This window comes from Pseudomonas sp. BMW13, assembly GCF_013357275.1.
In the GTDB taxonomy this organism is placed as follows: Bacteria; Pseudomonadota; Gammaproteobacteria; order Pseudomonadales; family Pseudomonadaceae; genus Aquipseudomonas; species Aquipseudomonas khazarica.
Map to the genome: position 1 here is coordinate 56288 of NZ_SUKD01000031.1, position 47157 is coordinate 103444.

37 protein-coding genes (1 of these 37 running past the window's edge) are annotated in these 47157 nt (G+C 57.0%); all 37 read left to right on the plus strand.

The annotated features are described in order from the left end of the window. Positions 1-1286, plus strand: partial view of a bifunctional prephenate dehydrogenase/3-phosphoshikimate 1-carboxyvinyltransferase gene (locus E4487_RS20770; protein WP_134678180.1) — the 3' portion only. The gene continues 955 nt to the left of window position 1, outside the view; only the last 1286 of its 2241 coding nucleotides appear in the window; its start codon lies beyond the left edge, outside the window; it ends in the stop codon at positions 1284-1286. Continuing rightward, entirely contained in the window at positions 1283-1948 is a 666-nt protein-coding gene (cmk, locus tag E4487_RS20775; protein WP_037054123.1) for a (d)CMP kinase, read from the plus strand. The genes E4487_RS20770 and cmk overlap by 4 nt, the downstream gene beginning before the upstream one ends. Before the next feature lie 148 nt (positions 1949-2096). Further along, entirely contained in the window at positions 2097-3779 is a 1683-nt protein-coding gene (gene rpsA / locus E4487_RS20780) for a 30S ribosomal protein S1 (protein ID WP_012018329.1), read from the plus strand. Positions 3780-4045: 266 nt separating this feature from the next. Further along, positions 4046-4330 carry an integration host factor subunit beta gene (gene ihfB / locus E4487_RS20785; RefSeq protein ID WP_003243558.1) on the plus strand — a complete coding sequence of 95 codons (285 nt, stop codon included), beginning with the start codon at positions 4046-4048 and terminating at the stop codon, positions 4328-4330. A gap of 268 nt (positions 4331-4598) precedes the next feature. Next, positions 4599-5888 carry an MBL fold metallo-hydrolase gene (locus E4487_RS20790; RefSeq protein WP_257229471.1) on the plus strand — a complete coding sequence of 430 codons (1290 nt, stop codon included), beginning with the start codon at positions 4599-4601 and terminating at the stop codon, positions 5886-5888. A gap of 86 nt (positions 5889-5974) precedes the next feature. Then, positions 5975-7264: a UDP-N-acetyl-D-glucosamine 6-dehydrogenase gene (gene wbpA / locus E4487_RS20795; RefSeq protein ID WP_175254299.1), complete on the plus strand. Its 1290-nt coding sequence runs from the start codon at positions 5975-5977 to the stop codon at positions 7262-7264. A 67-nt stretch (positions 7265-7331) separates the two neighbouring features. Then, a complete protein-coding gene (locus E4487_RS20800; protein WP_175254269.1) occupies positions 7332-8282 on the plus strand; it encodes a Gfo/Idh/MocA family protein in 951 nt (316 codons plus the stop codon). Between the two features lie 5 nt (positions 8283-8287). Beyond that, positions 8288-8872, plus strand: a complete 585-nt coding sequence (wbpD, locus tag E4487_RS20805) for a UDP-2-acetamido-3-amino-2,3-dideoxy-D-glucuronate N-acetyltransferase (protein WP_175254270.1) — start codon at positions 8288-8290, stop codon at positions 8870-8872. After that, positions 8869-9960, plus strand: coding sequence for a DegT/DnrJ/EryC1/StrS aminotransferase family protein (locus E4487_RS20810; RefSeq protein ID WP_175254271.1), 1092 nt, complete (start codon positions 8869-8871; stop codon positions 9958-9960). The genes wbpD and E4487_RS20810 overlap by 4 nt, the downstream gene beginning before the upstream one ends. After that, complete coding sequence (gene wecB / locus E4487_RS20815; RefSeq protein WP_175254272.1) at positions 9957-11045, plus strand: non-hydrolyzing UDP-N-acetylglucosamine 2-epimerase; 1089 nt, start codon at positions 9957-9959, stop codon at positions 11043-11045. The genes E4487_RS20810 and wecB (E4487_RS20815) overlap by 4 nt, the downstream gene beginning before the upstream one ends. A 1-nt stretch (position 11046) precedes the next feature. Then, complete coding sequence (locus tag E4487_RS20820) at positions 11047-11829, plus strand: ABC transporter permease (RefSeq protein WP_175254273.1); 783 nt, start codon at positions 11047-11049, stop codon at positions 11827-11829. Further along, entirely contained in the window at positions 11822-13576 is a 1755-nt protein-coding gene (locus tag E4487_RS20825) for an ABC transporter ATP-binding protein (protein ID WP_175254274.1), read from the plus strand. Before E4487_RS20820 ends, E4487_RS20825 begins: the two co-directional genes overlap by 8 nt. Beyond that, a complete protein-coding gene (locus E4487_RS20830) occupies positions 13573-15843 on the plus strand; it encodes a class I SAM-dependent methyltransferase (protein WP_218953029.1) in 2271 nt (756 codons plus the stop codon). The genes E4487_RS20825 and E4487_RS20830 overlap by 4 nt, the downstream gene beginning before the upstream one ends. 9 nt (positions 15844-15852) lie before the next feature. Next, a complete protein-coding gene (locus tag E4487_RS20835) occupies positions 15853-17217 on the plus strand; it encodes a glycosyltransferase (RefSeq protein WP_175254275.1) in 1365 nt (454 codons plus the stop codon). Next, positions 17214-21398 carry a D-glucuronyl C5-epimerase family protein gene (locus E4487_RS20840; protein WP_175254276.1) on the plus strand — a complete coding sequence of 1395 codons (4185 nt, stop codon included), beginning with the start codon at positions 17214-17216 and terminating at the stop codon, positions 21396-21398. The genes E4487_RS20835 and E4487_RS20840 overlap by 4 nt, the downstream gene beginning before the upstream one ends. Before the next feature lie 16 nt (positions 21399-21414). Next, entirely contained in the window at positions 21415-23343 is a 1929-nt protein-coding gene (gene asnB, locus E4487_RS20845; RefSeq protein ID WP_175254277.1) for an asparagine synthase (glutamine-hydrolyzing), read from the plus strand. After that, positions 23336-24574, plus strand: coding sequence for a glycosyltransferase family 4 protein (locus E4487_RS20850; RefSeq protein WP_175254278.1), 1239 nt, complete (start codon positions 23336-23338; stop codon positions 24572-24574). Before asnB (E4487_RS20845) ends, E4487_RS20850 begins: the two co-directional genes overlap by 8 nt. Then, positions 24571-25806, plus strand: a complete 1236-nt coding sequence (locus E4487_RS20855; RefSeq protein ID WP_175254279.1) for a glycosyltransferase family 4 protein — start codon at positions 24571-24573, stop codon at positions 25804-25806. Before E4487_RS20850 ends, E4487_RS20855 begins: the two co-directional genes overlap by 4 nt. Positions 25807-25959: 153 nt before the next feature. Next, complete coding sequence (locus tag E4487_RS20860) at positions 25960-27138, plus strand: DegT/DnrJ/EryC1/StrS aminotransferase family protein (RefSeq protein WP_257229478.1); 1179 nt, start codon at positions 25960-25962, stop codon at positions 27136-27138. Continuing rightward, positions 27128-27634: an acyltransferase gene (locus E4487_RS20865; RefSeq protein WP_175254280.1), complete on the plus strand. Its 507-nt coding sequence runs from the start codon at positions 27128-27130 to the stop codon at positions 27632-27634. The genes E4487_RS20860 and E4487_RS20865 overlap by 11 nt, the downstream gene beginning before the upstream one ends. After that, entirely contained in the window at positions 27603-28592 is a 990-nt protein-coding gene (locus E4487_RS20870; protein ID WP_373921554.1) for a Gfo/Idh/MocA family oxidoreductase, read from the plus strand. The genes E4487_RS20865 and E4487_RS20870 overlap by 32 nt, the downstream gene beginning before the upstream one ends. After that, positions 28589-29566: an NAD-dependent epimerase/dehydratase family protein gene (locus tag E4487_RS20875; RefSeq protein ID WP_175254282.1), complete on the plus strand. Its 978-nt coding sequence runs from the start codon at positions 28589-28591 to the stop codon at positions 29564-29566. Before E4487_RS20870 ends, E4487_RS20875 begins: the two co-directional genes overlap by 4 nt. Further along, complete coding sequence (locus tag E4487_RS20880) at positions 29563-30651, plus strand: DegT/DnrJ/EryC1/StrS aminotransferase family protein (RefSeq protein ID WP_175254283.1); 1089 nt, start codon at positions 29563-29565, stop codon at positions 30649-30651. The genes E4487_RS20875 and E4487_RS20880 overlap by 4 nt, the downstream gene beginning before the upstream one ends. A 13-nt stretch (positions 30652-30664) precedes the next feature. Next, positions 30665-31177, plus strand: a complete 513-nt coding sequence (locus E4487_RS20885) for an acyltransferase (RefSeq protein WP_333983310.1) — start codon at positions 30665-30667, stop codon at positions 31175-31177. Further along, entirely contained in the window at positions 31174-32508 is a 1335-nt protein-coding gene (locus tag E4487_RS20890) for a glycosyltransferase (protein WP_175254285.1), read from the plus strand. Before E4487_RS20885 ends, E4487_RS20890 begins: the two co-directional genes overlap by 4 nt. After that, positions 32501-33961, plus strand: a complete 1461-nt coding sequence (locus tag E4487_RS20895) for an oligosaccharide flippase family protein (protein WP_175254286.1) — start codon at positions 32501-32503, stop codon at positions 33959-33961. Before E4487_RS20890 ends, E4487_RS20895 begins: the two co-directional genes overlap by 8 nt. A gap of 99 nt (positions 33962-34060) precedes the next feature. Then, on the plus strand, positions 34061-35890 hold the full coding sequence (gene asnB, locus E4487_RS20900) for an asparagine synthase (glutamine-hydrolyzing) (RefSeq protein ID WP_257229472.1): 1830 nt from the start codon (positions 34061-34063) through the stop codon (positions 35888-35890). 61 nt (positions 35891-35951) lie between these two features. Further along, positions 35952-37256 (plus strand): glycosyltransferase, encoded by a 1305-nt coding sequence (locus E4487_RS20905; protein ID WP_175254288.1) that lies wholly within the window; start codon positions 35952-35954, stop codon positions 37254-37256. Continuing rightward, positions 37253-38488: a glycosyltransferase family 4 protein gene (locus tag E4487_RS20910; protein WP_175254289.1), complete on the plus strand. Its 1236-nt coding sequence runs from the start codon at positions 37253-37255 to the stop codon at positions 38486-38488. Before E4487_RS20905 ends, E4487_RS20910 begins: the two co-directional genes overlap by 4 nt. 1 nt (position 38489) lies before the next feature. Next, entirely contained in the window at positions 38490-39347 is an 858-nt protein-coding gene (locus E4487_RS20915; RefSeq protein WP_175254290.1) for an SDR family oxidoreductase, read from the plus strand. Positions 39348-39409: 62 nt separating this feature from the next. Beyond that, the gene (locus E4487_RS20920; RefSeq protein ID WP_175254291.1) at positions 39410-40420 is read left to right on the plus strand and encodes a nucleoside-diphosphate sugar epimerase/dehydratase; all 1011 of its coding nucleotides are present in this window, start codon (positions 39410-39412) and stop codon (positions 40418-40420) included. Next, positions 40413-41540 carry a non-hydrolyzing UDP-N-acetylglucosamine 2-epimerase gene (wecB, locus tag E4487_RS20925; protein ID WP_175254292.1) on the plus strand — a complete coding sequence of 376 codons (1128 nt, stop codon included), beginning with the start codon at positions 40413-40415 and terminating at the stop codon, positions 41538-41540. Before E4487_RS20920 ends, wecB (E4487_RS20925) begins: the two co-directional genes overlap by 8 nt. 2 nt (positions 41541-41542) lie before the next feature. After that, a complete protein-coding gene (locus tag E4487_RS20930; RefSeq protein ID WP_175254293.1) occupies positions 41543-42505 on the plus strand; it encodes an SDR family oxidoreductase in 963 nt (320 codons plus the stop codon). Continuing rightward, positions 42502-43518 (plus strand): glycosyltransferase family 4 protein, encoded by a 1017-nt coding sequence (locus tag E4487_RS20935; RefSeq protein WP_175254294.1) that lies wholly within the window; start codon positions 42502-42504, stop codon positions 43516-43518. Before E4487_RS20930 ends, E4487_RS20935 begins: the two co-directional genes overlap by 4 nt. Beyond that, positions 43515-44102 carry an acetyltransferase gene (locus tag E4487_RS20940; protein ID WP_175254295.1) on the plus strand — a complete coding sequence of 196 codons (588 nt, stop codon included), beginning with the start codon at positions 43515-43517 and terminating at the stop codon, positions 44100-44102. The genes E4487_RS20935 and E4487_RS20940 overlap by 4 nt, the downstream gene beginning before the upstream one ends. 9 nt (positions 44103-44111) lie before the next feature. Then, a complete protein-coding gene (locus E4487_RS20945; RefSeq protein ID WP_175254296.1) occupies positions 44112-46112 on the plus strand; it encodes a nucleoside-diphosphate sugar epimerase/dehydratase in 2001 nt (666 codons plus the stop codon). A gap of 89 nt (positions 46113-46201) precedes the next feature. Further along, on the plus strand, positions 46202-46525 hold the full coding sequence (locus E4487_RS20950) for a helix-hairpin-helix domain-containing protein (RefSeq protein ID WP_175254297.1): 324 nt from the start codon (positions 46202-46204) through the stop codon (positions 46523-46525). Positions 46526-47157 lie beyond the last annotated feature (632 nt).

Below are 47157 nucleotides of genomic sequence, written 5' to 3' on the forward strand. Positions count from 1 at the left end.
GTAGCTCGCTGGCCGGCCGTATTCGCGTACCCGGTGACAAATCCATCTCGCATCGTTCGATCATGCTGGGTTCGCTGGCCGAAGGCACGACCGAGGTCGAGGGTTTCCTCGAGGGTGAAGATGCCCTGGCTACCCTGCAGGCGTTTCGCGACATGGGCGTGGTCATCGAAGGCCCGCATCATGGCCGCGTGACCATCCATGGTGTCGGGCTCAATGGCCTGAAGGCGCCGGCCGGCCCGCTGTACATGGGTAACTCCGGTACCTCCATGCGCCTGCTCTCGGGGCTGCTGGCCGCGCAGCCGTTCGATACCACCCTGACCGGCGATGCCTCGCTGTCCAAGCGCCCGATGAATCGCGTGGCCAAGCCGTTGCGGGAAATGGGCGCGGTGATCGAGACCGCTCCGGAAGGTCGTCCTCCGCTGACCATCAAGGGTGGCCAGCGCCTGACCGGCATGGCGTACGAGATGCCGATGGCCAGTGCCCAGGTCAAATCCTGCCTGTTGCTGGCCGGCCTGTACGCCGCTGGCAGCACCTCGGTGACCGAGCCGGCGCCGACTCGCGACCACACCGAGCGCATGCTGCGCGGCTTCGGCTATCCCGTCAGCGTCGAGGGCGCCACGGCGTGCGTCGAGTCCGGGCACAAGCTCAGCGCGACCCGTATCGAGGTGCCCGCCGACATTTCCTCGGCGGCCTTCTTCCTGGTCGCTGCCAGCATCGCCGAGGGTTCCGAGCTGGTGCTCGAGCATGTGGGCATCAACCCGACCCGTACCGGTGTGATCGACATCCTCAAACTGATGGGCGGCGACATCACCCTGGAGAACCAGCGTGAAGTCGGCGGCGAGCCGGTTGCGGACATCCGTGTACGCGCGGCCAGGCTCAAGGGCATCGATATCCCGGAAGACCTGGTGCCGCTGGCCATCGACGAGTTCCCCGTACTGTTCGTGGCTGCTGCCTGCGCCGAAGGCCGCACCGTGCTGCGTGGCGCCGAAGAGCTGCGGGTCAAGGAGTCCGACCGTATCCAGGTCATGGCCGATGGTCTGGTCGCGCTGGGCGTCAAGGCCGAGCCGACCCCGGACGGTATCGTCATCGAAGGCGGCGCCATCGGTGGTGGTGAGGTCTGGGCGCATGGCGATCACCGCATCGCCATGTCCTTCAGCGTCGCCTCGCTGCGCGCCAGCGCGCCGATCCGCATTCACGACTGCGCCAACGTCGCCACTTCCTTCCCCAACTTCCTCGCCCTGGCGGCCGAAGTGGGCATCAACGTGGCAGAAGAGGGCAAGGCATGAGCGCCCCGGTCATCACCGTCGACGGGCCGAGCGGCTCGGGCAAGGGCACGCTCTGCGCGCTGCTGGCCAAGCAGCTGGGCTGGAACCTGCTCGACTCCGGCGCCCTGTATCGCCTGCTGGCCTTCGCCGCCGGTAATCACGGCATCGACCTGACCAACGAGGAAGCGCTCAAGCAACTGGCGGCGCATCTGGATGTGCAGTTCATCGACAAGCGCATCATTCTCGAAGGCGAGGAAGTCACCGACGCCATCCGCAACGAACAGGTGGGGGCGGGCGCTTCCATGGTCGCCTCGCTGCCGGCGGTGCGTGAAGCGCTGCTGCAGCGTCAGCGCGCGTTCCAGGAAATGCCGGGCCTGGTCGCCGATGGCCGCGACATGGGAACGGTGGTGTTCACCGAGGCGCCGCTGAAGGTTTTTCTCACGGCCAGCGCCGAGGAGCGTGCTCGCCGCCGCTACCTGCAGTTGAAGGCCAAGGGCGATGATGTTAATCTCGCGAGTCTTCTCGATGAGATTCGGGCGCGCGATGAGCGCGATACCCAGCGCGCAGTGGCACCGCTGAAGCCGGCCGCAGACGCAATCCTGCTGGATTCGACCGAGCTTTCCATCGAGCAAGTGCTAGAACGAATTCTGCGTGAGGTCGCCGAGCGCGATCTCGCCGGGTAAGAGCTCCGGCTGTCCTAAGTCGGAAAGCTCGCAAGGAGGCATGCGGGAGACCAGTCCTTGTCCCGCAGGCCTCTTTTTACATGAACGAACCCACATGGTCTGGAATGTGGTTTGGGCGAATCCCCGCCCTTGATCAACAGGAATCAACATGAGCGAAAGCTTTGCAGAACTATTTGAAGAAAGCCTGAAATCCCTCGACATGCAGCCGGGTGCCATCATCACCGGTATCGTGGTCGACATCGACGGTGACTGGGTTACCGTACACGCCGGCCTGAAGTCCGAGGGCGTCATCCCGCTCGACCAGTTCTTCAACGAACAAGGCGAGCTGACCATCAAGGTCGGTGACGAAGTCCACGTTGCGCTGGACGCGGTTGAAGATGGCTTCGGTGAAACCAAGCTGTCCCGCGAGAAAGCCAAGCGCGCTGAATCCTGGCTGGTTCTGGAAGCTGCGTTCAACGCTGAAGAAGTGGTCAAGGGCGTTATCAACGGTAAGGTCAAAGGCGGCTTCACCGTTGACGTCAACGGCATCCGCGCGTTCCTGCCGGGTTCCCTGGTCGACGTCCGTCCGGTGCGTGATACCACTCACCTGGAAGGCAAAGAGCTGGAATTCAAGGTCATCAAGCTGGACCAGAAGCGCAACAACGTTGTCGTTTCCCGTCGCAGTGTCCTGGAAGCCGAGAACAGCGCCGAGCGCGAAGCTCTGCTGGAATCCCTGCAGGAAGGCCAGCAGGTCAAAGGTATCGTCAAGAACCTCACCGACTACGGTGCGTTCGTTGACCTGGGCGGCGTGGATGGTCTGCTGCACATCACCGACATGGCCTGGAAGCGCATCAAGCACCCGTCCGAAATCGTCAACGTTGGCGACGAGATCGACGTCAAGGTTCTGAAGTACGACCGCGAGCGCAACCGCGTATCCCTGGGCCTGAAGCAGCTGGGCGAAGACCCATGGGTTGCCATCAAAGCCCGTTACCCGGAAAACACCCGCGTCATGGCGCGCGTCACCAACCTGACCGACTACGGCTGCTTCGCTGAGCTGGAAGAAGGCGTTGAAGGTCTGGTGCACGTTTCCGAAATGGACTGGACCAACAAGAACATCCACCCGTCGAAAGTCGTCAACGTCGGCGACGAAGTGGAAGTCATGGTTCTGGACATCGACGAAGAGCGTCGTCGTATCTCCCTGGGTATCAAGCAGTGCAAGACCAACCCGTGGGAAGACTTCTCCGGTCAGTTCAACAAGGGTGACAAGATCTCCGGCACCATCAAGTCGATCACCGATTTCGGTATCTTCATTGGTCTGGACGGCGGCATCGACGGCCTGGTTCACCTGTCCGACATCTCCTGGAACGAAGCCGGCGAAGAAGCCGTGCGTCGCTTCAAGAAGGGCGACGAGCTGGAAACCGTCATCCTGTCGGTCGACCCGGAGCGCGAGCGCATCTCTCTGGGCATCAAGCAGCTGGAAGACGATCCGTTCAGCAACTACGTCTCCCTCAACGACAAGGGCACCATCGTCCGCGGCGTTGTGAAGGAAGTGGATGCCAAGGGCGCCATCATCGACCTGGGCAACGAGATCGAAGCCACTCTGAAAGCTTCCGAAATCAGCCGTGACCGCGTTGAAGACGCGCGCAACGTCCTGAAGGAAGGCGACGAAGTAGAAGCCAAGATCATCAGCGTTGACCGCAAGTCCCGCGTTATCAGCCTGTCCATCAAGTCGAAAGACGTCGAGGACGAGAAGGACGCGATGAAGGAACTGCGTAACAAGCAAGACGTTGAAAGCACCGGCCCGACCACCATTGGTGATCTGATCCGTGCTCAGATGGAAAACCAGAACTAAGTTCAGGTAATTCATCGAAGAAAAGGGCGGCCCTCGGGCCGCCCTTTTTCGTTTCTGCAGCGCTCATCGGTCCGTTGCCATGCAGTGGCTGGTGGCGTTCGCTGCGCCTGCTGAATGTGTGCCTGATGCGGCGCTTATGCCTGAGTCATCAACTCTCAATCCGGATATTGCGCTAACACCTTGTTTTTTGGGCTGTTCAAAAGCTGACCAGCGTGCTAAAACCGATCCATCGAGTCTTCTAGCCGCTTGAAAAAGAAGGGAAAACCATGACCAAGTCGGAGTTGATCGAACGAATCGTCACTCACCAGGGTCAGCTCTCCTCCAAGGATGTCGAGCTGGCCATCAAGACCATGCTGGAGCAGATGTCCCAGGCGCTGGCGACAGGGGATCGCATCGAGATCCGTGGCTTCGGCAGCTTCTCCCTGCACTACCGCGCCCCGCGCGTAGGGCGCAACCCGAAAACCGGCCAGTCGGTGCGCCTGGACGGCAAGTTCGTGCCGCATTTCAAGCCAGGCAAGGAGCTGCGGGATCGGGTCAATGAAGACGAGTGATAGCTTTCCCTTCTTATGAGGGGTGGTGCCTGGTTTCATGCTTGCGAAATCATGAAAAATCGGCAAAATGTGCTGCCTTTCACAAGACACGTCTTTGCCAGGTTTTCAGCTGGTTCAGTTAACTTCCTGTTCCCTGAACAGTCATCCGCACCACTGGGCTGAGCCCTTTTAGATTTTGCCGGCGTTAAGGGATTGACTCGTGCGGTACCCCTCCATTGTTCATCACGGTGCCGTAACAGGCATGACGGGTTCATGCCATCAGTTGCGGATGGATGATGAATATGTGCTTCAAGGCGCTGAAACTTTCCCTGAAAGTCATACAGGTACTAGCAGCCTCGCAATCGATTCCCCCTTGGGCGGCATCAGGGCTCGTTTCGCAATCCGTGTTCATGTCAGCCGCGTCGGCCGCATTTCCTACCTGCCAGCAAATGGTTTCAATCGCCCGAGCCTCTGCAATGAGCTGTCGGCCAAGTTTCTACTCATCGTCCTCGCGGATGGCCTCAAGCTCGGTTTCAGGCGCGATCAGAAACAGGTCGAGCGCTACTTAAAACTGATCAAGCAGCGCATCGTTGCCTTGCCCGGAAAACAGTGGTTCACCCAGTTCGGCACGAAGCAGCTCAACGCTCACATTCGCTTGCAATGGGCTAGTCACATACTCGGCTCGGCCTATGTCGAAGTGGATTCGCAATACTCTGAGGTGAGCGACAAAAAGCGCGGCGTGTTCTCCGGTGATCTGGCTGTGCCACATGCGTCGATCCTGCCGACACCAAAGCCCCCATACAAAACCGATATCCTGATCATCGAAGGCGCCTGCGGCGATCACCTCCGTGAGGATCTCCGCAGTCGACGTGCGCGACTAGATAAAGTACCCGAACGCGCGCTGAACAATCGTGGCACGGCGATGAGCCCGGCCTTCAGTATTGGTCGCACTCAAAAGCAGTTATACGAACTCAAAGGCATGATTAATTGCAGAGTACGTAAGGAGTCTGCAGCGTCTCAGTCGAGTGATTCAGCACCGAATACCAGAAAAGCGATAGCTCTCGATTGGGCGAATTTGCTCATCATCCCAGGTTTTCCCTTAGCAAGTCGTTTTACAGTGGTTTATCGGGAGCTCGGTTGCTTCTGGGGGGGAGAGGCAAGGGCGCGCGTGGCCAAAGGCTGTAAGTTAAGGTCTTTCCGTAATCTGCTCACGTTCGATAGTCGCGACGCCCACGTTGATTGTGGTATGTGTTCCTGCGGGTGCATGGTCAGCCACTTGAAGGCCATCTTCGATGGTGAGCGACGCGACGTGTTTTTCGTCGGCTGCCAAGCTGGCGGTTCACCAGGAAGACAGATCCAGAGTTCCGGTCCGAGTAATGGCGATGTGGTATTTGACGGGAGGCGCTATGACGTCTGCGCTCAGGTGCATACCATAGGTGGCTATTCTGCCCATGCAGATCAAAAAGGTTCGGTCAGTTTTGTTACCAAAAAGACGCACTGGCCATCATGGAGGCGTGTCGTACATCGCGAGCCCGCAGCCAAGCAGCAGTTTTTCAGCGGTTCTGCAGCAGCGCTCTAACGCCGCAGGCAGAGCTTTAAAAATAGTAATTCCGTAATGGTTTTTGGTGGGGTGTAAGAGTGAAGGCTGATTCGCTACAAGCGTATATAGATAAATTCAAAAGCCGGGATGCGTTGGTCGGCATCGTTGGTCTTGGTTACGTCGGCTTACCCTTGATGTTGCGTTATAACGCTATTGGTTTTCGCGTGCTTGGCATTGATATCGACATCGAAAAGGTCAATCAGCTTAACGCAGGTAAAAGCTATATCGAACACATTGCCAGCGAGCACGTGTCTCGTGCACGCAATAGTGGTTTCGAGGCCACTTGTGATTTCGCGCGTGCCAGCGAATGCGATGCGTTGATCCTGTGCGTGCCGACGCCTTTGAATAAGTATCGCGAGCCGGATATGAGTTTCGTGATCAATACCACCGAAGCGATCAAGCCCTATCTGCGCGAAGGGCAGGTGGTATCGCTGGAAAGCACCACCTATCCAGGTACTACCGAGGAAGAACTGCTTCCGCGCGTTGAATCCGGTGGTCTGCTCGTTGGTGAGAACATATTCCTGGTCTACTCGCCCGAGCGTGAAGATCCGGGCAATCCCGATTTCGAAACCCGGACCATTCCCAAGGTCATCGGTGGGCATACACCAGCGTGCCTGGAAGTTGGTATTGCGCTTTACGAGCAGGCCATCGACCAGGTCGTGCCGGTCAGTTCAACGAAAGCAGCGGAAATGACCAAGCTGCTGGAAAACATTCACCGCGCCGTGAATATCGGCTTGGTCAATGAAATGAAGGTGGTCGCTGACCGCATGGGCATTGATATTTTCGAGGTGGTCGATGCGGCTGCGACCAAACCCTTCGGGTTCACGCCCTACTATCCGGGACCTGGCCTGGGCGGCCACTGTATCCCGATCGACCCGTTCTACCTGACCTGGAAGGCGCGAGAATATGGCCTGCATACTCGTTTCATCGAGCTTTCTGGCGAGGTAAACCAAGCTATGCCGGAGTACGTGCTCGGCAAGTTGATGGATGGCTTGAACGATCGAGGCCAGGCGTTAAAGGGTAGTCGTGTACTGGTATTGGGCATCGCCTACAAGAAAAACGTCGACGACATGCGCGAATCGCCTTCGGTGGAAATCATGGAGCTCGTGCAGGCCAAGGGAGCCATCGTTGCATACAGCGATCCGCATGTGCCTTCGTTCCCTGAGATGCGCGAACATCATTTCGACCTGAGCAGCGAACCTCTTACCGCCGAGAATATTGCCAGCTTCGATGCCGTGGTCCTGGCCACCGATCATGAGCGTTTCGATTACGAGCTGATCAAGGCCAAGGCGCGTCTGATTGTCGATACTCGCGGTAAGTACCGCGCTCCGCATCCGAATGTCATCAAGGCCTGACCCTGCTTTGCGGGTTGGCATGCGCAGCATGTATGCCGGCCCGTTGACCCCTTTGCGAGACAAAAACATGAAAAGATTCGCCCTGGTCGGCGCTGCCGGCTATATCGCTCCACGCCATATGCGCGCCATCAAGGACACCGACAACCAACTGGTCTGTGCCTACGACATCAATGACTCGGTCGGCATCATCGACAGCATCTCGCCGCAGAGTGAATTCTTCACCGAGTTCGAGCGCTTTCACGATTATGCTTCGCGCCTCAAGCGTGACCCGTCAACTGCGCTCGACTATGTCTCGATCTGCTCACCGAACTATCTGCACCATCCGCATATTACGGCGGGCCTGCGTCTTGGTTGCGACGTCATTTGTGAGAAGCCACTGGTGCCGACCAGCGATTTGCTCGACGACCTGTCATTGGTCGAGCGCGAGACGGGCAAGCGTCTCTACAACATTCTGCAACTCAGGCATCATCAGGCGATCATCGATCTGAAACAGCGCGTCTGTGCGGGTAGCAAAGCGCACAAGCACGACGTTGAGCTGACCTACATCACCAGTCGTGGCAATTGGTACATGGAGAGCTGGAAAGGCGATCCACGTAAATCCTTTGGCGTCGCAACCAATATCGGCGTGCATTTCTTCGACATGCTGCACTTCATCTTCGGCGCGCTGCAGCGCAATGTGGTTCACTATGTCGACAACTACAAGGCGACAGGCTACCTGGAGTACGAAAACGCCCGCGTTCGCTGGTTCCTTTCCATCGATGCGAACGATCTGCCTGATGCGGTGAAGGGCAAGAAGCCTACTTACCGCTCCATCACCTGCGATGGTGTCGAGATCGAATTTTCTGAAGGCTTCACTGATCTGCACACGGTCAGCTACCAAGCCATTCTTGATGGCAAGGGATATGGAATCGAGGACGCTCGCCACTGCGTGGAAACAGTGGAAACCATCCGCACCCTGGCCGCTACCCGAGCCCAGAATGGTGAGGATCACCCGTTCCTAGCGCGCCTCCAGGGTTGAGCGTTATGAGCCACTATCAGCATCCCAGTGCCATCGTCGATGAAGGGGCGCAGATCGGTGAGGACTCGCGTATCTGGCATTTCGTCCACGTGTGCGCGGGTGCCCGAATCGGCAAAGGTGTGTCCCTTGGGCAGAACGTGTTCGTCGGTAACAAAGTGCTGATTGGCGATCACTGCAAGATCCAGAACAACGTCTCGGTGTATGACAACGTCACGCTCGAAGAGGGCGTGTTCTGTGGCCCGAGTATGGTGTTCACCAACGTATACAACCCGCGTTCGCTGATCGAGCGCAAGAGCGAGTACCGCGATACGCTGGTGAAGAGGGGGGCCACCTTGGGAGCCAACTGCACCATCGTCTGCGGCGTAACCATTGGTGAGTTCGCCTTTATCGGAGCGGGGGCTGTCGTCAACAAGGATGTTCCGGCCTACGCGCTAGTGGTGGGGGTTCCGGCTCGTCAGATAGGCTGGATGAGCGAGTTTGGCGAACAGCTCGATCTGCCGCTCTCGGGGGAGGGGAGTGCGCCGTGTATTCACTCCGGCAAGCGTTATGTGCTGGAAGGTAGCGTTCTCAGAAAGGAGCAAACACAGTGATCGAGTTCATCGACCTCAAGGCGCAGCAAGCACTGATCAAGGACAAGATCGACGCCAATATCCAGCGGGTGCTGGCGCATGGTCAGTACATTCTTGGCCCGGAAGTGGACGAGCTAGAGGAGAAACTGGCCACCTTCGTCGGGGCCAAGTACTGCATAAGCGTGGCCAACGGCACCGATGCGTTGCAGATTGCGCAGATGGCGCTGGGCATCGGTCCTGGCGATGAGGTAATCACCCCAGGCTTCACCTACATCGCTACTGCAGAAACCGTCGCCTTGTTGGGGGCCAAGCCGGTATACGTGGACGTCGATCCACGCACGTACAACTTGGATCCGCAATCGCTCGAGGCTGCTATCACGCCGCGTACGAAAGCGATAGTTCCCGTTTCGCTTTATGGCCAATGCGCGGACTTCGATGCGATCAATACTATCGCTGTCCGGCATGGTATCCCCGTGATCGAGGACGCCGCCCAAAGCTTCGGTGCTATGTACAAAGGGAAGCGTTCCTGCAACCTCTCCACTATTGCTTGCACTAGTTTCTTCCCCAGCAAACCCCTCGGGTGCTATGGCGATGGCGGGGCGATCTTCACCAACGATGATGAGTTGGCCAAAGTAATGCGCCAGATCGCTCGTCATGGGCAGGATCGTCGCTATCACCATATTCGGGTGGGGGTGAACAGCCGGCTCGATACCCTGCAGGCTGCCATCTTGTTGCCCAAGTTAGAAATCTTCTCGCGTGAGCTGGAGCTTCGCGAGCAGGTTTCTCAAAGCTACTCTCGACTGCTGCAAGAGGCTGGTATTGCGACGCCGTTCATTGAGGCGCACAACTTCAGTGCTTGGGCTCAATACACTGTGCAGATCGCAAACCGTGAGCAGGTTCAAGAGCGCCTCAAGGCTGCCAATATCCCTACGGCCGTACATTATCCGATCCCGCTGAACCGCCAGCCAGCGGTCAAGGACGATGCCGTTCGTTTGCCAGTTGGCGAAGCCCTTGCTCAGAGGGTCATGAGCTTGCCTCTGCATCCCTATCTCGATGACGCCTCGCAGCGTTTCATCATCAAAACACTGCAAGAGAGCCTGGACGCATGACTTGTAAGATCGTCACCATCGTGGGTGCACGCCCACAATTTATTAAGGCTGCAGCTATTTCGCGAGAGATTCTAAAGCATCCAGGGGTCCTCGAAGAGGTCATGGTTCATACCGGTCAACATTACGACCCGAATATGTCCCAGGTTTTCTTCGACGAACTGGAAATCCCAGCGCCGCGCTACAACTTGGAGGTCTCAGGGGGCGGTCATGGTGCCATGACGGGGCGCATGCTTGAGGGTATCGAGCGCATTCTGCTCGACGAGAAGCCGGACTGGGTGCTGATTTACGGCGATACCAACTCTACCTTGGCAGGTGCTCTGGCTGCGGCAAAGCTGCATATTCCTGTCGCACATGTAGAGGCTGGTCTCCGCTCCTTCAACATGCGAATGCCGGAGGAAGTCAATCGTATTCTTTCCGATCGTGTGTCCAGCCTGCTTCTCTGTCCGACCGAGGTGGCTGTGCACAATCTGGCACAAGAAGGTATTAGTCAGGGGGTGCATAACGTAGGTGACGTCATGTACGACGTAGCTCTCTATTATCGCGAAAAGGCACGCGCCAATAGTCGTATTCTGCAGACGCTCGGTTTGCTGGAAAAAGGCTATGCGTTGGCGACCTGTCATCGGGCTGAAAATACCGATGATCCTGCCCGCCTGGAGGGCATCGTTTCCGCTCTGGCTGAGGTCGCGCGTGATATTCCTGTCGTACTACCGTTACACCCGCGCACCAAAAAGCTCGTTGAACAATACGGGCTGGAACACTATCTGGCGAACCTGATAGTCGTAGAGCCTCTACCGTTTTTGGATATGGTGACACTTGAGCAGGCGGCCAAGGTGATCCTGACCGATTCAGGTGGAGTACAGAAGGAAGCCTTTTTCTATCAGGTGCCCTGCATCACGTTGCGTGACGAGACAGAGTGGGTGGAAACGGTGGAGTTGGGCTGGAATCAACTGGTCGGGGCTAGCCGTTCTGCGATTCTCCAGTCTTATGCGCGTCTTGCTGACGCCCCGGTGGTGGCCCATGGCACTCCCTATGGTAAAGGCTTTGCCAGTCGCTTGATTCTCGAAGAACTCATGAGAGCTTCTTGAGATGAATGTTCTGCTCAGCCTGATCAAGCATCGCCACATTCTTTACTCGACCGTGATGCAAGGGCTGAAGAAAAGAACCAGTGGCAATGTATTGGGCGCGCTATGGCTTTTGCTCTATCCGCTCCTGTTCCTCGGGATGTATAGCTTGGTGTTCGTGCAGATATTGCAGGTGCGAATTCCGGGTTTGGGTACCTCGGACTACATTCTCGTTGTGTTTTCCGGGCTTGTGCCTTTTTTGGCATTCGCAGAGGCTTTTGGGGCGGGTACGGTGAGCATTGTCGGCAACCGTGATCTTCTGATGAACACCCTCTTCCCGATTGAACTGGTTGTGGCTCGCGAGGTTCTCATCGGCCACACCACGATGGGGATGGGCATGCTCCTGCTCTGGGGGGCCGTTCTGCATTTCGATTCCCTGCGCTGGACGCACCTGCTGGTACCGTTGATCTATCTGCTTCAGATCATGATGGTGCTGGGGTTGGTCTGGATCACCGCGAGCTTGACTGTATTCTTTCGCGATTTTCAGCAGGCCATTCCGATTTTGGTGCTGTTTCTGATGATGATCTCGCCAATCGGTTATACCTCCGAAATGGTTCCTGAGGGCTTGCAGGGTGTCCTGCTCTTCAATCCCTTGGCCTGGCTGATGGAGCTCTATCGCGCATGCCTGATGAAAGGGGTGGTACCTTTGGAGCAGCTAGGACTGTTTACGCTGTTTGCCTGCACATTATTCGCTCTTGGGGGAGCGCTGGTTCTTCGACTCAAGCCGCTGTTTGCCGACTATGTCTGATTTAGCGATTTCCCTACGCGGAGTAAGCAAGGTATTTCGACGTTTCCAACACCCCGGCTGGCGTGCGCTCGATGCGCTTGGCTGGCCTGTGTCGCACAAGCGCTATGACCTGTTCCAGGCGCTTTCCGATGTCAATATCGACATTGTTCGCGGTGAGAAGGTCGCATTGATCGGTCGTAATGGTGCCGGCAAGAGCACTTTATTGCGGCTTATTTCCGGTCAGATGCGTGCGGACAGTGGTCAGATCGTCGTGAATGGCCAGGTTCAGGCGCTGATGACCTTGGGAACTGGGTTTCATCCGGATTTCACCGGAATCGAGAACATCCGCTCTGCGCTGTCTTATCAGGGCGTTAGTCCTTCGCGAATGGATGACTGTGTTGAGGAAATAGCCGATTTCACGGAGCTGGACACGTTTTTGCAGCGGCCCGTGAAGGAGTATTCGGCGGGCATGTATGCGCGCCTAGCCTTTGCAGTAGCTACCACCATTACCCCTGAAGTGCTGATCATTGATGAGATTCTGGGCGCAGGTGATGCCTATTTTCTCGGAAAGTGCATTCAGCGAATGAAAGCGCTGACCAGCCAGGGGGCGACAATTCTGTTCGTCTCCCATGACATCAGCTCAGTGCAAATGCTGTGTGATCGCGGCATCTGGCTTGAAGGTGGGCGGATTCGCCAGGACGGTCCTCTGTTGCCGGTAAGCAAAGCTTACCTGGCCAGCGTCCGAGAGGAGGAAGAGCGGCGTGTTCGTGCCAAGAGTATGTCACTGACGCGCGGTCAGTTATCTGCTCTGACGGTAGATGGCGCACAAAATAGCCTGTTGCGCTTGGTCGGAGTAGATGGGGTTCCACCCTCCGAGCCGTTGCTGGTTCGCGCAATTCGATACGGAGATACTCAGGGAGAGCTTGGCTGTATCGATATGGATGGGGACCAGGGCAGTGGTTCCTGCCTGATAGTCGATGAGCAGTTCATGAACTGGAAACGCATCGACCAGACATGCTGGGCATTCGGTGACTACGGGGGGCGTTATCAGCATGCACCGCTGCAGATAACGTGGCCAAACGCAATCCCTGATGGCGCTTGGGTGCAGCTGGATGTACGGGGTGGTACAGGCACACCTATCTCGCTCGAGCAGTATGACTCCGCGCAGGAGCAATACTGCACTTTGGCCGAAATCAGTGGTGACAATGCGCAGGAATGGCAGAGCGTACTTGCGCCATTGCAAACGGATGCCGCTCTCGCTCAAAACAAATCGGCCGCAGTACTGGCCGATCTACAGGAGCTTAGCAGTGACGACCGCTACGGCAGTGGCGAAGCACGCATCACTGGCTTGGGATTCTTCGATGCGGAAGGAGCGCGGCGTCACACTCTGATCAGCGGTGAGCCGGCATTTGCCGTGATCGCATTCGAGGCGGACCTGCCTGTATTGGACCCTGTTCCGGTGATGGCAATCTATCGTCCAGACGGAACGTGTGCGATGCAGGTCATCGCTAGCATGAGTGGCCACCGTTTCGATCGTCTTGAGGGAAAAGGAGGTATTCGTATCGACTTTTCACCTCTTCTGCTTGGGCCGGGTGACTATCTGGTGTCGATCGCTCTTTTTCGTGAGCTGAATCTGGCCTCTTCGGTCGAACCCGCTTCCTACGACCTTCATGACCGCTGCCATGCGTTGAAGGTTCTACCGCCGCCGGGGATTCATGTGCAGATCGGTGTGGTCAATCAACCTGCCCATTGGGGGCTGATCCAGTGAGCCAGGACATACGTCTCTACGACGCTGCGGAGATCTGGAATCAACCTCTGCAGTTGGGCCAGCGCAACCTGCTGCAGGCCATCCGCGATTTTCTGCCGAAGAACGTCCATTCGTTGCTTGACGTAGGTTGTGGCGATGGGAAGTTGACATCCAGGCTGCTGGAGTCGGAAGCGTTGACTATCGTGGGCCTCGATAGTAGTGAAGAGGCTCTTTCGCGCCTGCCTTTCCCTGGGGTGCGAGGCGATGCACAGGCTCTGCCGTTCCCGGAGGGAGCGTTTGACGCGGTCATGAGTACCGACGCTCTTGAGCACATGCCCGATGAGGAGGAGGTGGCTGCGTGGAATGAGCTATTCCGTGTGGCATCCAAGGTCGTCATCGTTGCCGTGCCGTTTCGGGAGGAGTTACTGGATGCTTCGGCTTGTTGCTCATCATGCGGTCACCGCTATCACGTCAACTGGCACCAGCGTAGTTATGACTTGGACGATCTCTGGCGGCGGACCCCTGAGGGCTGGAACATCCGTGCCACCGTTCTTGCCGGGGAGCCTTGGAATGCCATGCTCCCGCCGGAGACGAGGTTACGCCGTTATGCGCTGAATGAGTGGGCGGGCTGGGAGCTGGCAATGTGCCCTAGCTGTGGGGCCACTGGTCAGGCAGCGCCTGCCCTTGAACCGCTGCCGACTCTCCTGGCTGTAAGTCTGGCTGAACAGCTCTATCCCGAGCTTGCAAAACACCGATACTGCCGAAGCCATAGCGAGATACTCGTAGTTTTCCAGCGAGAAGGGTGTGTGCTGGAAAACGCTCCGCCACCAGCGGCAGAGCAGTATGAACAAATGGCTACTTGTGTGGATTTTACCCGGCAGCCCGCTGCGCCAGACTTGCAATCATTTTCTCAGATTGCTCAACACGTCGCGGCAAGTGACGGAGGCTGGCGTATCCAGTTCCCGCTTTACGAACCTGCTCCATTGCTCGAGGTGCGCCGCATTCCTGGTTCTCGGGAGGCATTGCATCTCGTCCTGGAGGACGCGATCGGATGCTTGTACGAGGGGTGCGTCCTTGCAGAGGGTGTAGACCATCAGTTCCACGAGCTGCCGCGTCAGCCTTTTGCGGGCTACTACGGCATTCTCGCGTCCTGCTCCGCAGATGAGCCTTTCGCTTCCATACGCCTGGGGCAGGGGCCAGCTTTCCAGCGATTGCAGGTCTCGGCCCCACAAGAGGCGGCGTATATGAAGCTGCAGCACAGCGCTGGCCCGTTGTTTGTCCAGGTGAGTCAGCCGCTCTGGTTCGACCCGGCGAGCCTGGAGTGCGACGGCCAATCGCTGCGGCCGGAACCAGAACAGGTGCTGAGGGGGATACAGAGGAGCCTGGAGCGAATGCTGCCTCATCTGGCTTCGCGGGGCAGCGATTCGCCTCCGGGACTGGTGCAGGAAGTCAACCAGTTAAAGGTGCACATCCAGAATCTCGACGAAGAGCGCCAAGGATTGCAGGAGCGAGCCCGGGAAGCCGACAGGCTTGCTGTCGATAAGCAGAACCTGATGGCGGAGCGCGATGCCTTGCTAGAGCGTGCCAAGGAGGCGGATCAGCTAGCAGTGGAAAAACAGAATCTCCTGGCAGAGCGAGATGTATTGCTTGAACGTGCCGAGGAGGCTAACCGGCTTGCCGTAAACATCCAGAATCTCTCGGCGGAGCGCGCGGCACTTCTGTTGCGTGCCGCGGAGGCGGATCAACTTGCAGTAGACAAGCAGAATCTGCTTGCCGAGCGTAACGCGCTGCTGCAGAAGGCGTATCGGGTCGAAAGCCAGGCAGTGCGTTTGCAGAACCTGGAGGCTGAGCTTGAGAACCTGCATGCCAGGGTAAGCGAGGCCGACAGGTTGGCGGTCGACCATCAGAATTTGACAGCAGGACATGATGCTCTGCTGCAGAAGGCGTTATTGGTCGATGTACAGGCGGTGCAGCTACAGAACCTGGTTGCTGAGCGTGATGCCTTCTCAGAACAGGCAGTGCTTGCGGAGCAGCGATTAACCGAGCTTTCTTTCCAAAAACAAGAACAAGATACCTTGCAAGAGCAGCTGCGAAACCGTCTGAGGGAGGCGGAAGAAGCACTGTGTACCAAACAAAACCAACAAAATCTGTATGAAGCGGAAAAGCAATCACTGGAAGATGAATTGATTGCCTGCAGAACACAATTAGAAAAGTTAAGCCAACAGCTCGAAAACCGGCTGGGAGCCCTTACCAGGCGTTTGATGAAAGCGCTGGTAAAAGATAAGTAGGAGAGCCTTATGGCTTGTGTATTGATGCTCTGCCACGACCAGCACCTCGACCGCCGTGTCGTCGCGCAAGCAGTTACCCTTATTCGAGAAGGCCATTCTGTACATTTGCTGGCCCTGTCGTTCGACGGTCAGACTTCTCATGAGCATATGCCGGAAGGCATTGAGTTGACCCGGATAGGTTTGAATCACATCATTCCAGAGAATTCCATTTACAAGGGGTACATGGCGCGGCAGCACAGGCTGAACGATCTCTTGAACTGGGCTGCTAATCGCTATTCCCAAGGTGTGGGCGGCTTTCAGCGGCTATTCAACTATATGAGTCGATTGAATTGGGGGCTCTATAAGATTTTGCTGTTGGCGCGTTATCGCAACCGCGCTCTTCATGATCCTTTGCCATTCCGCCAGGCATTTGTCAGCCATGGCATTACACATCCCAGTGATCTTGTTCAAGTGCATGATCTCCCGGCGCTTGAGGCCGGAGCCGAGTTGGCCAGTGCTTGGGGTGTACCTCTTGTTTATGATGCCCATGAGTTGTACCCAGAACAGAAGTCCTTCTCGCAAGCGCAGCGCGCTATCTGTTCGGAGGCTGAGCAGCGTCTGATCAAGAGCGCCGATCTTGTCTTTGCGGTAAACCAGTCTATTGGTGAGGAAATGGCTAGGCGATACCAAATTCCACAACCGGTGACGTTGCTTAATGCTATTGATCCGCCTTCAGAGTTCAATCCTGATGTGCGTTACGACCTGTTGCGTGAAAAACTAGGCCTTTCCGGGCAGCGACGAATTCTATTATTCCAAGGTGGTTTTGCCCCTCACCGTAACCTCGAGATATTGATAGAGGCTATGGGCCATGTTCGGTCTGTTGATGTCGATCTGGTCATGATGGGGTTCGGTGTTTTTGGCGAGATTCTGAAAGCAAAAGCTGCACGGCTCAAACTGTTAGGAACGCGTGTTCATTTTCTTCCAGCCGTGCCGCAGAGTGAGCTGCTACAGCATAGCGCGTCGGCTGATATTGGAATAATTCCTTATCCGCATGTGGACCTCAACTCATATTATTGCACGCCAAATAAGTTGTTCGAGTTCATCCAGGCCGGTTTGCCGATTTTGGCAAATGACTCGCCAGAGCTGAAGCGCTTCGTGCAGGAGAATGGCTTTGGGCAATGTGCGTTGATGGAAACGCCACAGTGCATTGCTCGAGCCATCGACGCTGCCTTCGCTTTGAGTGATAAGGCGCATTGGCGTAGTGCGATTCAAAATAAAAGAAGTGATCTCTCTTGGCATGGTCAAGGGGTGATTTATCTTGCGGAAATGGCCAGATATTTAAATGCTTCAGTAGGCGTTGTACCTGCTAAGTCTGATGTGGGTGTGGCTTTATGATTGATTTGCGCCAGCTGTGTTTAGCATTTTTTCTTGGCTCGGCTATCGTTTGTGGTGCCTTTGCTGATTCCGCTACTAGTCGCTTTCAAACCAATGTCGACGGAGCTAAGCATAGCATTAGCTCTACTGGTGTTCCTCGGCTATCTATCGAAGGTGTTGGTGTTGTGGAGCATCCTGCATGGACAGCGCTTTATGCCTTAGCCTATGCCGGTGTTGAGGACTATGATCCCAGTTTAGGGTTGAAGCCTGATTCTCAACGTTTTTCAGCAGCAATAGATTGGCTGAAGGCTAATCTCGTTCAGAAAAATGAGCTTTGGGTTTGGCCTTATACCTTTGACAGTACTTACAACGATGTGTCCATCAAGGCTCCTTGGAGCAGTGCTTTTGCTCAGGCTGCCGGCATTCAAGCTTTGCTGGCACACTGGAAAATAACCGGAAACAAGCAAAGCCTTGCGGTCGCGAGGAAAGCGGCACAAGCATTATTCACTCCCTTGGATCAAGGTGGTTTTCTGTTCCGTTCAGGAGACGATATTTGGTTCGAAGAGATACCTGAGCCTGCCGCTAATCCCTCTCATATCCTGAATGGTCACATGCGGGTTCTTTTGGCGCTTAACGAGCTGGCCGAAGCCACCGGTGATAAACAATATCAACGGTGGTTCAGCCAGGGCAGCGATACCCTGCTGCGTTGGTTGCCACAATATGACTCGGGTTACTGGCTGCGTTATGACCTCAACCCCCGTAAGGATGAGTTGCTGTTTCGTCTGGCCAATCCCTACGGCTTTGCCAATCCCGAGCTGGCTATTGACCGTATTGTTCTGCGTGACCCACTGACTGGCGAGGAGTCCGTTTTGAATGTGGGCGGGCCAGGGGATGCGGAGGGTGCGCTGCGTATTGCTGGCAATGACTGGGGACAGATTGAACAACTCAACGGTCGTTCCGTTCGGCGTCTACGCCCCGTAGCGGGTTCTCGGGAAGCCGTGAACAGCGAGGGGCAGATGGTCGCGCCATTTAGCTATTTCTATCTGAAGCTTCCTGGGGAATGGAAGGACAATCTACGTAAAGCGCCTTATGAGCTGAGTATAGAGTATCTGGATGAAGCGCCAGCCAACCTGGAGATTCAGATGCGCTCCATCGCGCCGGGTCGTGAAACATTCAAGAAACTGAACGATAGCGATCTGTTGATTTCCGGAAAAGGCGCATGGCGTAAATGGAACGTTAACCTTTATCCTAGTGACCTGGGGTACTGGGTTGGAAGAACTTATGCTAACAAGCATAAGGAGTATTTGACCTTGTTGTCGCAACGCGATGCTCGTTTTTCTGCCTGGGCGAAGACTGCAATAGCCTATGCTCAAACGCTCGAATCTGGTGGCGGGTTCGATATCGTGCAGCCAGAAAGTAAAGTGCTTCCTGATCAGACTCCGGTATTGCCTGTCTACTCTCTAGATAATAACGGTGTGGTTCTTATGCACATGCCGCGCGCTGGTGCGGATGTGGCAGATAAAATAGGGGTTCCGGTCTATTCACCATATATCATTGCCACTCAGGCAATTGATGGTCAGAACATGGCCGGGCTAGAAGGCTTCTTGAAGCCACTTGGAATCGACAAGGCTAGAGTTGGCGCGGCTCCTGCATTGAAGTGGCTGTTGGATCGTGATAATCAAGAGATAGTGAGTGGTGCCATTTTATATCCATTCGATTTTGATAATGCGTATAACGATGTTGTGACGAAAGCCTCTTGGCCTTCTGCGTTTGCGCAGAACTATGTTCTGAAGGCGTTGAGTTACTCTTTGCCAACTGCAAGGAAAGACTATAAGGGGGTCAAGAACGTACTTCGGGGTGTGTTGCGTTCTTATGAAGTTGACGTGTCTGAAGGCGGCATCGTCTCTGTCGATAAGGCGGGTGGGTACTTTTTTGAAGAGGTTCCAAATAGAACGCATGTTTTTAATGCGCAGGTTTCAAGTATTCCAGTTCTTTTCGATTCGGCCATGCTGCTTGGTGATGAGGCGGCGAAAGAGCCGATTGACAAAGGGGTGACTTCCCTGCGTCGCAATGCTCATCTTTTTGATACGGGTTATTGGTTGCGTTATGACTTGAATCCTAAGAAAGAGCTACTCTTTCAGTTTGATTGGCTGTCAGGCGATGCTTCGCCATTGATTGAAGAAGTGGATTTTGACAGTCCGCAGTTTTCTAAAAGAAATAGGCTGCGTGTTGGAAGCGAGCAGGGGTTTGAAGGAGCGTCGCGTATCGCTGGCCTTGAGTGGCAGCCAGTACAGCTCGTTGACGGTAAGCAGGTACGGGCCTTTGCAAATGGTTACTTAGCTCACAATGCTCCTGTTAAAGGGGGTACGCGTCATAATGTATACATGTTGATGCAGCTTCCTGACTCTGGCTTTGATGATTATTTTGACGTCCTGCCTCATCGTTTGGTTATTCGTTATAAGGATGTCGCAAAGGGCCAGTTTGGGGTCAAGGTTCAGTCTATTAATGAAGGCAATGTTCTTGACTTTGTGCCCTTGAGGAACTCTCTTATTACAACGCTCGGCGACCAACAGTGGAAGGAGGCCGTCATTGAGGTTCGTCCTCAGGACATGGGGTGGTACAAAGGGGCTGATTATCAGGTTTTTGAGGTTGAACAACTGGATCGCATTTCTAAGCTGACGGGTGACTGGTTCTTTTCCCAGTATGCGGAGCGTCAACGCTATTATCTGGATGCTAAGGCCAAAGGGGAAGATGTCATTGTTCAGCCGTCGTTTCGAACGCCTGTGAAAGAGGTGCCTCTTTCTGTCATAGAGGCATCGTCAACCTATGATGGCTTTGGCTTTGATAATGCGCTTGATGGGGATTCTGATAATAATTATGTTGCTGGCCTGGAGGGCTTGTCTTCCGAATATGTTGTTTTGAAGGCGGCAAGGCCTGTTCGCTCGGCTAAGCTTAAGGTCCGCTGGGAGAGTCCTATTAACTATGCCGGGAAGGTGCGTTTGTTTGCACTGGACGGTGGGGTGAAAAGAGCGCTTGCTGAGTCAGATCAGCGCAGTGGTGATGATCTGGAGCTGGTTTTTGGCTCTGAGCAAGATGTCAGTTTGTTGCGCTTGGAATTTTCAGATTTTTCTGGTCAGCCAAGAGTTTTGATACGGCTTTTAGAGCTACTAGAGTTGTCTTCTGGTGCCGATGTTTCTGCTGTGGCTTCCAGGGCCCTTGTCGGTAATTTTCTAGAGGCTCTTGATGTTCATAATCCGCTTCATATTTATCGTCTTCCAGTGACCTGGGATATGAAAAAACTATCCGATGATCTTGCAGGCGGTATGGCCACTGATCATCAGAAAGTACTTGCTTTTATGCGTTATATTGATGGCTTTGATGTCGGGGTGGCCAAAAGCCCATCGCCAGATGATACCGTTACAGAACGTAAGGGAGCGTGCGGTTCCTTTACCAATACCTTGCTTGCTCTGGCAGCCGCACAGGGGCTTGAGGGGCGTGTCGTTAGCTTATTGAATTACCCAGCGAATGATGGTCATGCTGTTGCTGAAATAAAAATTGATGGGAAATGGAGGCTGTATGATCCGACATATGGCGCCTTTTATACATTGAAAGGCTCTGATCTACCTCTTTCTTTATCGGATCTGCAATCTGCCTATGCGGCTCATGGCGATCAGGTAGTCATTCACCATGAGTCGCGTCGCGCCGGGGCTGACTCTTACACGGGACGAGGTATTTTCACCAAGGCCAATCCTATTGGTGTGATTGGTGCTGATAAACCCCTTATTTTTCCTCTCTCTTTCGATTTGGCCGAAAGAAAAACACTTGACTCTTCAGAGTTTGGCCCGCGTTGGCAGGGAGCCAATTTCATTGGCGCGGCCTCAACCAACCAGCAACAGGACTGGCTGTTCAAGAACTTACAGGTTGGCAAACGTTATCGGTTTGAGGTTACGGCCAGTTGGCTCGGTGGCGACCTTGGTCCGGGTGACTCTGTATTTAGGATGCGTGCGTCTGTAAAGGAGGGGGATGGCGAGGAGCATGAAATGGTGCACGACTTCGATTTTAAAGACGAGAAATCACCGTCATGGTCTATCCCATTTCTGGCGGTTTCAGAGAGTCAGTTAATATCTATAAGGCATGATTACCTGGGGCCGAAGTATAGATATATGACTATGCAGAGTTACAAGATTCTGGAAGAAGATTGAGCTAATAGGGAATTCTATGTGCGGTATCGTAGGGTCTTTGCAAAGTGTCGGCCGTGTTGGCGAAATCGCTAACGGTCTTAATAAGATGATGTCCGCCATTCGTCACCGTGGCCCTGACGGCGATGGTGTTTGGTTGGATGAGCGCCGTCCAGTTGGTCTTGGTCATGTAAGGTTGGCGATCATAGATCCGGAGCACGGCAAGCAGCCGATGGTTACGGAAGATGGTCGTTTTATCGTTGTTTTCAATGGTGCCATTTATAACTATCTAGAGTTGCGGCGTGAGCTGATAGGGAGGGGGCATCCTCTTCATAGTTACTCGGATACGGAAGTGTTGCTTTATGCCTACCGAGAGTGGGGCGAGAGCTTTGTCGATCGTTTGGTTGGCATGTTCGCTTTTGCTATCTGGGACAAGCATGAGCAGAAGCTGTTTTGCGCGCGTGATCGTATCGGCATCAAGCCCTTTTATTTCCACTTCGATGGGCAGCGCCTGCTGTTTGCCTCTGAAATAAAAGCAATTCTTGCTGATTCTTCAGTAAGGGCGGAGGCGAATGCGAAGGGGCTTCAGGACTATCTGACGTTCCAGTTCTGCCTGAATGAGAAAACGTTGTTCAAGGGCATTGAAAAGCTGGAGCCCGGACACTGCCTTTCAGCTGAGTATGTTGGGGATCGGCTCAAGATACAGGTTCGCCAGTATTGGGATCTGCATTACCACATTGATGAAGAGCATGATGAACGTTACTTCATTGATACCCTGGCTGGATTGATCGATGACTCCGTGCGTCTGCATATGCGTTCGGATGTGCCGCTGGGGGCGCACCTGTCAGGCGGGCTCGATTCCAGTGCGGTCGTATGTCTGGCGTCCCGTATGCTGGGTGGAGAGCAGATCAAGACCTTTACTGGTGCTTTCAGCGAAGGTCCTCAATTTGACGAGACGGCTTATGCCAAGGATGTGTCAGCATTCGCCAATACGGCCTATAACGAAATTTATATTCCGGCCGGCCATGAGTTGCCTGATGTCCTGCCGCGCCTGATGTACTACATGGATGAGCCTTTAGCTGGTCCGGGCGTCATTCCGCAGTACTACGTTTCCCAGCTGGCCAGCCAGCAGGTGAAGGTCGTGATGGGGGGGCAGGGTGGTGATGAGTTGTTCATCGGTTATGCCCGCTACATGGCCGCTTACCTTGAAAAGTGCCTCTCAGGTGCGATTTATCAGACTGCCAACCAAAACCGTTATGCGGTTTCACTGGAGTCGATCGTTCCCAATTTGCCTTTGTTGGCAACCTATCAGCCAATGATGCAGGGGTTGTGGAAAGAGGGGTTGTTCGGGCCGAGTGATCAACGCTATTTCAGTTTAGTGGACCGCAGCGATGGTCTGAGTCACCTTTTCGATCAGAATGCCATTCGCAGTACTTGCGGTTACTCGCCTTTCGAGTCTTTTCAGCGCATTTTCAATCGCGATGAGTTGCACTCTCTGGTCAATCAAATGACTTACTTCGACCTAAAAGGCTCATTGCCAGCATTGTTGCATGTGGAAGATCGCACCAGTATGGCTGCCTCCATAGAGTCGAGGGTTCCGCTGTTGGATCACCGCATTGTCGAGTTCATGGCTACGGTTCCTCCAAATATCAAATTTGCAGGCGGGCGCATGAAGCACCTTTTCAAGGAGTCTGTTCGCAGTGCTGTGCCGACGAGTATTTTCGAGCGTAAAGACAAGATGGGGTTCCCAACTCCGTTGACTCAGTGGACGAAAGGGCCGGCACGTGATTTCGTGAGGGATACGCTATTGTCCCAGCGGGCTCGGGAGCGTGGACTGTACAATGTCGATGCTGTTGAGCAGGCGTTAGCGAACGAGCGCGAGTTCGGTCGTGTGGTGTGGGGGCTGCTGAACCTCGAGTTGTGGCATCGCGTGTTCATTGACGGGGATATGAAACCTAGTGGTGTCTGAGCGCAAGAGTTCTCCCCGTCGTTTACTGATGCTGTGCAATGATCGCCAGATAGATCGTCGCATTCTCCTTCAGGCTGATAGCCTGGAGGAGTCGGGTTGGCAGGTTGTGATCCTGGCTATGCCGTTGGATGACGGCGGGGTGGATTCCGACCTGCGCGTGCACCGCATCGGTGCGGCGGCAGGTTCATCTGTGCGCCGTGAGCATATTGTCCTCTCGTGTTATCGCCTGGTGCGTCGAGGCTTGGCGATGAATGGCGCGCTGATGCAGCGGTTGAAATCCTTTGCCTGGCAGTTTCTTGTCGATCATGAGCGCTTCTATCTGAATCTCTTTCTGGCGGACGGTCGCCGTTTCGAGTCGGATGTAGTGGTGGCGCATGACCTGCCCATGTTGGTGGTGGGGCGCACGCTGGCCAGAGAATTCGGTGCGCGTTTGGTCTATGACAGCCATGAGCTGTATTGCGAGCAGGAGTTTTCTCGGGGGCAGCAGATCAGCTGGGCCAGGGTCGAGCGACGCCATATTCATGCTTGTGATCGTGTCATCACCGTCAACCCGTCTATTGCGAGTGAATTGAAGGCTCGCTACGGACTGGATAGCGTGCAGGTGATTTATAACGCTGAACGTGTCGGGCCGCTGGGTGCTCGATCCTGGTACCTGCATGAGCGTTTCTCCATAGCCCGTCAGCATCCAGTTTTGCTGTTCCAGGGAGGGCTGTCGGCTGGGCGTAATTTGGTCGAACTGATCGAGGCGATAGCGTTGATCGAGGACTGCCCGGTTCATTTGGTTGTGCTGGGAGATGGTCAGCTGGCAGGCGCACTTGAAGCACTGGTCGCACAACGGCGGCTGTCTGCGCGTGTGCATTTTCATCCGGCTGTGGCTCAAGCCGACCTGCTTGCAATAACTGCGTCTGCAGATGCGGGAGTTATCCCTTATCAGGCTATCTGTTTGAATAATTTCTATTGCACTCCTAACAAATTATTCGAGTTCATTGCTGCGGGTTTGCCGATTCTGGCCAGCGATCTGCCAGAGCTCAGGCGCCTGGTGGTAGGGCACGACGTTGGGCAGGTGTTCGATTTATCCAGGCCTGAGAAAATTGCGCGAGCCATCGCCGACTTTTTCTCTGACAGTGAGCGTATTGATACGTGGCGCGATAACCTGAGAGTGGTTCGCGAACAATTGAGTTGGCAATGTGAGGGAGAGCGGCTCAAGGAAATTTATGAGGCGCTTGCATGAAAATTGCCGTCGTCTATCAATACTACCAGGGGCACTCTGCGCCAGGGCATTCGCTGATTTATGAATATACGCAGCATTTGGCTGAGCAGGGGCACCAGGTTACAGTGATCTCAGGCGAAACCGGCTATATGCGGCCCGATCAGCCCAGGCGCCCATGGTATAAGCGTTTGCTACGTATTGAGCATGACGGTCCGGTCAAGGTTGTTCGGACCTATACCTACAGCGAACTGCATCGTAGCTATCTGGGACGCCTGATCAGTTTCATTTCGTTTTCGCTAACGGCGCCGATCGGACTTTTGCGTGCCGATAAGCCAGATGTGCTACTAGCGTCTTCACCTCCAATCTTCCCTATGTTTTCGATCTGGCTCGTGTGCAGATTACGACGTATTCCAATGGTTTTTGAAGTTCGTGATCTGTGGCCGGAGTCTGCGATTCAGATGGGGCTCTTGCGCAATCGTGCACTGATTGCCGTTATGTCGTGGATGGAGCGTGTCCTCTATGATCATTGCGACTTGGTTGTCGCGCTGACTCAGGGCATACATGACGACATTGAGCGTCGAGGGTGGCCTGCAAACAAATTGAAGGTGATCACCTGTGGTGTAGATCTAGAGATGTTATTCCCTGATCTTTGTGCGGGGCGGACGATTCGTCTTGAGCATGGATGGGGTGACCGCAACGTGATCTTGTATCTCGGTGCGATGGGGCAAGCTAACAATCTTGATCTCATGCTCGATGCGGCAGGCAGATACGAGGATAAGGAAGTCCTGTTCGTACTGGTGGGTGATGGGATGCAGCGCCCTCATCTGGAGGCGCGGATTCGAGCCGAATGTCTCGATAATGTGGTGATCTTGCCATCGGTTCCCAAGGCTATGGCAAGGGCTTATATCAACGCGGCAGACATTTGCCTTGTTACACTAATGGATATTCCGCTGTTTCAGGGGGCAATCCCCACTAAATTGCTCGATTACATGGCCTGTGAACGTCCTGTCCTCTGCGGTATTGAGGGGGAAGCAGCAGAGATCGTCAGTGTTTCGGGAGCTGGGGTTGTGTTTCCCCCTTCGAGTGATCAGCTTGTTATCGCGATTAGGGCGTTACTGCTCGACCCGGAACGGCGTCACTCCATGGGTGAAAATGGTGGCCGGTACGTGCGTGCTCATTTCAACGCGCAGGTGAATCGAGCGAAAATGGAGGCGACTCTGGATAAGGTCGCGAACTCGCTGCCTTCGCGTTAACCCTTGCTCATTGGCCGCTAAACACGTGTCTTTCTGGTGCAAACGGTGGTGTGCATGGAGTGAAATCTCCATAATGCTGCACCATTTACAGGGTGCTCACTTGAAGCACTCGGAGCAGATGCTGGTAGGCAAGCACTGACTTGGCGCGCGGTGATGCGGCTGCGCAGTGTTCTCTGCCGTACGTTTTTGAGGAGTTTGAAAATTAACGTTCCCTTTATCGACCTCAAGCGCCTGGAGCCCGGTTTCCACGCGGCGCTGATGGAAAAATTCCATGCCATGACTCTGGGCGCCCAGTTTATCGGCGGTACTGAGGTAGCTACGCTTGAAAGCCGTCTGCAGGCCGAACTGCAGGTCGCGCATGCGGTGACCTGCGCCAACGGTACCGATGCCCTGCAGCTGGCGCTGCGTGCAGTGGGTGTGGGCGAGGGCGACGTGGTGCTGGTGCCGAACGTGACCTTCTGGGCGACCTTCGAGGCTGTGGTGAATGTCGGCGCCAGGCCGGTGACGGTGGATGCAGACCTCAGCGATGGCGGTGTGTGCTTCGAAGCCTTTGCTCAGGCAATCCGCGAGTCCCGGCCCAAGGCAGCACTGGTGGCGCACCTGTATGGCTGGGGCACTGCCCGTCTGCTCGAATTGCGTGCGTTGTGCCGCGATCAGGGCGTGGTGCTGGTGGAGGACGGTGCTCAGTCCTTTGGCGCCCGTTATCAGGGTGCGCCCATCTACAAGGGTGCGCACATCTCGACTACGTCCTTCTATCCGGCCAAGGTGCTGGGCGCTGCTGGTGACGGTGGTGCAGTGTTCACCGATGATGCCGATTTGGCCGACAAGGTCCGCCGCCTGGGCAACCATGGCCGCACTGCCCACTACGGCTACGGTGACGTGGGTTGGAACTCGCGACTGGATTCGCTGCAGGCGGCCTTCCTCAATCTGGCGCTGGATCACATCGAAGCACGGGTCGCCTCGCGCCGTGAGGCCGTGGCGTTTTACCAGAAGCACCTGCCGGCCACCGGTATCCAGTTGATGAATGCGCCGGCCGGCTATGAAGAAAACGGCTACTGCAATGTCTGCCTGGTGCCGGATGCCGCGCTAAAGGCCAGCCTGGAGGCTCGCCTCAAGGCCGAGGGTATTGGTTTTGGCAATATCTATCCCAGCGTCATGTCCAGTCAGCCTGGCGCTGCGGCCTACATCAAGGGCCACTTTGGCGGCCAGGTCGGCGAGCAGTTGTGTGCCTCTGTGTTGAACCTGCCGCTGTTCCCCTACATGAAGGAGGCCGAGCAGCTGCGCGTGGTCGAAGTTGTCGGTTCGGTGCTCGGAGATAGCAATGTCCGCTAACGATCTCTACATCCATCCCAGTGCCAATGTTTCGGACAAGGCCAGCATTGGCGCTGGTACCAAGGTCTGGATCAACGTACAGATTCGCGAGAACGCAGTGATCGGCGAGGGCTGCATCCTATCCAAGGACGTCTACGTCGACCACGCTGTGAAGATTGGCAGCCGTTGTAAGATTCAGAACAGCGTCTCGGTTTACAACGGTGTGGAGATCGGCGACGACGTGTTCGTCGGGCCTAATGCCTGTTTCACCAACGACAAGGTGCCACGCGCCTTCAATGCCGACTGGACGATCACTCCAACGCGCATCGAAGACGGTGCCAGCATCGGCGCCAACGCCACCATCGTATGCGGCATCACCATTGGTGAGTTCGCCATGGTCGCCGCTGGCAGTGTGGTGACCAAGGACGTTGCGCCCTACACCCTGGTCATGGGCAACCCCGCACGTGCGGTGGCTCGTATTGACCGTGAAGGTAATCGCGTTTCTGGAGATGTTTGACGTTATGCAACAAGTGCTCAAGGTAGGCCTGATTGGCCTCGGTAACATGGGGCGCAACCACCTGCGCGTACTGTCGATGCTCAAGGGGGTCGACTTGGCCTTTGTCGCCGATGCCAATGCCGAAGTCGCCGCTAGAGCCGGTGAGGCGCATGGCATCCCAGGCGTGGTCGACCCGACACCGCTGCTGGCCGAGGTCGATGCGGTGGTGATCTGCACTCCAACCGTGACCCACGCCGACTACATCCGCCTTGCTGCAGGCCATGTGAAGAACATCTTCGTCGAGAAGCCGCTGGCCGCCACCCTGGATGAGGCGCGGGAAATCGCGACCTTTGCCAGGGACAAGGGGCTCAACGTTCAGGTCGGATTCATCGAGCGTTTCAATCCCGCAGTGCAGGCACTGAAGACGGTACTTGATCGTACCGAGCGCGTCATCAGCCTGGACTTCACCCGAACCAACAAAGTCAGCGCGCGCATCACCGATGTCGATGTGGTGACCGATCTGATGATTCACGACATTGATTTGGCCCTGTACCTCAACGGCCCAGCCCAGTCGGTAGCCGCACACGGCTTTGCACACGGCGACATGATCGACTTCGCCTCGGCACTCATCACCCACGAGAACGGTCAGTTCTCGCGCATCCAGGCCAGTCGCGTGACGGACAAGAAAATCCGCCAGATCGAAGGCACCTGCGTCGATATGTTCGTTGACTGCGACCTTCTGCGTAAAGAAATCCTGATCAACCGCCAGTCCGAGGCGCGTGATAGTGGCAGCCTGCCCTACGCCATATCGGCGATCCAGGAGGCTGTCGCCGTTCCACCACAGGAAGCCCTGCTGACCGAGCTGCAGGCATTCATGGCTAGTTGCCGTCAGCCGGCCGCCGGCCAGGTTCCGGGTGTCGACGCTGGTGTCGATGCAATGACGATATGTGCACAAATTCAGGCGGCGGTTCAGGCATGACGATTCGAGAAGGTTTTGCGGGCAAGGGTATTCTGGTCACGGGCGGCGCCGGCTTCATCGGCAGCCACCTGGTGGACCGCTTGCTGGCCGAGGGTGCCGCTCACGTGGTGGTGATCGACAACCTCTTCGTCGGCTCCGAAGACAACCTCGTCGAGGCCCTGGCCAGCGGTAAGGTCACTTTCTATCGCGATGACGCTGAGTTGAGCACCAGTCTGGAGTACATCTTTGCCAACCACGCTATCGACGTGGTGTTCAACTGTGCCACCAAGGCGCTGAACTACTCCTTCCTCAATCCGGCCAATGCCTTCGACACCAACGTCAAGGTGGTACTCAATCTGCTCGAGCTACAGCGCCGTGGGCTGTTCAAGACCTTGTGCCACTTCTCCACCTCGGAGGTGTATGGTTCGGCGGTGTACGAGCCGATGGACGAGGCGCATCCGCGTAACCCCACCACCACTTACGCCGCGGGCAAGGCTGCGGCCGATCTGGCGGTGGAGAGCTACGTGCGCATGTTCGGCGTGGATGCCTATATCGTCCGCCCGTTCAACAATTACGGGCCGCGGCAGAACCACAAGGGCATGCTGGCCGGGGTGATCCCGATCACTGCCGTGCGTCTGCTCACCGGCGGCATCCCGGAAATTCATGGCGAAGGCACCCAGAGCCGTGACTTCATCTATGTCCGTGACACCGTGGATGCTGTGGTCAAGCTGCATGCCGTGCTGCCGTCTGGCGAAACGGTGAACATCTCCACCGATAACCAGATCTCGATCAATGAGCTGATCCCGCGCATCTGCAGCCACTACGGCTACAGCGGCGAAATCCTGCGCAAGCCCGCGCGCCATTCCGACGTGCTGTCGCACAACGCCAGTAACGAGAGGGTCAAGGGGCTGATCCAGTATTCGTTGACCCCGTTCGAGCAAGGGCTGACGGAAACCCTCGACTGGTACACCCATCTGATCGGAAGTCGCGTATGAGCCAGATCCGTTTGATGAGACCCTATATCGGCTTCGATGAAGTCGAGGCCGAGTTCCGCGAGGTGTTTGATAGCGGCATCTTCACCAGGGGGCAGCATGTCGAAGCGTTTCGTGCAGAGCTGGCTGCCTATGCCGGCGTCAAGCATGCTTTCCTGACCACCTCAGCAACCACTTCGCTATGGATGTGTCTGAAGCTGTTGGAGGTTGGCCCGGGTGACGAGGTGATCGTCTCCGACTTCTCGTTCCCGGCGTCGGCGAACGTGATCGAGGATCTGGGCGCACGGCCGGTGTTCGCCGATGTCTGCCCGGAAACCTTCAACATGCGCCCTGAAGTGCTCGAAGCCCTGATTGGCCCGCGTACTAAGGCTGTCATCTTCGTCGATGCTCTGGGCAACCCGACTGGCATTACTGCGATCAAGCGCATTTGCTCGTCTCGCGGCATACCCTTGATTGAGGACGCCGCCTGTGCCATTGGCAGCTCTGAGAACGGTGTCCGTTGTGGTGCGATTGCCGACCTGACGTGCTTCAGTTTCCATCCGCGCAAGCTCATCAGCACCGGTGAAGGCGGTGCGATCACGACTCATAGCGACGAATGGGCGCAATGGCTCGCCGTCAAGCTGGCGCATGGCGCCTCCGGCATGAAGGGTGTCGCGCTGGACTTTGTCGATTACGGTTACAACTTCCGACTGTCCGAGCTGCAGGCAGTGATGGGGCGCAAGCAGTTGGCGAAGATCGATGCCATCGTCCTAGAACGCAACGGCATCCGTGAGCGATACGTGGAGCAGCTTTCCGAGCTGGGTTTCGTTGCGCAGAAGGTGGGCTCCGGCGTGGTCCACAACGTGCAGTCGATGGTGTTCAGGGTGCCCGAAGGATGTGATCGGAACCAGCTCATTGCCGATCTGCGTGGCACAGTGGAAACCACTATCGGTACCTATGCTTTGAGTTCAGGCAGCTACTTCTTGAACAAATACCGTGATGCACAGCCAACGGCGGCGAAGCTCGAAGCTACCACTATCACCTTCCCGTGCTTTACCGGGCTGGACGTAGATGCAGTGGCTTCAGCCGTGCGTGCCGTTCTGCGTTGAGGGAGGGGAGAGGGTGGAGTTGCTGAATCAGTTGAAGCGCTTCTGGCTGGAGCGCCGACGTGAGGTGGACGACCGTTTCAAGCGCACTCTGCCCCTGGGTGACTACATCGTGGATCGCTGGGAGAAGGCCCGGGAGCTGGGGTTTGGCGAGGGCACGTCTATCTATGACAGCAGTCTGGTGTTTGGTGATGTCCGTGTGGGTGAACATACCTGGATCGGACCGTTCACTCTGCTGGATGGGTCGGGCGGTGGGCTGGAGATTGGATCGCACTGTTCGATCTCGGCTGGTGTACAGATATACACCCACGATACGGTGGAGCGGTCTCTGAGCGGCGGTAAGGCCCCGATAGTTACCGCGCCGACCCGCATCGGTGCCAACTGCTACATCGGCCCCAATAGCGTGATCGTCAAAGGTGTGACCATTGGCGATGGCGTGGTTATCGGTGCCAATAGCCTTGTACTGAAAGACGTCCCGGCAGGCAGTAAGGCCTTTGGTACACCTTGTCGGGTGGTGGGACGATCTTGAGTTCTGCTGGGCGAAAAATTCCACGGGTATTTGTTGGGCCGGTAGAAATCGCGGGTATCGCAGGGGCTCTGGTGGAGGGTTTGCGTGCGTTGCAGGTCGATGCTCAGGTGATACTCAGCATTGTCCATCCCTTCAACTATGGCGATCAGTCCCACTCATGGCTAGTCAGGACATGGCAACGGATCGGAGCTGCTCGTAATGCGACAACTCGCGATAACCTGCTGCGCAAATTACTGCTGGTGGCGGCGCATGACCTGTGGGGCTGGCTCGTACTGCTGCGGGTTATCACCCGTTTTGATGCCTTCATCTTCATCTACGGCCAGACCATTACCAACTCGGCTTTTGAACTCTGGCTGCTCAAGCGTCTCGGAAAAAAGATCGTTTTCGTTTACACCGGCAGCGACAGCAGGCCTCCTTACATGGATGGCGGCTGGTTTCCAGGCCAGGTGGCAGATGAACTGCCTTTACCTACTGCATTGCTGAGTACAGTCCGCCGCTGCAAGCGAAAGCTCCGTCTGCATGAGCGCTATGCCGACTATCTGGTTAATTCACCTGCAACGGCGCACTTCCATGAGCGCCCGTACATCAACTGGTTTGCTCTTGGCATTCCCAAGACATTACCTGTCTGCCCCAGGATTGCACCGCAGCATGTAGGCAGACCGGGACCTGTAAGAGTGCTGCATGGGCCGTCGAATCCTCTGGTCAAGGGCACGGCCGAGATTCTTGAGGTGCTGGACCGGCTGCGGCGCAAAGGGCATTCGATTGAATTGGTGAAAATTCAGGGTATGCCGAACGAGGTTGTGCTGCAGGAACTGGCTCGCTGCGATTTCATCGTCGATCAGTTGTACGCGGACACACCCTTGGCGGCCTTTGCCACCGAAGCGGCTTTTTTTGGTAAGCCGGCCGTTGTTGGGGGCTACTTCGCCGAGGCGATTGATCAGTGCCTTGAATCAGCCGATATTCCGCCGAGTCTGTTTGTTGCGCCGGATGGTCTTGAAATGGCCATCGAGCGGTTGGTGGTGGACTCGGCGTTCCGTCTGCAACTGGGTGAGCAGGCGCGACAGTTCGTCCTGTCTAGCTGGAACCTGAAGGGCGTAGCGGGGCGCTATTTGCAGTTGCTGAATGGCGATATTCCCAGCCAGTGGTGGTGTGATCCGGCTGCCGTGCGCTATCTGAGAGGATGCGGGCTCCCACAGGGGCGCAGCAGAAAACTGGTAGCGTTGCTGCTTGAGCACTTTGGCGCGAGCGCCTTGCAGGTGCAGGACAAGCCTGGCCTGGAACGTGCTCTGGTCGAGTTCGCCCGAGTGGGTGAGGAGCCGGTAGATGCTTAAGGCTGCATTGCGTGACAGCCTCGTATACGGCCTGGCGTCTGTATTTTCCAAGGGGCTGGCGATCTTCTTGCTGCCGCTCTACACCCGTGTACTGTCGCCAGGCGACTACGGCGCTTATGACCTGCTGATTACCCTCGGGGCGCTGGCCAATCTGGTGGTGGCCCTGGAGATTGCCCAGGGCCTGGCGCGTTATTGGGCCGATGCGCCCGAACCGGACGAGCGTAAGCGCCTGGCCAGCACCAGCCTGTGGTTCAGTGTGCTGATGTATGGATTGTTTCTGCTGATCGGCCTGCTGGCTGCGCCGCAGCTCAACGTGCTGGTACTGGGCGATGCCCGCTACCTGGATGCGTTTCGCCTGGGGGTCGGCTTCATTGCGGTCAACGGCATCTATTACTTGCTGCTCAACCAGTTCCGTTGGGAGCTGCGCAGCAAGGCCTATGCCTTGGCCAGCGTGGCTTATGCGTTGTTCACGCTGCTGTTTGCCCTGGTCTTCTGCCTCTGGCTGGACTTCGGGCTGGTCGGAGTGATGCTGGCTCAGCTAATGGCGGCGCTGCTGTCCGGCCTGCTGTGCCTGTGGTTACTGCGCCGGACCTTCGGCTGGCTGTTCGATGTGGGTCAGCTGCATGCCATGCTGCGCTTTTCAATACCGCTGGTGCCGGCCGGCCTGGCGGTGTTCATCAGTCTGTATATCAATCGTTTTGCCCTCAATCACTTCGGTAGCCTGGAGGATGTGGGGCATTTTGGTATTGGTAGCCGTATCGCCGGCCTGGCGGCACTACTGATCCTGGGGATTCAGGCGGCGCTGACGCCGCTGGTCTACCAGCACTATCGAGACCCGCAGACGCCAGGCCAGATCGCCCGACTGTTCAGCTGGTTCATGGCGGTGGCACTGGCCGGCTGCCTGTTCCTGGCGCTGTTTGCCCGCGAACTGCTGATGCTGTTCGCGACCCCCGAGTTCATGGCCGGTGCGGCGCTGGTGGGTGTGCTGGCGCCATCGCTGCTGCTCTCGCAGATGTACATCTTCGCGCCGGGCATTGCCATTGCGAAGAAGACCCACTGGCAGCTTTGGGTGACGCTGCTGTCGGCGGTGGCCAGCGTGGCGGGTAACTGGCTGCTTGTGCCGCTTTGGGGGATCTGGGGGGCGGCGCTGGCCACCTTGCTGGCATCCACGCTGTTCTTCTTTTGCTGGCTGTCGCTCAGTCAACGTCTGTACAGGATTCCTTATGCCTGGCGGGCATTGCTGCTGTCGAGCCTGGGCTTCGTGGTGTGCGCCGGGGTGGGCGTGCAGCTTGAGGCAACGGAGCTGGCGCTGCCTTTGACGCTGTTGCTCAAGAGTCTGCTGATGTGTGTGCTGCTGGGGCTGGTCGTGGTATGCGGGCTGTTGCCCCTGGCAGACCTGAGGGCCCTGCTGCAGCAACTAAGACGCCGTGTGAGTGGATCTGCTCGTGTGTGATTTGCAAGGCGGGATCGCCTTGTCTTTGGAGATTGGATAGTCATGTGCGGTATCACGGGGGGGTGGTGGCCTGGCAGGCCGGCCCAGCTGGACGAGAGGTTGAGTCAGGCGCTGGCGGCGATGCACAGGCGTGGCCCGGATGACCATGGCTACGAGCTGTACACAAGTCAGGGCGGGGTGACTGCGCTCGGGCATACCCGGTTGTCGATCATCGACCTTTCTGCGGCAGGGCATCAGCCTATGCAGTCGCAGGACAAGGCCGTGTCGATCGTCTTCAACGGCGAGATCTACAACTACCGTGAGCTGCGCACGGAGCTGGAACCGCTGGGGCATCGCTTCGTCTCCGGTTCGGACACCGAGGTGCTACTGGCTGCCTGGCGTCAGTGGGGGCGCGCGTGCCTGCCGCGGCTGGTGGGCATGTTTGCCTTCGTGGTGTTCGACAGCGCGCGGGGTACCCTGACCTGCGTGCGCGATGCCTTTGGCATCAAGCCGTTCTTCTACACCCGTGAGCAGGGCAGCTTTCTGTTCGCCTCCGAGGTGGGGGCGATAAAGGCGCTCAAGCAGGAGCGTGTGCAACTGGACTGGCAGCGCGCCTACGACTACCTGGTGCATGCCGACTACGACAGTGGCGCGCACAGCTTCCTCGATGGCGTGCTGCACCTGTTGCCCGGCCACCTGGTCGAACTGGATCTGACTTCTGGTGCGCTGGGTGAGCCGCAGCGCTGGTGGACACCATGCATCGAGGAGCGCAGCGACCTCAGTTTTGCCGATGCCACCGAGCAGTTGCGCGAGCGCTTCCTGTCTAGCGTGCGGCTGCATCTGCGCAGCGACGTGCCGCTGGGCGCGGCGCTATCCGGCGGCATCGACTCCTCTGCAGTGGTCTGTGCCATGCGTCATGTGGCGCCGGATTTGCCGATCAACACCTTTAGCTACATCGCCCAGGGCAGTGCAATGTCCGAGGAGGTGTGGGTCGACCGAGTCAACCAGCATGTGGGCGCCCGGCCGCACAAGGTGATGGTCAGTGGCGATGAACTGGCCCGCGATCTGGACGACATGATTGCTGCGCAGGGCGAGCCCTTCGGTAGTACCAGCATCTACGCTCAGTACCGAGTATTCCAACTGGCCCGCGAGCAGGGCGTGACCGTTACCCTGGACGGGCAGGGTGCCGACGAGATGCTGGCCGGCTATAACGGTTATCCGGGGCAGCGCCTGCGCAGCCTGCTGGAAAAAGGCCGGCTGGCCGAGGCCTGGCACTTTCTCGACCAGTGGGCGCGCTGGCCGGGGCGCAGCCGTATGGCCGGAGCCAAACGCGCGGCGGCGGAAATGAGCCCGGGTGCGCTCTACGATGTCCTGCGCCGGCTCAATGGTATGGACAGCCTGCCGCGCTGGATTCGCTCGGCGTCGCTTGAGGAGCGCGGTATCATCCGTCGCTATCCGCGCCAGCTCGCTCAGGCCGGCAGTGCCGGGCGGCGAGTGATGGCCGAACTGGCCCTGTGCCTCTCTCAGCGCGGGTTACCGGCGCTGCTACGGCATGGGGATCGCAACTCGATGCGTTTCTCGGTTGAGAGTCGTGTGCCATTTCTCACCCTGGACATGGTCGAGCTGGCGCTGTCGATGCCCGAGTCCTACCTGATTTCCCCGCAGGGCGAGACCAAGCACATTTTCCGCGCAGCCATGCGAGGAATAGTGCCGGATGATATCCTCGACCGCCGCGACAAAATCGGCTTCGCCACGCCCGAACAGGAATGGCTGTTGGGCATGGCCGGCCAGGTGCGCAGCTGGCTCGTCGAAGAGCTGCAGCTACCGTTCCTCGATCAGGCAGCCATGCTGGCCGAGTTCGACCGCGTGGTGGCGGGCCGGCAGGCGTTCTCCTGGCAGGTCTGGCGCTGGATCAATTTCTGTCGTTGGTATCGCACGTTCATGGACTAGGCCGTCCGATGGACGGCATCAATCCTTTTACCCTCGGTTGTTAATCAGTTAGGCGCGTGGCGTGAAGATCCTCATTATTTCCAGTTACTTTGGCCCGGAAACCTCCGTTGGCGTGCTCAGGGTCAATGCGTTCGCGAACCACTGGTCCCGTCAGGGGCATGAAGTGCATGTGCTGACCATGCCTTTTACCGGGGAGCTACCCGCCGGACTAAGGAATAATCCTCTTATTCACGTACAGCAGATCGCCCCCTGGCTGATTCGCGGGGGCCAGGCCGGCGGAGTCCAAGGTTACTCCAAGGGGGTGAAGGGCTGGCGCCGGGTGCTGCTGTCATTCCAGTACTGGCTGAAGCGCCGGTTGCTGAGCAATTACCTCGATCCGCGCGTGCTCTGGTGGCCGCGCGTGGCGCTCGTCGGGCGGAGCCTGCTACGTGAACAGCATTTCGATCTGCTCTATTCAACGGTGCCGTCGTACACCGCGCACTCCGCGGCGGCCTGGATCAAGCAGGGGAGCCGACAGCTGTTCTGGGTCGCCGACTATCGCGATCTGTGGGCAGGCAACCCGATCTTTCCCGGCTGTGCGCCGGTGCGGGCCTTCGAGCGCTGGCACGAGCGCACGGTACTGGCCCGCGCCGACCTGATCTGTTCGATCAATACGCCGTTGCTGCAGGAATTGCGTGAACTGCATGGTCCGCGCGATTACCTGGAACTGCCCAACGGCTTCGAGGATAGCGAGGTTGATGTGTTCCGCAATGCGGCTCGGATCAGCCTGCCGGCAAAGGTGAACATCGTCTATGCCGGGAGCATCCTGCCGGGCCTGCAGAATCCAACCCCGCTGTTCTTGGCAATTCGTCAACTGGTGACTGAAGGGCTGCTGGCTGAGGGTGACCTTGCCATCTCTTTCTATGGGGACTATGCCGCGCTGGACGACTTCCCGGTTGCCCGCGATCCGCTTGTGGCGCCTTTTGTAAAACTCGCCGGCAAGGTACCCCGGCAGGAAATCCTGGCGGTGCAGAAGAGCGCTGACTTCCTGCTTTTCCTCGGTTCGCAGCCAGTAGCTGATGGTGTCGGTTCGACCAAGGGTGTGGTCAGTGGCAAGATCTTCGAGTACCTGATATCTGGCACTGAAGTGCTGGCTGTGGGTGTTACCGACGATATGTTGGTAGCAGATATGCTGCGCCAAGCAGCTGTCGGCACCCATTATGCTGCTGACGTGGCGCGGATTAGGCAGCGCCTGTTGGCTGCTGTTCAGGGCGAAACGGCCAAGGTGCAACCGAATATGGACTACCTTGACCAGTTCAGACGCAGCGTCCAGGCCGCTGCACTGCTGGATCAGGTGAGAGCCCTCAAAGGAAGCGATCGACTATGAGGATTCTCGTACTGTCGCAGTACTTCTGGCCGGAAAGCTTCATCATCAACGATATCGTGCGCACGCTGGACGAGCAGGGGCATGAGGTGGTCGTGGCCACCGGCAAGCCCAACTACCCTGACGGTAAAGTTTTCGATGGCTACCGTGCTGTGGGTACGCAGCGCGAACGTTACCTGGGGCGTATCGAGGTGCTGCGGGTGCCGCTGTGGCCGCGTGGACAGGGGGGCGCGAAGAATCTGATCCTCAATTACCTGTCCTTTGTATTCAGCGGTCTGCTGTGTCTACCGTGGATGCTGCGCGGGCGCGAGTTCGACGCCATCCTGGTGTTCGCCCCATCACCGATTACCCAGGCGATACCCGCGATCCTGCTCAAATGGTTGAAGAGGGCGAAACTGGCTCTGTGGGTCCAGGACCTCTGGCCTGAGAGCCTTTCAGCCACTGGCTTTGTGCGTAAGCCCTACCTGCTGCGTGCAGTGGGCTGGATGGTGCGCGGCATCTACCATCAGTGCGACACGCTACTCGTGCAGTCACGGGCTTTTGTCGAACCGGTGGCGCACTATGCTGACCGCGCGAAGATTCAGTACTACCCCAACTCCATGGATATAAGCAGCCCGAAGGCTGTGGAGTCGGTGCCGAGCGAGTTGCTCGAATTGCTCGAGCAGCACTTCTGCGTGGTATTCGCCGGTAACCTGGGGACGGCGCAGGCGCTGGAAACGATTGTGCAGGCGGCGATTCATCTGCGAGATGATCCGAATGTCCGCCTAGTTCTGGTGGGCAGCGGTAGCCGCCTGGCCTGGCTCAAGGCGCAGCAACAGGCGCACGGTCTGGATAATCTGGTACTGCCGGGACGCTTCCCCATGGAGGCGATGCCACAGATCTTCGAGCGCGCTTCGGCCCTGCTGGTGTCGCTGAGCAATGAGCCGGCCTTCGCACAGACCATCCCTAGCAAGATTCAGGCTTACCTGGCCGCAGGCCGACCGATCATCGCCTGCATGAATGGTGAGGGAGCTCGAGTGGTTTGCGAGGCGCGCGCAGGCCTCGCCTCACCGGCTGAACAGGTGTTGCCGCTGGTAGCTAATATTCAGCGTATCAGCGAGATGGGGGACGCGGAGCGCATGGCTATGGGCCGATCCGGCAAGGCTTATTTTGATGCCAATTTTGAGATGCAACAGCAGGTCGAAATCTTGGTGAAGTATTTGGCGGGAACGCCTTCGAGAAAAGGTTATGAGTGATATGAAGGTTCTCGTCCTGGGCGTCACCGGTATGCTGGGCAATGCCGTCTTTCGCGTTTTTTCTGCTGATGCGGCTTACCAGGTCTGGGGCACGCTGCGCAGCGCTTCGGCACTGCGACACTTTCCGCAGGACCACCATGCGCGCTTGCTCTGTGGTGTTGATGTGCTGGACCAGGATGCGTTGACTTCCGCCATGGCCCGAGTGAAACCTGATGTGGTGATCAATTGCGTCGGGCTGATCAAGCAGTTGGCGGATGCCAAGGATCCGCTGACAGCACTGCCGATAAACGCCATGCTGCCACACCGGTTGGCGCGGCTGTGCGAGTTGGTTGGCGCGAGGCTGATCCATGTCAGTACCGACTGTGTGTTCTCTGGGCGCAAGGGGATGTACCAAGAGAGTGACCTGTCGGATGCGGAAGACCTCTATGGAAAGTCCAAGTACATCGGCGAGCTGCACGATCTGCCGCATGCCATCACCCTGCGCACCTCGATCATTGGCCACGAACTGGGGTCTAGCTATGCGCTGGTTGACTGGTTTCTCTCCCAGCAAGGTGGCGTCAAGGGGTTCACCAGGGCGATCTTTTCAGGCTTGCCGACTGTGGAGCTGGCACGGGTGATGAAGGACTTCGTCATTCCGCACCCACGGATCAAGGGCCTGTATCATGTCGCCGCCGCGCCCATCGACAAGTTCAAATTGTTGAGTCTGGTGGCAGCGCAATACAGCAAGCAGATCGATATTCGCCCGGATGATGCACTGGCGATCGACAGGTCACTGGATGGCTCGCGTTTTCGTCAGGCTACCGGCTATGTCGCGCCGGACTGGCCGGAACTGGTCCGACGTATGTACGAGCAGCGCTAGTCTGCGCTGACGCAAGAGAATCCACGCAGCTGCTTGGCTGCGTTCACGTTCTGGAAGGTTTTATGTTCGACGACAAGGTATTGATGATCACCGGTGGCACCGGTTCCTTTGGGCATACGGTGTTGCGGCGCTTCCTCGATACCAATGTGCGCGAGATTCGCATTTTCTCCCGTGATGAGAAGAAGCAAGAGGATATGCGCATCGCCCTGGCCAACGACAAGGTCAAGTTCTACATCGGCGATGTTCGTGATTACGACAGCCTCAAACAGGCCATGGTCGGCGTCGACTACATCTTCCATGCGGCGGCACTCAAGCAGGTACCGTCCTGCGAGTTCTACCCGATGGAAGCGGTGCGTACCAACGTCAACGGTACCGAGAACGTGCTCAATGCCGCTATCGCCAGCGGTGTGAAGCGCGTGGTGGTGCTTTCGACTGACAAGGCTGTGTACCCGATCAATGCCATGGGTATTTCAAAGGCCATGGCAGAGAAGCTGATGGTCGCCAAGTCGCGCATGATTCCCGAGGGCGGTACCGTGGTCTGTGCTACCCGTTACGGCAACGTTATGGCTTCGCGCGGTTCGGTAATTCCTCTGTTCATCGATCAATTGCGCGGCGGTGAGCCGCTGACTGTGACCGACCCGCAGATGACGCGTTTCCTGATGTCGCTGGAAGACTCGGTCGACCTGGTGCTGCATGCCTTCGAGCATGGCGAGCAGGGCGACTTGTTCGTGCAGAAGGCGCCCGCCTCAACCGTCGGAGATTTGGCCCAGGCGCTCAAGGAGCTGTTCGGTCATGACAATCCGGTGCGAGTCATCGGTACTCGGCATGGCGAGAAGCTATACGAGTCGCTGGTATCGCGCGAGGAAATGGCCAAGGCCGAGGACATGGGGCGCTACTACCGCATTCCAGCCGATAACCGCGATCTGAACTACAAGAAATACTTCGTCGAGGGCGAGGAGAAGATCTCCGAGCTGGACGACTACACCTCGCACAATACCCATCGCCTGGACGTACCCGGCATCAAGGAGCTCCTGCTCAAGCTCGATTACATCAAGGAGCAGCTCGATGCTTAAGGTCATGACGCTGGTCGGGACCCGCCCGGAACTGATCAAGATGAGCCGGGTGATTGCCGAGATGGATCGCCAAGTCAACCACGTGCTGGTGCACTCGGGGCAGAATTACGACTACGAGCTCAATCAGGTCTTCTTTGACGATCTGGAGATCCGCAAGCCCGATCACTTTCTCGGTGCCGCTGGCGAGACCGCCGCGCAGACCATTGCCGAGGTGATTGCCAAGGCGGACGCCGTATTCGAACTGGAAAAGCCTGATGCGTTGCTTCTCTATGGCGATACCAATACCTGTCTGGCGGTAATAGCTGCCAAACGTCGTAAAATTCCGGTTTTCCACATGGAGGCGGGTAACCGCTGCTTCGATCAGCGGGTTCCGGAAGAGCTCAACCGCAAGGTGCTCGATCATCTCTCCGACATCAACCTGGTGCTTACCGAGCATGCCCGTCGCTATTTGATCGCCGAGGGCATTCGCCCAGAAACGATCATCAAGACTGGCTCGCACATGCATGAGGTGCTGGATTACTACCGGCCGAAGATCGAGGCCTCCGACGTGCTTGCCCGCGAGGGGCTCGAGGCCGGAAAGTTCTTCATCGTCAGCACCCATCGTGAAGAGAACGTCGACACGCCGGACAACCTGCGCGATCTGCTTGCCACCTTGCGAGCGCTGGCCGACGAGTATGGCTTCCCGCTGATTGTCTCGACCCATCCGCGTACACGTAAGCGACTGGAGGCGCTGGGAGAATCGCTGGATCACCCACTGATCCGCTTCTCCAAGCCATTCGGTCTGCTCGATTACATCAAACTGCAGATGAACGCCTTCTGCGTGCTTTCCGACAGCGGCACCATCACCGAGGAAGCCTCTCTGCTCAACCTGCCAGCGGTGACGCTGCGCAATGCTCATGAACGCCCTGAGGGTATGGATCAGGGCACGTTGATCATGAGCGGGTTGAAGAAGGATTCGGTGTTGGCTGCGGTCAGGGTCATCACCAGTCAGCATCAGGCCGGTGAGCGAATGATCCCGCTGGTGCCGGACTACGAGGGCGGTCCAGTATCGCTGCAGGTGGTGCGGGTGGTGCTCAGTTATACCGACTACGTAAACCGTACTGTCTGGCGCAAGGACTGAGCATGCGTGTTCTGCTGACTGGCGCCAGCGGCTTTGTTGGCCGTGCTGTGCAGGCACGTCTGCTGGTCGACGGTTTGCATCGGTTGCGCTGTGCCCAGCGCAAGGCGCCGGTTGCTCCACTTGCCGGGGTGGAGTACTGCCTGGCTCCCTCGCTGGAGGCTGAGGCCGACTGGTCGCGGGCGCTCGCGGATGTGGATGCGGTCATTCACTGTGCGGCGCGGGTGCATGTGATGCATGAGCAGGCCGCCGATCCACTGGCGGAGTTTCGTCGAGCCAACGTCGAGGGCACGCTACGTCTGGCTCAGCAGGCTGTTGCTGCGGGCGTGCGACGTTTCGTCTTCGTCAGTTCGATAAAGGTCAATGGTGAGCAGACTCTCCCAGGACAGGCTTATAGAGCTGACGATGTTTCGGATGCGACGGACCCTTACGGCATCTCAAAACGAGAGGCTGAGGATGAATTGCTGGCTCTTGCTGCTGAAACAGGGCTGGAGGTGGTCATCGTTCGTCCGCCGTTGATCTATGGCCCCGGGGTCAAGGCCAACTTCTTGAGCATGATGCGCTGGCTGCAGCGGGGTGTACCGTTGCCGTTCGGCGCCATAGGTAACCGCCGCAGTCTGGTTGCATTGGATAACCTGGTGGATTTGCTGGTTGTGTGCCTTACCCATCCGGCGGCCAGCGGGCAGCGTTTTCTGGTTTGCGACGGTGAGGATCTATCTACTACCGAGTTGCTGCGACGTCTGAGTGCCGCTCTCGGGCGCACTGCACGGCTCTTGCCGGTGCCGCAGGCGTTGATTGAGTGGGCTGCAATCTTGCTGGGGCGTCGCCAGCTTAATCAGCGCCTGTGCGGTTCCTTGCAGATCAACATGGACAAGACCCGCGAACGACTGGGGTGGGTTCCACCTCTTTCCGTTGATCAGGCTTTGGCCAAGACTGCTGCGCATTATTTAAAAGAAATATCTAAATGAAAGTTATGGTTTTGATGCTGGTCATCGCTGTCTTGGCGTGGGGGCTGACAGCGTTGCTGCGACGTTATGCGCTGGCCCGCAGTCTGATGGATATACCCAACGCGCGTAGCTCGCATAGTCAACCAACGCCTCGTGGAGGTGGAGTCGCCATTGTTGTGGCATTCCTCTTGGGGCTGTGCTCCGCGTCCGCTGCAGGTCTGGATCTACCCGTTGAGATTTATTGCTCGCTGATAGGCGCGGGTGCGGCAATTGCATTGCTTGGATTCCTGGATGACCACGGGCACATAGCCGCTCGCTGGCGTTTGCTTGGACACTTCGCTGCTGCTGCTTGGGCACTTTTCTGGCTCGGTGGGCTGCCGCCGTTGACAGTATTTGGGCTCTCAGTTGATTTTGGTTGGTTGGGTTATTTGCTGGCCTCTTTGTATCTGGTTTGGTTACTCAACCTTTACAACTTCATGGATGGAATCGATGGTATTGCCAGCATCGAGGCGATCTGTGTTTGTGTAGGGGGCGCCCTGTTGTATGTCCTCCAGGGGCATGCTGAGGCTGCAGTACTGCCGCTGTTGTTGTCATTTGCGGTGGCGGGATTTCTCTACTGGAATTTTCCCCCTGCAAAAATTTTCATGGGTGATGCGGGGAGTGGCTTTCTGGGTGTCGTGCTTGGCGTGCTTTCCTTGCAGGCAGCGTGGATCGATCAGTCCCTGCTTTGGGGCTGGCTGATCTTGTTGGGTGTTTTTGTTGTGGACGCGACCTTTACTCTACTTCGGCGTTTGCTACGCGGAGACAAGGTGTATGAGGCTCATCGAAGCCACGCGTATCAATATGCTGCACGTCAGTTTGGTCGCCACCTGCCGGTTACTCTGGCGGTAGGCATGATCAATCTCTGCTGGTTATTGCCAGTAGCCATTTGGGTAGCGCAAGGCGGCGATGGTTTAGTCGGACTATTGTTGGCTTACGTACCTTTGATCGTGCTGGCTATCAAGTTCCGTGCTGGCGAACTGGAGCGCAGATGAGCCAGTTACGTAAATTGCTCGTTCTTGGGGCTGGTGGTCACGGCAAGGCCGTCGCGGAGGCCGCGTTACTTTCTGGTGAGTGGCAGCAGGTAGTTTTCCTTGACGATAGATGGCCTGACCTGAAGATCGTTTGTGGGCTGCCTGTGGTTGGTGGTCTGCGCCACTTGGCTGAAAATGCAGGGACAACTGACGGAGCTATCGCGGCGGTTGGCAATAATGGCTTGCGTCGCACCTGGCAGCGAAAGATCACCGCTGCAGGTATCTCCTTGGTCAGCGTAGTTCACCCTCGTGCTTGTGTAAGTCCTTCAGCTTCAATCAGCCCGGGTTCAGCCATCATGTCACTGGCAGTAGTGGGCACTGAAGTGCGCGTGGGGCAAGGGGTGATTGTCAACGCGGGAGCGGTGGTCGACCATGACGTGACGTTGGACGACTATGCGCATCTTGGCGTAGGTGTCTGCTTGGCTGGCGGAGTTACGGTCGGCGAGGCTGCTTGGCTTCAGGCCGGTTGCAGTGCCGGATATGGTGTCGTAATCCAGCCGGGTTCAGTCATTGAGCCTGGCAGGGCTCTGATTGCCAAGGATTGAGGTATTGAGATGATTCGTCGACGAATAGAGTTGTTACGCCGATCTCTTCTGCATTTGTCCCGTCGGGAAAAGCGGGTTCTTCAGCTTGCGGTTGACGTAGTGCTTATTTGGCTCGCGCTGTGGTTGTCCTTTGCCGTTCGTATGGGAGATTGGGATGCTGCCAGACCTTTTTCTGGTCATGGCTGGCTGTTTTTGTTGGCGCCTGTTATCGCACTTCCCATTTTCATCAGGTTGGGTATGTATCGTGCGGTAATGCGTTATGTGGGCAATGATGCTCTTGTGACGATAGCCAAGGCAGTGACCTTGTCTGCATTGATGCTATCTCTGGCTGTTTATTGGTATCGCGGGCCGACAGCCCTCGTTCCAAGGTCCATGGTTTTCAATTACTGGTGGCTGAGCCTGCTGCTGCTGGGTGGTTTGCGCTTGACCATGCGCCAGTTCTTTATCGGTGATTGGTTTGAGCCGTTTACCCGCAGGCGCGATATCGAGTCCTGCACGTCCAAAGTGGCCATATATGGGGCTGGGGCGGCCGGTAATCAACTCGTAGCAGCGTTGCGTTTGGGTAAAACGATGCGTCCAGTTGCGTTCATTGATGATGATTCCAGTATTGCTACTCGCACGATTGCGGGGCTGCGTGTTTACTCGCCCAAGCACATTCAGCAAATGATCGACGAGACGGGGGTGACAGAGGTTTTGCTGGCAATGCCCTCGATTCCTCGAGCGCGTAGGCGAGAAATACTCGAGGCGCTGGAGCCGCACGCGCTCCATGTGCGCAGTATCCCTGGTTTCATGGATCTCGCCAGTGGGCGAGTAAAGGTCGAAGATCTCCAGGAGGTCGATATCGCTGACCTTCTTGGTCGTGATGCGGTGCCGCCTCGCCAGGATCTGTTCGAGCGCTGCATCAAGGATCAGGTCGTGCTGGTAACGGGGGCCGGTGGCTCCATCGGTTCCGAACTGTGCCGGCAGATACTGGCCAGTGGTGCGCGCACCTTGCTGCTTTTCGAGCACAGCGAGTTCAATCTCTACAGCATTCACAGCGAGTTGCAGCAGCGGATCGAACGGGAGTCGCTCTCTATCCGGCTGGTGCCGATTCTGGGGTCTATTCGTAACTTCGAGCGCTTGTTCGACATTCTGCAGACCTGGCGGGTGAACACCGTTTATCACGCTGCGGCTTACAAGCATGTGCCGATGGTCGAGCACAATGTTGCCGAGGGTGTGCTGAACAATCTGGTGGGTACCACCAATGCTGCGCAGGCCTCGATCAAGGCGGGTGTCGCCAACTTCGTGCTGATTTCCACGGACAAGGCCGTGCGTCCCACCAATGTCATGGGCAGCACCAAGCGCCTGTCCGAGATGGTGCTGCAGGCGCTGAGTCGTGAGTCGGCGCCGTTGCTCTTTGGCCAGGAGCAGGGCGTCCACCAGGTCAACAAGACGCGCTTTACCATGGTGCGCTTCGGTAACGTGCTGGGTTCTTCCGGTTCGGTCATTCCGCTGTTCAGGGAGCAGATCAAGCAGGGCGGGCCGGTGACGGTGACGCATCCGAACATCACGCGCTATTTCATGACCATTCCCGAGGCGGCGCAGTTGGTGATCCAGGCGGGGTCGATGGGGCAGGGCGGCGACGTGTTCGTGCTCGACATGGGCTCGCCGGTGAAGATTGCCGATCTGGCCGAGAAGATGATTCGCCTCTCCGGACTTTCCGTTCGCGACGAGAGCACGCCGCATGGCGACATCGCCATCGAGTTCACGGGCTTGCGTCCCGGCGAGAAGCTTTATGAGGAGCTGCTGATTGGCGAGGATGTGAAGCCGACCGAGCATCCGATGATCATGCGTGCCGAGGAGGACATGCTGCCCTGGGAGGAGCTCAAGGTGCGTCTTCAGGCGCTGCTGGCAGCCGTCGACGAGGATGACTACGCGCGTGTGCGCATGTTGCTGCGCGAAACGGTGCATGGCTACGTGCCTGAGGGTGAGATCGTCGACTGGATCCACCTGCGAAACCGGGAGCGCTGAGGCGAGGATTTGACAGCCGGGGGATAAGGTGTAGTTTGGAAGGCGAAGCCAAGAAGGCTTCGCTTTTTCATTTACAAGGAGTGTTTCCCATGTTGAAAGTCCGTCTTTCTTCACTGCTTTTGGCTGTCCTCGTTTCCCTTCCCCTGGCCGTGACTGCAGCTGAGTCCCCCAAGACCGAGCCTGCGAAAGCGGCTGCCACTCAGGTGGCGCAAACCGGTCTGGTCAATCTGAATACCGCTGATGTGGCAACGCTGCAACGTGAGTTGGCCGGCATCGGTGCGACCAAGGCTCAGGCGATCGTCGCGTACCGTGAGGAGCACGGTGATTTCGCCACGGTCGATGAGTTGCTGGAGGTGAAGGGAATTGGCGAGGCGACGCTGGAGAAGAATCGCGACAAGCTGAGTGTGAAATGACGCTTGCGGGCGTCCCTGCCCAGGCCGGTCCTTGACCGGCCTTTTGCGTTTTTGTGGGTGCTGATCGGGGCCACTCCTGGGGCAGTAAGCGGGAAGGCACCAATCAGGTGGCGATTCACGCGTTTTGAACTTCTGGACTCGACAGCGCAGCTGAACGCGCTTCAGCGCGGCCCCGAAGGGGTGGGCGAAGCGAATGACCTGGGACATAGTCCCTGGTGAGAGTCCGCAGGCAATAAAAAACCCAGCGCTAGGCTGGGCTTTTGAATTTGGCTCCGCGACCTGGACTCGACAGCGTAGCCGAACGCGCTTCAGCGCGGCCCCGGAGGGGTGAGCGAAGCGAATAACCTGGGACGTAGTCCCTGGTGAGAGTCCGGCAGGCACAAAAAAGCCCCGGATCAACCGAGGCTTTTGAATTTGGCTCCGCGACCTGGACTCGACAGCGTAGCTGAACGCGCTTCAGCGCGGCCCCGAAGGGGTGAGCGAAGCGAATAACCTGGGACGCAGTCCCTGGTGAGAGTCCGCAGGCAATAAAAAACCCAGCACTAGGCTGGGCTTTGGAATTTGGCTCCGCGACCTGGACTCGAACCAGGGACCCAATGATTAACAGTCATTTGCTCTACCGACTGAGCTAT

Coding starts and splice junctions, on each gene's coding strand:
- wecB (WP_175254272.1), top strand. CDS start 9,957: ATGACTTGTAAGATCGTCACCATCGTGGGTGCACGCCCACAATTTATT.
- E4487_RS20855 (WP_175254279.1), top strand. CDS start 24,571: ATGAAAATTGCCGTCGTCTATCAATACTACCAGGGGCACTCTGCGCCA.
- E4487_RS20945 (WP_175254296.1), top strand. CDS start 44,112: ATGATTCGTCGACGAATAGAGTTGTTACGCCGATCTCTTCTGCATTTG.
- E4487_RS20920 (WP_175254291.1), top strand. CDS start 39,410: ATGTTCGACGACAAGGTATTGATGATCACCGGTGGCACCGGTTCCTTT.
- E4487_RS20940 (WP_175254295.1), top strand. CDS start 43,515: ATGAGCCAGTTACGTAAATTGCTCGTTCTTGGGGCTGGTGGTCACGGC.
- E4487_RS20825 (WP_175254274.1), top strand. CDS start 11,822: ATGTCTGATTTAGCGATTTCCCTACGCGGAGTAAGCAAGGTATTTCGA.
- wbpD (WP_175254270.1), top strand. CDS start 8,288: ATGAGCCACTATCAGCATCCCAGTGCCATCGTCGATGAAGGGGCGCAG.
- E4487_RS20930 (WP_175254293.1), top strand. CDS start 41,543: ATGCGTGTTCTGCTGACTGGCGCCAGCGGCTTTGTTGGCCGTGCTGTG.
- wecB (WP_175254292.1), top strand. CDS start 40,413: ATGCTTAAGGTCATGACGCTGGTCGGGACCCGCCCGGAACTGATCAAG.
- E4487_RS20800 (WP_175254269.1), top strand. CDS start 7,332: ATGAAAAGATTCGCCCTGGTCGGCGCTGCCGGCTATATCGCTCCACGC.
- E4487_RS20860 (WP_257229478.1), top strand. CDS start 25,960: ATGCGGCTGCGCAGTGTTCTCTGCCGTACGTTTTTGAGGAGTTTGAAA.
- rpsA (WP_012018329.1), top strand. CDS start 2,097: ATGAGCGAAAGCTTTGCAGAACTATTTGAAGAAAGCCTGAAATCCCTC.
- ihfB (WP_003243558.1), top strand. CDS start 4,046: ATGACCAAGTCGGAGTTGATCGAACGAATCGTCACTCACCAGGGTCAG.
- E4487_RS20790 (WP_257229471.1), top strand. CDS start 4,599: ATGGATGATGAATATGTGCTTCAAGGCGCTGAAACTTTCCCTGAAAGT.
- asnB (WP_175254277.1), top strand. CDS start 21,415: ATGTGCGGTATCGTAGGGTCTTTGCAAAGTGTCGGCCGTGTTGGCGAA.
- E4487_RS20895 (WP_175254286.1), top strand. CDS start 32,501: ATGCTTAAGGCTGCATTGCGTGACAGCCTCGTATACGGCCTGGCGTCT.
- E4487_RS20880 (WP_175254283.1), top strand. CDS start 29,563: ATGAGCCAGATCCGTTTGATGAGACCCTATATCGGCTTCGATGAAGTC.
- E4487_RS20840 (WP_175254276.1), top strand. CDS start 17,214: ATGATTGATTTGCGCCAGCTGTGTTTAGCATTTTTTCTTGGCTCGGCT.
- E4487_RS20865 (WP_175254280.1), top strand. CDS start 27,128: ATGTCCGCTAACGATCTCTACATCCATCCCAGTGCCAATGTTTCGGAC.
- E4487_RS20915 (WP_175254290.1), top strand. CDS start 38,490: ATGAAGGTTCTCGTCCTGGGCGTCACCGGTATGCTGGGCAATGCCGTC.
- E4487_RS20950 (WP_175254297.1), top strand. CDS start 46,202: ATGTTGAAAGTCCGTCTTTCTTCACTGCTTTTGGCTGTCCTCGTTTCC.
- E4487_RS20875 (WP_175254282.1), top strand. CDS start 28,589: ATGACGATTCGAGAAGGTTTTGCGGGCAAGGGTATTCTGGTCACGGGC.
- E4487_RS20835 (WP_175254275.1), top strand. CDS start 15,853: ATGGCTTGTGTATTGATGCTCTGCCACGACCAGCACCTCGACCGCCGT.
- E4487_RS20910 (WP_175254289.1), top strand. CDS start 37,253: ATGAGGATTCTCGTACTGTCGCAGTACTTCTGGCCGGAAAGCTTCATC.
- E4487_RS20820 (WP_175254273.1), top strand. CDS start 11,047: ATGAATGTTCTGCTCAGCCTGATCAAGCATCGCCACATTCTTTACTCG.
- E4487_RS20935 (WP_175254294.1), top strand. CDS start 42,502: ATGAAAGTTATGGTTTTGATGCTGGTCATCGCTGTCTTGGCGTGGGGG.
- cmk (WP_037054123.1), top strand. CDS start 1,283: ATGAGCGCCCCGGTCATCACCGTCGACGGGCCGAGCGGCTCGGGCAAG.